This window comes from Mesorhizobium australicum (genome assembly GCF_900177325.1).
Taxonomy (GTDB): domain Bacteria; phylum Pseudomonadota; class Alphaproteobacteria; order Rhizobiales; family Rhizobiaceae; genus Mesorhizobium_A; species Mesorhizobium_A australicum_A.
Window position 1 is genome coordinate 2,118,949 of sequence record NZ_FXBL01000004.1, and the last position, 57,671, is coordinate 2,176,619.

Annotated in this window: 49 protein-coding genes and 1 tRNA gene (2 of these 50 only partly in view); 29 read left to right on the plus strand and 21 right to left on the minus strand. The window is 66.0% G+C overall.

Going from position 1 to position 57,671, the window contains the following annotated elements:
* From B9Z03_RS12790 to B9Z03_RS12805, 4 genes are all read left to right on the plus strand, one after another.
* Positions 1-34, plus strand: the 3' portion of a protein-coding gene (locus B9Z03_RS12790) for an NAD-dependent epimerase/dehydratase family protein (protein ID WP_085464549.1). Its footprint begins 908 nt before the window's first position; the window shows 34 of its 942 coding nt (coding positions 909-942); its start codon lies beyond the left edge, outside the window; it ends in the stop codon at positions 32-34.
* Positions 35-630: 596 nt separating this feature from the next.
* Entirely contained in the window at positions 631-2,667 is a 2,037-nt protein-coding gene (locus B9Z03_RS12795; protein ID WP_176247508.1) for a glycosyltransferase family 2 protein, read from the plus strand.
* A 74-nt stretch (positions 2,668-2,741) separates the two neighbouring features.
* The gene (locus tag B9Z03_RS12800) at positions 2,742-3,380 is read left to right on the plus strand and encodes a sulfotransferase (protein WP_085464551.1); all 639 of its coding nucleotides are present in this window, start codon (positions 2,742-2,744) and stop codon (positions 3,378-3,380) included.
* 38 nt (positions 3,381-3,418) lie between these two features.
* Positions 3,419-3,970: a sugar transferase gene (locus tag B9Z03_RS12805; protein WP_432417033.1), complete on the plus strand. Its 552-nt coding sequence runs from the start codon at positions 3,419-3,421 to the stop codon at positions 3,968-3,970.
* On the opposite strand, the gene B9Z03_RS12810 is transcribed toward B9Z03_RS12805, so the two are convergent.
* The 3 genes from B9Z03_RS12810 to B9Z03_RS12820 all read right to left on the minus strand — a co-directional run bounded on the left by B9Z03_RS12810 (position 3,945) and on the right by B9Z03_RS12820 (position 8,345).
* Positions 3,945-4,898, minus strand: coding sequence for an NAD-dependent epimerase/dehydratase family protein (locus B9Z03_RS12810; RefSeq protein ID WP_139832259.1), 954 nt, complete (start codon positions 4,896-4,898; stop codon positions 3,945-3,947). The genes B9Z03_RS12805 and B9Z03_RS12810 overlap by 26 nt on opposite strands.
* 17 nt (positions 4,899-4,915) lie before the next feature.
* Positions 4,916-6,895 carry a UDP-N-acetylglucosamine 4,6-dehydratase gene (locus tag B9Z03_RS12815; RefSeq protein ID WP_348529017.1) on the minus strand — a complete coding sequence of 660 codons (1,980 nt, stop codon included), beginning with the start codon at positions 6,893-6,895 and terminating at the stop codon, positions 4,916-4,918.
* A gap of 160 nt (positions 6,896-7,055) precedes the next feature.
* Positions 7,056-8,345, minus strand: coding sequence for an O-antigen ligase family protein (locus B9Z03_RS12820; RefSeq protein WP_085464554.1), 1,290 nt, complete (start codon positions 8,343-8,345; stop codon positions 7,056-7,058).
* Positions 8,346-8,719: 374 nt separating this feature from the next.
* Between B9Z03_RS12820 and cysD the strand changes: the two genes are divergently transcribed.
* The 5 genes from cysD to B9Z03_RS12845 are packed head-to-tail and all read left to right on the plus strand — an operon-like array spanning position 8,720 to position 13,102.
* Entirely contained in the window at positions 8,720-9,625 is a 906-nt protein-coding gene (gene cysD / locus B9Z03_RS12825) for a sulfate adenylyltransferase subunit CysD (RefSeq protein ID WP_085464555.1), read from the plus strand.
* A 1-nt stretch (position 9,626) separates the two neighbouring features.
* A complete protein-coding gene (gene cysN, locus B9Z03_RS12830; RefSeq protein ID WP_085464556.1) occupies positions 9,627-11,531 on the plus strand; it encodes a sulfate adenylyltransferase subunit CysN in 1,905 nt (634 codons plus the stop codon).
* 21 nt (positions 11,532-11,552) lie between these two features.
* Complete coding sequence (gene cysQ / locus B9Z03_RS12835; RefSeq protein ID WP_244561734.1) at positions 11,553-12,362, plus strand: 3'(2'),5'-bisphosphate nucleotidase CysQ; 810 nt, start codon at positions 11,553-11,555, stop codon at positions 12,360-12,362.
* Between the two features lie 44 nt (positions 12,363-12,406).
* Positions 12,407-12,709, plus strand: coding sequence for a type II toxin-antitoxin system HigB family toxin (locus B9Z03_RS12840; protein WP_085464557.1), 303 nt, complete (start codon positions 12,407-12,409; stop codon positions 12,707-12,709).
* A gap of 9 nt (positions 12,710-12,718) precedes the next feature.
* Positions 12,719-13,102, plus strand: coding sequence for a helix-turn-helix domain-containing protein (locus B9Z03_RS12845; protein ID WP_085464558.1), 384 nt, complete (start codon positions 12,719-12,721; stop codon positions 13,100-13,102).
* A 3-nt stretch (positions 13,103-13,105) separates the two neighbouring features.
* On the opposite strand, the gene B9Z03_RS12850 is transcribed toward B9Z03_RS12845, so the two are convergent.
* Positions 13,106-14,026, minus strand: coding sequence for a carbohydrate kinase family protein (locus B9Z03_RS12850; protein ID WP_085464559.1), 921 nt, complete (start codon positions 14,024-14,026; stop codon positions 13,106-13,108).
* 29 nt (positions 14,027-14,055) lie between these two features.
* On the minus strand, positions 14,056-15,279 hold the full coding sequence (locus B9Z03_RS12855) for an ROK family protein (protein ID WP_085464560.1): 1,224 nt from the start codon (positions 15,277-15,279) through the stop codon (positions 14,056-14,058).
* A 226-nt stretch (positions 15,280-15,505) separates the two neighbouring features.
* On the opposite strand from B9Z03_RS12855, the gene B9Z03_RS12860 reads away from it, so the two are divergent.
* The 8 genes from B9Z03_RS12860 to B9Z03_RS12895 all read left to right on the plus strand — a co-directional run bounded on the left by B9Z03_RS12860 (position 15,506) and on the right by B9Z03_RS12895 (position 28,100).
* A complete protein-coding gene (locus tag B9Z03_RS12860; protein WP_085467640.1) occupies positions 15,506-16,522 on the plus strand; it encodes a sugar ABC transporter substrate-binding protein in 1,017 nt (338 codons plus the stop codon).
* 411 nt (positions 16,523-16,933) lie between these two features.
* Entirely contained in the window at positions 16,934-18,016 is a 1,083-nt protein-coding gene (locus B9Z03_RS12865; protein ID WP_085464561.1) for an ABC transporter permease, read from the plus strand.
* Positions 18,016-18,798 (plus strand): ATP-binding cassette domain-containing protein, encoded by a 783-nt coding sequence (locus tag B9Z03_RS12870; RefSeq protein ID WP_085464562.1) that lies wholly within the window; start codon positions 18,016-18,018, stop codon positions 18,796-18,798. Before B9Z03_RS12865 ends, B9Z03_RS12870 begins: the two co-directional genes overlap by 1 nt.
* Positions 18,799-18,943: 145 nt before the next feature.
* On the plus strand, positions 18,944-21,412 hold the full coding sequence (locus tag B9Z03_RS12875) for a glycogen/starch/alpha-glucan phosphorylase (RefSeq protein WP_085464563.1): 2,469 nt from the start codon (positions 18,944-18,946) through the stop codon (positions 21,410-21,412).
* 53 nt (positions 21,413-21,465) lie between these two features.
* Positions 21,466-23,679, plus strand: a complete 2,214-nt coding sequence (glgB, locus tag B9Z03_RS12880) for a 1,4-alpha-glucan branching protein GlgB (RefSeq protein WP_085464564.1) — start codon at positions 21,466-21,468, stop codon at positions 23,677-23,679.
* Between the two features lie 19 nt (positions 23,680-23,698).
* Positions 23,699-24,964, plus strand: coding sequence for a glucose-1-phosphate adenylyltransferase (gene glgC / locus B9Z03_RS12885; RefSeq protein WP_085464565.1), 1,266 nt, complete (start codon positions 23,699-23,701; stop codon positions 24,962-24,964).
* Positions 24,965-25,027: 63 nt separating this feature from the next.
* Positions 25,028-26,467 carry a glycogen synthase GlgA gene (glgA, locus tag B9Z03_RS12890; protein ID WP_085464566.1) on the plus strand — a complete coding sequence of 480 codons (1,440 nt, stop codon included), beginning with the start codon at positions 25,028-25,030 and terminating at the stop codon, positions 26,465-26,467.
* A 4-nt stretch (positions 26,468-26,471) separates the two neighbouring features.
* Positions 26,472-28,100 carry an alpha-D-glucose phosphate-specific phosphoglucomutase gene (locus tag B9Z03_RS12895; protein WP_085464567.1) on the plus strand — a complete coding sequence of 543 codons (1,629 nt, stop codon included), beginning with the start codon at positions 26,472-26,474 and terminating at the stop codon, positions 28,098-28,100.
* On the opposite strand, the gene soxR is transcribed toward B9Z03_RS12895, so the two are convergent.
* Entirely contained in the window at positions 28,097-28,585 is a 489-nt protein-coding gene (gene soxR, locus B9Z03_RS12900) for a redox-sensitive transcriptional activator SoxR (RefSeq protein ID WP_085464568.1), read from the minus strand. The genes B9Z03_RS12895 and soxR overlap by 4 nt on opposite strands.
* 62 nt (positions 28,586-28,647) lie before the next feature.
* Between soxR and B9Z03_RS12905 the strand changes: the two genes are divergently transcribed.
* Positions 28,648-29,904 (plus strand): MFS transporter, encoded by a 1,257-nt coding sequence (locus tag B9Z03_RS12905; protein ID WP_085467641.1) that lies wholly within the window; start codon positions 28,648-28,650, stop codon positions 29,902-29,904.
* An 88-nt stretch (positions 29,905-29,992) separates the two neighbouring features.
* Here the strand turns inward: B9Z03_RS12905 and B9Z03_RS12910 are convergent, their stop codons facing one another.
* Together B9Z03_RS12910 and B9Z03_RS12915 are read right to left on the minus strand one after the other, a co-directional pair.
* The gene (locus B9Z03_RS12910; protein WP_085464569.1) at positions 29,993-30,439 is read right to left on the minus strand and encodes an SRPBCC family protein; all 447 of its coding nucleotides are present in this window, start codon (positions 30,437-30,439) and stop codon (positions 29,993-29,995) included.
* 14 nt (positions 30,440-30,453) lie between these two features.
* On the minus strand, positions 30,454-31,059 hold the full coding sequence (locus B9Z03_RS12915; RefSeq protein WP_085464570.1) for a TetR/AcrR family transcriptional regulator: 606 nt from the start codon (positions 31,057-31,059) through the stop codon (positions 30,454-30,456).
* A 215-nt stretch (positions 31,060-31,274) separates the two neighbouring features.
* Between B9Z03_RS12915 and glgX the strand changes: the two genes are divergently transcribed.
* Together glgX and B9Z03_RS12925 are read left to right on the plus strand one after the other, a co-directional pair.
* A complete protein-coding gene (gene glgX, locus B9Z03_RS12920; protein WP_085464571.1) occupies positions 31,275-33,263 on the plus strand; it encodes a glycogen debranching protein GlgX in 1,989 nt (662 codons plus the stop codon).
* Complete coding sequence (locus B9Z03_RS12925; protein ID WP_085464572.1) at positions 33,256-34,893, plus strand: beta-galactosidase BglA; 1,638 nt, start codon at positions 33,256-33,258, stop codon at positions 34,891-34,893. Before glgX ends, B9Z03_RS12925 begins: the two co-directional genes overlap by 8 nt.
* A 20-nt stretch (positions 34,894-34,913) precedes the next feature.
* Here B9Z03_RS12925 and B9Z03_RS12930 read toward each other — a convergent pair.
* Positions 34,914-34,990, minus strand: a tRNA-Pro gene (locus B9Z03_RS12930).
* Between the two features lie 110 nt (positions 34,991-35,100).
* On the opposite strand from B9Z03_RS12930, the gene B9Z03_RS12935 reads away from it, so the two are divergent.
* The 3 genes from B9Z03_RS12935 to B9Z03_RS12945 all read left to right on the plus strand — a co-directional run bounded on the left by B9Z03_RS12935 (position 35,101) and on the right by B9Z03_RS12945 (position 39,536).
* Positions 35,101-36,657, plus strand: a complete 1,557-nt coding sequence (locus B9Z03_RS12935) for a phosphomannomutase/phosphoglucomutase (RefSeq protein WP_085464573.1) — start codon at positions 35,101-35,103, stop codon at positions 36,655-36,657.
* A gap of 8 nt (positions 36,658-36,665) precedes the next feature.
* Positions 36,666-38,888, plus strand: a complete 2,223-nt coding sequence (locus B9Z03_RS12940) for an AGE family epimerase/isomerase (RefSeq protein WP_085464574.1) — start codon at positions 36,666-36,668, stop codon at positions 38,886-38,888.
* Positions 38,889-38,954: 66 nt separating this feature from the next.
* Entirely contained in the window at positions 38,955-39,536 is a 582-nt protein-coding gene (locus B9Z03_RS12945) for an NAD(P)H-dependent oxidoreductase (protein WP_085464575.1), read from the plus strand.
* Here B9Z03_RS12945 and betB read toward each other — a convergent pair.
* Genes betB through betI form a run of 5 tightly spaced genes read right to left on the minus strand, consistent with a single transcriptional unit; the run spans position 39,530 to position 45,032 of the window.
* A complete protein-coding gene (gene betB, locus B9Z03_RS12950; RefSeq protein ID WP_085464576.1) occupies positions 39,530-40,993 on the minus strand; it encodes a betaine-aldehyde dehydrogenase in 1,464 nt (487 codons plus the stop codon). The genes B9Z03_RS12945 and betB overlap by 7 nt on opposite strands.
* Before the next feature lie 17 nt (positions 40,994-41,010).
* Positions 41,011-41,157 (minus strand): hypothetical protein, encoded by a 147-nt coding sequence (locus B9Z03_RS29835; protein ID WP_176247510.1) that lies wholly within the window; start codon positions 41,155-41,157, stop codon positions 41,011-41,013.
* A gap of 59 nt (positions 41,158-41,216) precedes the next feature.
* Positions 41,217-42,875, minus strand: a complete 1,659-nt coding sequence (betA, locus tag B9Z03_RS12955; protein WP_085464577.1) for a choline dehydrogenase — start codon at positions 42,873-42,875, stop codon at positions 41,217-41,219.
* Positions 42,875-44,398 (minus strand): choline-sulfatase, encoded by a 1,524-nt coding sequence (betC, locus tag B9Z03_RS12960; protein WP_085464578.1) that lies wholly within the window; start codon positions 44,396-44,398, stop codon positions 42,875-42,877. Before betC ends, betA begins: the two co-directional genes overlap by 1 nt.
* A gap of 49 nt (positions 44,399-44,447) precedes the next feature.
* Positions 44,448-45,032 carry a transcriptional regulator BetI gene (betI, locus tag B9Z03_RS12965; RefSeq protein ID WP_085464579.1) on the minus strand — a complete coding sequence of 195 codons (585 nt, stop codon included), beginning with the start codon at positions 45,030-45,032 and terminating at the stop codon, positions 44,448-44,450.
* 116 nt (positions 45,033-45,148) lie between these two features.
* On the opposite strand from betI, the gene B9Z03_RS12970 reads away from it, so the two are divergent.
* The 3 genes from B9Z03_RS12970 to B9Z03_RS12980 are packed head-to-tail and all read left to right on the plus strand — an operon-like array spanning position 45,149 to position 46,883.
* A complete protein-coding gene (locus B9Z03_RS12970; RefSeq protein WP_085464580.1) occupies positions 45,149-45,892 on the plus strand; it encodes an SDR family NAD(P)-dependent oxidoreductase in 744 nt (247 codons plus the stop codon).
* On the plus strand, positions 45,879-46,364 hold the full coding sequence (locus B9Z03_RS12975; protein ID WP_085464581.1) for a hypothetical protein: 486 nt from the start codon (positions 45,879-45,881) through the stop codon (positions 46,362-46,364). Before B9Z03_RS12970 ends, B9Z03_RS12975 begins: the two co-directional genes overlap by 14 nt.
* Before the next feature lie 9 nt (positions 46,365-46,373).
* Positions 46,374-46,883, plus strand: a complete 510-nt coding sequence (locus tag B9Z03_RS12980) for a hypothetical protein (RefSeq protein WP_085464582.1) — start codon at positions 46,374-46,376, stop codon at positions 46,881-46,883.
* Positions 46,884-46,886: 3 nt separating this feature from the next.
* Here the strand turns inward: B9Z03_RS12980 and B9Z03_RS12985 are convergent, their stop codons facing one another.
* Positions 46,887-47,627, minus strand: coding sequence for a DUF3750 domain-containing protein (locus B9Z03_RS12985; RefSeq protein WP_085464583.1), 741 nt, complete (start codon positions 47,625-47,627; stop codon positions 46,887-46,889).
* A 79-nt stretch (positions 47,628-47,706) separates the two neighbouring features.
* Here B9Z03_RS12985 and B9Z03_RS12990 point away from each other — a divergent pair, with 79 nt between their 5' ends.
* Entirely contained in the window at positions 47,707-48,708 is a 1,002-nt protein-coding gene (locus B9Z03_RS12990) for an asparaginase (RefSeq protein ID WP_085464584.1), read from the plus strand.
* Positions 48,709-48,772: 64 nt separating this feature from the next.
* On the opposite strand, the gene B9Z03_RS12995 is transcribed toward B9Z03_RS12990, so the two are convergent.
* A complete protein-coding gene (locus tag B9Z03_RS12995; RefSeq protein ID WP_085464585.1) occupies positions 48,773-50,116 on the minus strand; it encodes a TIGR03808 family TAT-translocated repetitive protein in 1,344 nt (447 codons plus the stop codon).
* Between the two features lie 104 nt (positions 50,117-50,220).
* On the opposite strand from B9Z03_RS12995, the gene greA reads away from it, so the two are divergent.
* A complete protein-coding gene (gene greA / locus B9Z03_RS13000; protein WP_085464586.1) occupies positions 50,221-50,685 on the plus strand; it encodes a transcription elongation factor GreA in 465 nt (154 codons plus the stop codon).
* Positions 50,686-50,941: 256 nt separating this feature from the next.
* On the opposite strand, the gene B9Z03_RS13005 is transcribed toward greA, so the two are convergent.
* The gene (locus tag B9Z03_RS13005) at positions 50,942-51,451 is read right to left on the minus strand and encodes a hypothetical protein (RefSeq protein ID WP_085464587.1); all 510 of its coding nucleotides are present in this window, start codon (positions 51,449-51,451) and stop codon (positions 50,942-50,944) included.
* Positions 51,452-51,643: 192 nt separating this feature from the next.
* On the opposite strand from B9Z03_RS13005, the gene B9Z03_RS13010 reads away from it, so the two are divergent.
* The gene (locus B9Z03_RS13010; protein ID WP_085467642.1) at positions 51,644-52,972 is read left to right on the plus strand and encodes an RsmB/NOP family class I SAM-dependent RNA methyltransferase; all 1,329 of its coding nucleotides are present in this window, start codon (positions 51,644-51,646) and stop codon (positions 52,970-52,972) included.
* Here B9Z03_RS13010 and B9Z03_RS13015 read toward each other — a convergent pair.
* The 4 genes from B9Z03_RS13015 to scpA form a co-directional block, all read right to left on the minus strand.
* Entirely contained in the window at positions 52,962-54,995 is a 2,034-nt protein-coding gene (locus B9Z03_RS13015) for a YgiQ family radical SAM protein (protein ID WP_085464588.1), read from the minus strand. The genes B9Z03_RS13010 and B9Z03_RS13015 overlap by 11 nt on opposite strands.
* A gap of 80 nt (positions 54,996-55,075) precedes the next feature.
* Entirely contained in the window at positions 55,076-55,354 is a 279-nt protein-coding gene (locus tag B9Z03_RS13020; RefSeq protein WP_085464589.1) for a hypothetical protein, read from the minus strand.
* A 19-nt stretch (positions 55,355-55,373) separates the two neighbouring features.
* On the minus strand, positions 55,374-55,562 hold the full coding sequence (locus B9Z03_RS13025) for a hypothetical protein (protein WP_085464590.1): 189 nt from the start codon (positions 55,560-55,562) through the stop codon (positions 55,374-55,376).
* A gap of 182 nt (positions 55,563-55,744) precedes the next feature.
* Positions 55,745-57,671 carry the 3' portion of a methylmalonyl-CoA mutase gene (gene scpA / locus B9Z03_RS13030; RefSeq protein WP_085464591.1) on the minus strand. The gene runs 197 nt beyond the window's last position, so only the last 1,927 of its 2,124 coding nucleotides appear in the window; the start codon falls outside the window, past its right edge; its stop codon occupies positions 55,745-55,747.

The window sequence follows — 57,671 nt, forward strand, 5'->3', positions numbered from 1 at the left end:
GCTGGATCCGTCCCAGAGATACGCCGCGAAGTGAAGCGTTTCACGGAAAAGGACCAACGGGCAGTTCTACTGTCCGGTTGCTCATACCGGCTTCGGTGCGGCCGGGATGGAATGCGGGTCATGTCTCGGGCGCGGCGATATGCTGCAGTGCAAAATCATGGCCAGGGGGTGTGATTTACGGTGGTATTCGCCCTCGCGTGGGACTAATTGTTCTTACGAGAGGTGGTTGCGTCAAATGCCGATCATTTCCGGACGTTACTTCCGGGGGTGACTTCGCCCTCAATGAAGTTGTTATTGAGATCGGCAAAAGGCGGGAACTTCGCCGAATACCTGATGATCTGCTGAGACGTAGGCAAGAGAGTTCTGCGAGGAGGGGCGTGGAACAGGCAAGGGAATATTCGTATGCTGTTTCCGCTCGGGAAATCATTCGATTTCTTCGACAAGAACCATGAGCTTGAGTTCGTCTCGATTGGCAGAAATGGTAAGAACGGATTTGAGGCTATTGGCCAGGATCCGCAAATAATAGTGAATTTGGGGACGCCTCTTCAAAAGTCGTGGTATCTCGCTGATGCTATCATCATCGGCGACAGGATTACGAATCCGAGGATATATCTTGACTACGGTCAGGGCGTGCACGAGGTAAATTCCGTATCCCTTGGATTTGATCTGGGGAACGGGAGGTATCGCGCATTCTTCTACGCGACCGAGGACTGCCTGCGGCTTCGCTTCGATCCGTCCGAGGAAGCAGGAGTCATCGACAGGCTCGAGCTGAACATCCGCAGGGTGCGCCGCCACGAGATCCTGTACCATCTCCTGCCGGGGATCGCCCAGGTCGCCGCGCGGGATCCCTACGGGTTCCTAAGGCGGTTGCCGGCCTATTCGAGGCGGTATTTTTCCCGCGACCTCCGGCATGTCGCCGGCGCGCTGGGGCGCCAGGGCTCGGTCGGATACGAGCGCTGGCTGGACCGCTTCGACTACAAGCCCGAGCGGCACAGAGACGCGGTCCTGGAAGCGATCGAGGCGTTTCCGGCCAAGCCGCTGATCAGCATCGTGACGCCGACCTACAACACCGAGGCGGCGCTGCTGGAGAAGCTGATCGCGAGCGTGCGCAGCCAGCTCTATGCGAACTGGGAACTCTGCTTCGCGGACGACGCCTCCACGCTGCCGTCGGTGCGCGAGGTTCTCCAGCGACATGTCGCGGCCGATTCCCGTATCAAGGTGGTCTTGCGCGAGCGCAACGGGCACATATCCGCCGCGTCGAACAGCGCTCTGGCTCTCGCCACCGGCGAGATCGTCACGCTTGCCGACCATGACGACGAGCTCCACCCGCTGGCGCTCTATCACATCGCCAAGGCTGCGAACGAGAATCCGGACTGGCGCGTCATGTACAGCGACGAGGACAAGATCGATCGCGCCGGCCGTCGATTTGCGCCGTATTTCAAGGGCGATTTCAACCGCGACCTGTTCTATTGCCACAACATGATGACGCATCTGATCGTCTACCGGTCGGACGACCTGCGGCAGGTGGGTGGGTTCAGGGAAGGATTCGAGGGGTCGCAGGACTACGATCTGGCGCTGCGGATCCTCGAACTGGTCGAGGACGAAAGCCGGGAAATCGTCCATATCCCGCATGCTCTCTATCACTGGCGGGTGATCGAGGGCTCGATCGCGATGGGCGGCGAGCAGAAGAGCTACGCGCACGAACGCGCCCGCAAGGCGATCAACGAGCATTTCGCCCGGACAGGCACCAAGGCGCGCTCCATCGAGGGCGTCTCGGGCTTCATGCATCGGGTCGTCTACCCGGTGGATGAAACGGTTCTGTTCTCCATCGTCATCTGCACACGCGACCGGACCGACCTGCTGCGGACCTGCATCGACTCCATTTTCGAACGCAGCACGGACGAGAACTACGAGATCGTCATCGTCGACAACGGGTCTGTCGAGCGGGAGACCTTTGATTATTTCGACCAACTGCTGGCCAGGCGGCGCAACGTGACGATTGTGCGCGACGACGGCGAGTTCAACTATTCGCGCCTGAACAATTTCGGCGTGGAGAGCGCCAAGGGCGACTACATCTGCCTGCTGAACAACGACACCGAGGTGATCGCATCGGACTGGATCCAGAAGATGCGCATGCATCTGGGGCGCAGCGAGGTGGGGGCTGTGGGCGGCAAGCTGCTTTACAGCGACGGCACGATACAGCATGCCGGCGTCGTCATGGGCCTGGGAGGCCTCGCGGCCCATGTCTATGCCCGCGAACCGGCGGACACGACGAACAATGTCGGCAAGGCGCAGTTGACACAGCAGGTGATGGCGGTCACAGGCGCATGTCTTGCGACGCGCAGGGAGACCTGGGCGGTACTCGGTGGCCTGGACGCCGAAGTGTTCAAGGTCGCCTATAACGACGTTGACTACTGCCTGAAGGTCTGGAAGGCAGGGATGATCGTGATTTACGAGCCGGAAGTGGCGCTCTACCATCACGAATCATTGAGCAGAGGGTCCGACGAGGCGCCGGAAAAGATAGAGCGCTTCAGACGTGAACAGAGCTCGATGAAAGAGAAGTGGGGTGACTGGATATACGAGGACCGGTTCTTCAACCCGAATTTCGATTACGGACGAACCGACTTCGCGCTCTCGAATTCACCAAGGACGAACATATTGAAGTAGATATGCGATCTTCAGCAGCGACGGTGTTGTTTGGGAAGTTCGGGTATATTTACTGCTGAGCGGTAAGAGGTAGCATGTCAGAGAATGTGAATACGGGCCTGCGGGTTCTGAATTTTCCCGCCGAGGAAGCGCAGAAGAAGGAATTCACGATCGTCGTTTCCGGCCTGGGCCGAAGCGGCACCACGATGATCTCCAAGTTGCTGACCGCCGGCGGCATACACATGGGCGTCTCGAAGGCGGACGTGATCCATGAAGACGTCGGAATCAGCAATCTCGTCGAAACGGACCAGGCCGAGCGGCTCAAAGCCGAGGTGCAGCGGCGCAATGAGCGTTGGAGCGTCTGGGGCTTCAAGCGTCCCTTGATCGTGCGGAAGCACCAACTCCTGTCGGCGACGCTGCGCAATCCGCGCTACATCATCATTTTCCGGGATCCTCTCGCCGTTGCCATGCGCAACACGTTGAGCCTGGGCTTCACCATCGCGCAGGGGCTCGAAATCTATTCGCAGCAGATGGTGGACGTGACGCGCTTCGTCCTGGAATCGGACCGTCCCAAGCTGCTTCTGTCCTACGAGAAGGTGATCGACAATCCGAAGGCGTCGATCGCCACGATACGCGAGTTCGCCAGCATTCCGGCCGAGAAGCAGGACGCGATGGTCAGCGTCGTGCGGCCGAACGACTCCGAATATCTTTCGGCTGTCGTGAGAAAGAAATGATACGTCGAAGCACCGGCGGCCCCGCCATCTGAAAGGCCATCAATGTGCTCGCGCGGCTGACGGAAGCGTCGATTGCCCTGATCGGACTGGTCGTCACGTTTCCGCTGGTGCTGGCCGCGGGGCTCGCGGTGCGGGGCACGTCGGCCGGACCGGCGCTGCTGGTGCAGGAGCGAGTCGGCCGGCACGAGACGCCGTTTCGTTGCCTCAAGCTCAGGACGATGTGGAGGGACACCCGCGCCGTGCCGACGCATGAGGCGGCGGTGAGCGCGGTGACGCCCGTCGGGCGCTTCCTGCGGCGAACCAAGCTGGACGAGCTGCCGCAGCTCTGGAACGTGCTTCTGGGAGAGATGAGCTTCGTCGGGCCGCGGCCCTGCCTGCCGACACAGGAGGCGCTGATTGCCGCACGGCGCGCGCGGGGCGTCTATGCGCTGCGGCCGGGGATCACCGGCCTTGCCCAGGTGCGCGGCGTCGACATGTCGGATCCGGAGGCGCTGGCCGTGATCGATGCGGAATATCTGGCGAAGCGCACGCTCGCGCTCGACCTGCGCATCCTGCTCGCAACACTCATCCCCGGTGTGCCGGCGCCCTGAGCGCGGCGGCGAGCCGTTCCAGGCCGGTGAGACTGTCCGGATCGGGCGTCCAGCCCTCCGCCACGAGAGAAGCCGGATTGCAGGTCTGCGATGCGGTCAGCGCCGCCCAGTCGGCCCTGCGCCCGGCAAGGGCGGCGGCGGTGGCGAGCAGTGCCTCCGGCACGGCGAGGAGGCGAGGGGGCCTGCCGAGCCCGCGCCGGAAGGCCGAGAGAATTTCGGGAATCGAGACCGGGGCCGCATCGCTGGCGAGATAGATGGACCGCGCGGGGGTTGCGGCGACCAGCAAGGTCTCGACTGCGCGGGCCGCGGCATCGGACGAGACAAGAGAGCGGCGTGCGGACAGGCCCGCCAGCGGCAGCGGCGCGGGCGTGCGCGCGAGACGCAGGAGAAGGCCGAGATTGCCGCGCATGCCGGCGCCGTAAACCGGCGGCAGGCGCAGGACGAGCGGCGTGAAGCCTGGGGCCGCCGCGGCGAGCGCGGCAAGTTCGCCGTCGCGCTTGGAGCGTCCGTAGGGCTGCGACGGAGCCGGCACGGTCTCGTCGTCGATCGCGACGTCAATGCCGGGGTCCGCGACCGCGCGGATCGAGGAGATGTAGACGAAGCGCGTCACGCCTTCGCGCATCGCGGCCTCCGCCAGCCGGCGGGTCAGATCGACGTTGCTCGCCACCAGCGCCTGCGCATCGGCGGACCGGTCGTTGTTGAGCGCGGCGCAATGGACGATCGCGTCCAGCCCGCGCATGGCTGCGTGGAAATCGGCCTCCGGCGCGTGTGGCGACGGGAGCAGGCGCGCATCGGCGACCTGCGCAGGGCTGCGAGACAGCGGATGGACGGCAAAGCCTCGGCTCGACAGATGGCGGGCGACGTGGCCGCCCAGGAAGCCGCTCGCGCCGGTGATGCCGACAGGGACGGCGTCGCGCCGCTTGTCCACCGGTCGCCCGGAGCCGCTCAGGTGGCGACCTTGAGGGGGATCACCTCTTCGGCGACGGGGCCCGCGTCGTCGATTGTGCGGTAGAGCTGGCGCAGGCGGTCAACCGCGGCGTCCTTGTCGTCATCGTCGATGCTGTCGCGCAGGTCCGCGAGGGCGCGGCGAACCTCCTGCCAGCCGAACAGGCCGGTCTTGAGGCCGAACAGGCTGTTGACGTCGAGCGAAACGAGCAGTTCGCCTTCGGCGCAAAGGGTTTCGTGCAGCTTCTCACCTGGGCGCACGCCGGTGAACTTGATCTTGATGTCCTGATGCGGCTGTTTGCCGGCGAGGCGGATCATCGTCTCGGCGACTGTCAGGATCGACACCGGCTGGCCCATATCGAGCATGTAGATGCCGAAATTGTCGATGTCGCGCCGCGTGGCGGATTCGGCAGCGGCCATGATGACGAGGTCGACGGCCTCGCCCATGGTCATGAAATAGCGGGTCATCTCGCGGTCGGTGATCGTGACCGGACCGCCCGCCATGATCTGCTTCTCGAAGACGGTGGCGACGGAGCCGTCGCTGCCGAAGACGTTGCCGAAGCGGACGGAGATGTAGATCGGCTTCGGACCCTTGTCGCGCGTCCGGATGCGCTCCGAGAAGTGCAGCGAATTGACGATCTGCTCGGCGCCGCGCTTGGTCAGGCCGAGCATGGAGGTGGGATCGGCCGCCTTGTCGCTGGAGATCAGCACGAAATGCGGCACCTTGCATTCGGCCGCGACCTCGGCACAGACGAGTGTGCCGAAGACGTTGGTCTTGACCGCCGAGACCCAGTTGTCCTCCAGCAGCGGCACATGCTTGAGCGCGGCGGCGTGAAAGATGATGTCGGGCTTGAACTCCGACACGATGCGCGTGAACTGCGCCTTGTCCGTCACGTCGACGATCCGGCAGGTCAGCCGCTCGCAATAGTCTTCGGACAGCGACTGTTCGAGCTTGAAGACGCCGAACTCGGACTGGTCCGCCACGAGCACGGCCTCGCAGCCGAGCTCCAGCGACCGCCTGACGAGGTTGCGGCCGATCGATCCCGCCCCGCCCGTCACCAGCACGCGCTTGCCGTCGATGAAGGCGCGGATGCGCTCAAGGTCGGTGGGCACGGCCGGCCGGCGCAGGATCGTCTCCATCTCGACGGTCTGCAGGACGAGCGCCGCCCCGCCGCGCAGCTTCGAGAAGCCGGAGAATTGCAGCACCTCGATGCCGCCCTTGCGCGCCACGCGCACGAGCTCGGAGAACTTGCTGAGATCCGTCTGCCCGCCGCCGCCGAAGATCAGCAGGTCGACCCGTTTGGTGTCCTTGGCATAGTCTTCGATGATGCCGGACACTTCGGGCCACACCGCGACGACGCTGACACCGCGGATCTTGTCGCGGGTGTTGACGTTGGGCTCTGTCGCGACGATGCCGATGATCTGGGTCTTCTCCTTCTCGGTGTTGGTGAAGCGGATGATGTGGTCCGCATCCTCCAACTGGCCGACGAACAGGGCGCGGCGATGTCCCGGCCTGTCGTTGCGCTTGGCGCCGAGCTGCCAGCCCGTGCCTTCTCGCAGATAGCGGTAGAGCAGGCGGGGAGCGGAGATCATCGTGAAGGTGACGAGGAAGAAGACGATGAACTGGCGCTCGTTGAGGCCGGTCATCGGCGTGTAAAGGCGCGCGGCCTGCGACGTCAGGTAGAGGGCGACGGTCAGGATGCCGCAATTGCTGATGATGTTGAAGAAGTCGGGCGTCGAGGCGAAGCGCCAGACCGTTCCGTAGAGGCCGCCGAAGCGGAACAGGAAATGGCTGAAGACGCCCACGCCCGCCCACACGGCGAGGCCGGTCCAGGAGAACGGATCGAAGGACAGGTTGGAGAGCGAGAGGGCGAGCGCCAGCGGCACCGAGATCAGCACCATCACGATATCCATCGCGATGATGAGCGCGCGCCGGAGGCGCGGCTGCAATTGCAAGGCTGACGTTACCAGTTGGTTCACGCGGGCTGTCCCTCACACGCGACCGTAAGGCAGCGTGATCGCATTATCCATAAGCCCCTGGCGGCCTTTGTGCAAAGTTTCACCAAAGAAATCCAGAGCTCCGAAAGTATTCCGTTCCCTTTTTGCAACACACGTCGCGCCATTCACATGATCCAAGGAATCAACCGGCCGACGAGGCCGGCCGGTCGACCGCCACGCGGCTGCCGTCGTCGAGCCGCCTGTAGCGCGGCGTGCTCGATGGGCCGAACACCAGATAGGCGCCCGTGATCATGCTGTAGAGATAGAAGGAATCGACGATGTCGTGGCCGAAGCTGATGTTGACCGCCCCGTTGACGAGATAGGTGGCGCAGACAACGACCATCAGCGTGTAGCCGATCCGCCCGAGTTCGTCCTTTTCGGCTCGGCCGGCCACCCAGATCGGCACGACGAACATGGCGATGACCGCGGCGAGGCCGAAGACGCCCGAGCGCATCAGCGCGTTGAGAACGAGATTGTGGGCGTGCGAGAAAGTGATTTCCTTTTCACCCCGCTCGCTCGCGGCGGCCTGCAGCGCGGCGCGCGCATGGGCCGGCCCCTGGCCGAAAACGGGCTTCTTCTCGATCAGTTCGATCGCCGCGTTCCAGACGCGCAACCGCTGGCCAAGCGAATTGTCGTAATTGCCGGCGTCCACCTTTTCGAAATCATGGACCAGGCTCATCACCCTGGTCTCGACGGTCGAATAGCCGAGGGAGGCGACGACGACCGCCGCCGCCGCGACTGCGAGCGCCGTCTTGCGCGTGAACACCGCCCTCGGGACGAAGTCGAGCAGCCAGGCGAGCAGCAGCGGCGAAATGACGAGCATGGGCCACAGGCTGCGCATGCCGGACAGGATGAGCGCCACCGCAGCGGAAAGGGCGGCAGCGACGGCAAACTGGCGCATGCGGCCTTCGCGGTAGATCGCGATCGCGACGCAGAAGCCGAAGAGCGCAGCGGAAATCAGCGCAAAAGGCCCGGAGTTGCCCGCCAGGCCTTCGGCGCGCGGCGCGCCGCGGATGAAGATCTCGACCAGCGCGGACAATCCCGCGGCGAGGCCGCCGGCGATCGAGCCGTATTCGGCCCAGCGCAGCACATCGGTGCGCGGCGTCAGCGACAGGCGCCCGAAGACGATCAGGAAGGCGATGAAGGGCAGGTTCGCGCCGACGCCCTGCAGCAGGTCGTCCGGCCCGGTGTAGTTGACCAGCGTCGAGAGCGTTTCGGCGGCGAAATAGGCGAGGAAGGCCATGCCGATGATGCGCACGCCGCGCTCGCGCGGGATCGCGATCAGCCCCTGCGCCAGCCGCCAGAGGCCGACCGGCAGGGCGCCCACGTAGAGGATGCTGACCAGGCTTCCGCCGGCGGCGCCGCCGCCGATCACCGCGGCGGTGAACCAACGGTTGATCTCGTCGAGTGTTGGCCTGCGTATGGCTGGCAAGAAGCTTCCGTTCGCTCGGTTGACTTCCGGCAGGTATCATCCGCCATTGTGCGGATGCAACCTTGATGCTGCAATGCGGAAGGATCAGTCGTTCAAAAGACGTTTCGCGGCGAAATGCGCCGCGTGCTGCCGCCCAGTAACGCAAGATGACAGATTCGATAGAAGATTTTTCTACGCAAGGGTCGAGCAACGCGGATTCTTATGTTGTCGCTACCGGACGAAACCGTTAGAAGCCGCGCGACATGCGTGACGCCCGTAACCGCGGCGCGGCACTTTCCCATGAGACGCGACGGCGTGCGCCGCTCTGCCACCGCGAGCGAAGCAGCCGACACGGACGATGTCCGTGCCGACCCACGATCTGGAAGCAGGCGACAATGACCGCACACATGACTCATCTGCAGAGGCTTGAGGCGGAATCGATCCATATCTTCCGCGAGGTGGCCGCGACCTTCTCCAAGCCGGTGATGCTCTATTCGGTCGGCAAGGATTCGTCCGTGATGCTTCATCTGGCGATGAAGGCGTTCTACCCGGCGAAGCCGCCCTTTCCGTTCCTGCACGTCGACACGCGGTGGAAATTCCGCGAGATGATCCAGTTCCGCGACCAGATGGCGGAGCGCCTCGGCTTCGACCTTCTCGTCCATATCAATCCGGAAGGCGTCGAGAAGAATATCGGACCGTTCACGCACGGCTCGAACGTGCACACGCACATCATGAAGACGGTGGGCCTGCGGCAGGCGCTCGACAAATACGGCTTCGACGCGGCCTTCGGCGGCGCGCGACGCGACGAGGAGAAGTCGCGGGCCAAGGAGCGCATCTTCTCCTTCCGCAACGCCCAGCACACCTGGGACCCGAAGAACCAGCGGCCGGAGATGTGGAAGATCTACAACACCCGCATCGCTTCGGGTGAATCCATCCGCGTGTTCCCGCTGTCGAACTGGACCGAGCTCGACATCTGGCAGTACATCCTGCAGGAGAACATTCCGATCGTCCCGCTCTATTACGCCAAGAAGCGACCGATCGTCGAACGCGACGGCATGCTGATCCTCAAGGACGACGACCGCATGGAACTGCGCGACGGCGAGGTGGTGGAGGACCGGCTGGTACGCTTCCGCACGCTCGGTTGCTATCCGCTGACCGGGGCGATCGATTCCGACGCCGAGACGCTGGAGGAGATCGTGCAGGAGATGCTGATCGCCCGCACGTCCGAGCGGCAGGGCAGGGCCATCGACAAGGACGAAGCCGGCTCCATGGAAAAGAAGAAGCGTGAAGGATATTTCTGAGATGGAGCACGTGGCGCCCAAGCCCGCCGCCGCCAGCGCGGTCCATGCCTTCCTTCACGAGCAGGAGAACAAGGAGCTTCTGCGCTTCCTCACCTGCGGCTCGGTCGACGACGGCAAGTCGACGCTGATCGGACGGCTTCTCTACGACACCAAGCTGATCTTCGAAGACCAGCTCGCGTCGCTGGAGAAGGATTCCAAGAAGTTCGGCACCACCGGCGACGACATCGACTTCGCGCTCCTGGTCGACGGACTGGAGGCCGAGCGCGAGCAGGGCATCACCATCGACGTCGCCTACCGCTTCTTCGCCACGCCGAAGCGCAAGTTCATCGTCGCCGACACGCCCGGCCACGAGCAGTATACCCGCAACATGGCGACGGGCGCCTCGACGGCCGACCTGGCGATCGTGCTGATCGACGCGCGCCAGGGCGTGCTGCGCCAGACGCGCCGGCATTCCTTCATCGCCTCGCTGCTCGGCATCCGCCACATCGTGCTGGCGGTGAACAAGATCGACCTCGTCGGCTTCGACCGTGCCGTCTTCGACCGGATCGTCGGCGACTATCGCGCCTTCGCCAAGGACCTCGGCTTCGAGACGCTGACGCCGATCCCGCTCTCGGCCCGCTATGGCGACAACGTCACGCAGCGTTCCGGGCGGATGGGCTGGTACACCGGCCCGGCGCTGCTCGAGCATCTCGAGACCGTGCCGCTGGCATCGGCCGACGAGAAGAAGCCGTTCCGCTTCCCCGTCCAATATGTGAACCGTCCGAATCTCGACTTCCGCGGCTTCGCCGGCACGGTCGCGTCAGGCTCCATCGCGCGGGGCGACACCGTCGTTGTGGCGAAGTCGGGCAAGCCGAGCCGCGTCAAGCGCATCGTCGCGCAGGGCGGCGATCTCAAGACCGCATCGGAAGGCCAGGCGGTGACGATCGTGCTGGAGGACGAGATCGAGGTCTCGCGCGGCAACATGCTGGTTGCTCCCGACACCAGGCCGCATGTCGCCGACCAGTTCACAGCCAACATCGTCTGGTTCGACGAGCACGCCCTGCTTCCGGGCCGCTCCTATCTGCTGCGGACCGAAACCGACCAGATGAACGCCACGGTGACGGAGCTGAAGCACCGTATCGACATCAACACGTTCTCGCATGAGGCGGCCAAGTCGCTGGAACTCAACGAGGTGGGCGTCTGCAACATCTCGACCCAGTCGCCGGTCGCCTTCGACACCTATGCGGAGAACCGCGTCACGGGCGCCTTCGTCCTGATCGACCGGATCACCAATGCCACTGCCGGCGCAGGCATGATCCTGCATCCGCTGCGCCGCGCCTCGAACGTCCATTGGCAGGCGCTCGACGTCGACCGCAATGCGCGCGCGGAACTGAAGCACCAGAAGCCGGCCGTGCTCTGGTTTACCGGCCTGTCGGGTTCCGGCAAGTCGACCATAGCCAACCTGCTCGAGAAGAAGCTGCACGCCAACGGCAAGCACACCTACATCCTCGACGGCGACAATGTCCGCCACGGGCTGAACCGCGACCTCGGCTTCACCGAGGAGGACCGCGTCGAGAACATCCGCCGCGTGGCGGAGGTGTCGCGGCTGATGGTCGACGCCGGCCTCTTGGTTCTGGTGTCGTTCATCTCGCCTTTCCGCGCCGAGCGCCGCATGGCGCGCGAACTGATGGGGGAGGGCGAGTTCGTCGAGGTGTTCGTCGACACGCCGTTCGAGGAATGCGCGCGCCGCGACCCGAAGGGGCTCTATGCGCGGGCTCTGAGGGGCGAGATCAAGAACTTCACCGGCGTCGATTCGCCCTATGAGGCGCCGGAGCATGCCGACGTGCACCTCAAGACCTCCGGTCGCTCGCCGGAAGAGCTGACCGAGGCGCTGGAAGCCTGGCTGCGCGAGCGCGGCTATATCTGAGAAACGATGCCTGAGGCGACGATGACGATCGGAATGGACGACGCGGCGATCCTGGCCGAGCTGGAGCGCCTGGCGCTTTTGGCCGGCGCAGAGATCATGGACGTGTTCCATGCCGGCATAGTCGTCGAGGAAAAGTCGGATCATTCGCCCGTGACGGAGGCGGACCGGCGTGCGGAAATCGTCATCCTCCAGGGGCTGCGCGCTGCCTTTCCGCACATACCCTGTGTCGCGGAGGAGGAGGCATCGGCCGGGCTGCTGCCGCCGGCGCTCGGCGATACGTTCTTTCTGGTCGATCCGCTGGACGGAACCAAGGAGTTCATCAAGCGCCGGCCTGACTTCACCGTGAACATCGCGCTGGTGCGCAAGGGCGTGCCGGAGATCGGCGTCGTCTACGCGCCGGCCCAGGGCACGCTCTATTCGGGCCGACCGGGCAAGGCCTATGCGGTGGCGGTCGGCGAAAACCACGAGCCTCTCGATCGCAGCGAGATCTCCGTGCGCGGCTGCGCCGAACCGAAGACGATCGTCGCCAGCCGATCGCACCGCACGCCGGAGACGGACGAGTTCATCGACAGGCACGACGGCGCCGAGATCGTGTCGGTCGGTTCGTCGCTGAAGTTCTGCCTGCTGGCGAGCGGCAAGGCCGACCTCTATCCGCGCTTCGGCCGCACGATGGAATGGGACACGGCGGCCGGCGACGCCGTGCTGCGCGCGGCCGGCGGCCGCACGACGCTCATCGACGGCAGGCCCTTCACCTACGGCAAGCGCAACCAGGCCGAAGATGTCGACTTCGCCAATCCGTGGTTTGTCGCCGAGGGCGGGGCCAAGGGTTGACTTTGCTCCCATTCTGACTAGATTTCCCATAATGGGAAATACCGGTGCGCGTCATCGCCAGAAGCACGCTTGTGGAATTCGCACGCCGCCATCCCGATGCGCAGGCGTCTCTCGATCATTGGTACCGTCTTGCCGCGAAGGCGACCTGGAGTTCCACGGCGGAGATTGCCGCGGCGTTCTCCAAGGCAAAGGTGCTGAACGCGGAACGAGTCAGGTTCGAGGTCGCTGGCGGAAACTATCGGCTGATCGTGGCGTTCGACTTCGTGCGGCAGATCGCGTTCGTGAAATTCGTCGGAACGCATGCAGAGTATGATCGCATCGATGCGCTGACCGTATCTGTGCACTGAGGACGTCGGATGGACATCCATTCTATCACCACCCCTGAAGATCACTCGCGAGCCCTGGCCGAGATAGAGCGCTTGTGGGGTGCAGCGCCGGGAACCGACGAGGGTGATCGGCTGGACCTCCTAGCGACTTTGGTCGAGCACTACGAGCAGCATGCCTTTCCGCTCGGGGACACCGACCCTGTCGAGACGATCCGGATCCACATGGATATGACGGGACGGACGCAGAGCGATCTTGCGGCGCTGTTCGGCTCGGCCTCGCGGGCGTCGGAAGTGCTCAACCGCCGCCGGGCGCTGACGATGGAGATGGCGTACCGGCTGAATTCCGAGTGGGGCATTCCGGCGGAAACGCTGATCCGGCCGTACGAGCTGGAGGCCCGGAAGCGCAGCGCCTGAGTTTTACAGCTCCTCCCGTCGCGGCGGGTTCGCTCCTGCCCGCGAGACGGTGACGGCGGCGGCGCGGACGCCGAGGTCGAGGGCGGCGCGGATGTCGTCCTCTGCGAGCCTGGCGATCGCGGCTTTCGTCAGCAGTCCCTTTTCATGCATTGCGGCCAGCACGCCCGCGTTGAACGTGTCGCCGGCGCCGACCGTGTCGACCACCTCGACGCGCCGGGCAGGCACCTTGACCGTCGCAGTCGCGGTATAGCCGGTGGCGCCGTCGCCGCCGCGGGTGACGAGGACGAGTTTCGGGCCGAGCGCCAACCAGCGGCGGGCTATGTCGTCGGAGCTGCCGGCCTCGCCGAACCAGGCGAGGTCCTCGTCGGAGAGCTTCACGATGTCGGCCATGGCGACCATGCGCATCATGCGGGCGCGGTGGGCGGCCGCGTCGGGAATGAAGTTCGGGCGGATGTTGGGGTCGAGCATGGTGACGCGGCGGCCGTGCTCGCGGCGCATCAGCGCCTCGTAGGCGGAACCGCAGGGTTCGGGAATGAGGCTGATCGCGCCGAAGAGCATCGCCGAAACGTCTTCGCCGAGCGCCGGCAGGTCGGCGACGGACAGCATGCGGCCGGCGGTGTTCTCGTCGTAGAAGACATATTTTGCCTGGCCGTTCGTCAGCTTGACGAAGGCGAGCGTGGTGGGGCGGGCAGAGAGCGGCGAATAGCGGGTGCCGACGCCGCTTTCGGCGAGCGTCTGGCGCAGCATGTCGCCGAACAGGTCGCTCGACAGGCCGGTGAAGAACTCGACCGGCGCACCGAGGCGGCCGAGCGCGATCGCCGTATTGAACACCGCGCCGCCTGAATAGGGAGCGAAGCCGCTCTCTCCGCGCGTGGTCTCGCGCGGCAGCATGTCGATCAGGGCCTCGCCGCAGCAGAGGATCATGCGCACTCCGGGAACATCTGGGCGGGCACTCAGCTGCCCCGCGTCATGACGATCTGGCCGATCAGGAAGCGGTCGGACAGGGGAAGGCTTGCGCCGCCGAGCGCGCGGGCATGGATGCCGACGGTGCCTTCGCGCACGACCGGCAGTTCCAGCCCCTCGATGTCGAACTGGCGCAGCTTGAGCGCCACGGCCTCGACGAGCTTCGAGCGGACGCCGGCGGGCATCCAGCCGTCGATGACGGCGGCCTCGAAGTCGATGACGGCAGAGGAGGCGACGATGGCATAGGCGAGGCCCGCGGCCGCCGTATCGATCCAGGCGTCGAGATGGGGCGAGAGATCGCCCCATTCTTCCGGCGAGGTCCACAGGATGCCGCCGTCGCGACGGGCGGAGATCAGCGCCTTTTCCAGCACGGCGATCGAGGCGATGTCGATGAGCTGGACAGGCCGGCCGGAGGCGTCGGGGACGGGCATCGAGCCGAGCGCGCCGGCATTGCCGGTGGGGCCCGCATAGAGCGCACCCTCCAGCACCACGCCGCCGCCGATGAAGGCACCGACGTAGAAGTAGACGAAGTTGCGGAAATCGCCGGTTTGCCCGAAGACGAGCTCGGCGCCGCAGGCGGCGGTCGCATCGTTCTGGAGATAGACGGGGAAGGGGAGCTCGGCCGAAAGCGCCGCCCGGATGTCGATCGAGCGCCACTCGTCCATCACCGAGCGCGGCGCGCCGACGGCGTCCGCCCAATTCCACAGTTCGAACGGCATGGCGATGCCGAGACCGGCGACGCGCCGGCGCTGCGTGGCGTCGAGCCGACCGAGCAGGTCCGCGATGCCCAAACGTGCGAAGTCGAGCGTCGCGCGCGCCTCCGGATAGGCATAGGTCGAATGCGTCATGCCGCGGATCGCGCCGCGGAAGTCGATCAGCACGAGGTCGGCGCTGCGGCGGCCGATCTTCAGGCCGAGGAAGAATGCTCCCTCCGGGTTGAGCGACATCGGGACCGAGGGCTGGCCGACCTTTCCGCGGATCGGCTCGCCGCGCAGCAGCAGCTCCTCGCCTTCCAGCTCGCGCATGATCACCGAGATCGTCTGCGCGGACAGGCCGGTGATGCGGGCGATGTCGGTCTTGGCGAGCGCGCCGTGCTGACGCACGAGCGAGAGGACGAGGCGCTCGTTGTAGTCGCGCATGCCGCTCTGGTTCGTGCCCCGGCGGGAGCCGAGATCACGCGGTGCATTGTCCGCGCGCAGCGCAGCGCTGTCCATCGTGCCCCTCCCTAGGCGCCGTCGATTTTCGGGACAGTCTGACGCCGCATCTTGGATGTGTCAATAATAAATAAGTGTGAATTATCTATTGACTCGTCGCCGTTCATCGTGTTCGCTTAGGGCGTATCCTGGCCCTCGTGGCGGGTGCCGCCGTCAGGGAGGCCGGCGTGATGCCTTCAACATCGTCACTTTTCCCGGGAGGACTACCGTGACCACATCCGCAATCCTGAAAACGACCGTCTTCGGCGCGGCCGCGGCTGCGCTCCTGGCGCTGTCGGCGCCCGCTTCCGCCGCTGGCGTCGGCGCCTGCCTGATCACCAAGACCGACACCAACCCCTTCTTCGTGAAGATGAAGGAAGGCGCGACCGCAAAGGCCGCCGAGATCGGCGTCGACCTCAAATCCTATGCCGGCAAGATCGACGGCGATTCCGAGAGCCAGGTGGCTGCCATCGAGACCTGCATCGCCGACGGCGCCAAGGGCATTCTCATCACCGCCTCCGACACGGCCGGCATCGTGCCGGCGGTGAAGAAGGCGCGCGACGCGGGCATTCTGGTGATCGCGCTCGACACGCCGCTCGAGCCCGCCGACGCCGCCGATGCGACCTTTGCGACCGACAATCTTCTGGCCGGCGAACTGATCGGCAAATGGGCCGCCGCGACGCTGGGCGACAAGGCGAAGGACGCGAAGGTTGCCTTCCTCGACCTGACCCCGTCGCAGCCGACCGTCGACGTGCTGCGCGACCAGGGCTTCATGAAGGGGTTTGGCATCGACGTGAAGGACATCAACAAGATCGGCGACGAGGACGATCCACGCATCGTCGGCCACGACGTGACCAACGGCAACGAGGAGGGCGGCCGCAAGGCGATGGAGAACCTTCTCCAAAAGGACCCGGGCATCAACGTCGTCCACACCATCAACGAGCCGGCCGCGGCCGGCGCCTACGAGGCGCTGAAGGCAGTGGGCATGGAGAAGGGCGTGCTGATCGTCTCGGTCGATGGCGGCTGCCCGGGCGTGAAGAACGTCGAGGCCGGCATCATCGGCGCGACTTCGCAGCAATATCCGCTGCTGATGGCCTCGCTCGGCGTCGAGGCGATCAAGAAGTTCGCCGAGACGGGCGAGAAGCCGAAGCCGACGGAAGGCAAGGCCTTCTTCGACACCGGCGTGGCGCTGGTGACCGACAAGCCCGCGGAGGGCGTGCCGTCGATCAGTGTCAAGGAAGGCACGGAGAAGTGCTGGGGGTGAGAACCCGGTTCGCGCAGCGAATTCGCCGTGCCGGTGGCACGGCGAAAGGGTTCGAACGCCGGGGAGCTGCCGCAGGCAGCGGGACCCGGGCCGGGCGACGGTGGAGCGTGCAGTTCTCTCATCCGGCCGCTTCGCGGCCACCTGAGCCGGGGCGAGCCAACGGTCTCGCCCGTCCTTCGGACCCCAGGGGGAGAAGGGGCGCAGGCAGCGCGACCCAGGCCGGGCGAAGCTGGGATTACCCCCACCCCTACCCCTCCAGGGGGAGGGGACCTGGAGGCGGCGCTGCTTGCACGCAGTGACTTGATTCCCGTCCTCGCCGGGCGGACCATTGCTGAAAAGCTCCTTCGGGCGGCGTGACCGTCCGGAGAAGCCGATCGCCCAGCTTAGGGCGGCTTCAGGGAGGAGGCCAACATGGCCGATACGATACCGGCTTCGCAGCCATCGCAGGAATTCGAGAAGGTGCTGGTCGACAGCTCCAAGTCCGTCGCGTCGTTCGACGGGCATGACAGAGGCCCGTTGCAGAAGGCACAGCACTTCCTGCACGGCAATCCGGCGGCGGTGCCGCTGATCGTGTTGGTTCTCTCGCTGCTGATCTTCGGCGTGATCCTCGGATCGAAGTTCTTTTCCGCCTTCACCATGACGCTGATTCTGCAGCAGGTGGCGATCGTCGGCATCGTCGGCGCGGCGCAGACATTGGTGATCCTGACGGCCGGCATCGACCTGTCGGTCGGCGCCATCATGGTGCTGTCGTCGGTGGTGATGGGGCAGTTCGCGTTCCGCTACGGCCTGCCGCCGTCGATCGCCGTGCTGTGCGGCTTCGCCGTCGGCGCGCTGTGCGGCTGGATCAACGGCGTGCTGGTGGCCTACTGGAGGCTGCCGCCCTTCATCGTGACGCTGGGCACCTGGCAGATCGTACTGGCCGCCAACTTCCTCTACTCGGCCAACGAGACGATACGCAGCCAGGACATCGAGGCGCAGGCGCCGCTGTTGCAATTGTTCGGCGCGAGCTTCCGGGTCGGCAACGCGGTCTTTACGCTGGGCGTCGTGACGATGGTGCTGCTGGTGCTGCTGCTCTGGTACATCCTCAACCACACGGCGTACGGCCGGCATCTTTATGCGATCGGCGACGATCCGGACTCGGCGGAACTGGCCGGCGTGCGCGTCAAGCCGATGCTGGTGTCGGTCTATGTGATTTCGGGGCTGATCTGCGCGCTGGCCGGCTGGGCGCTCATCGGCCGGCTCGGCTCCGTGTCGCCGACGGCGGGCCAGTTCGCCAATATCGAATCCATCACGGCGGTGGTGATCGGCGGCATCTCGCTGTTTGGCGGGCGCGGTTCGATCCTCGGCATGCTGTTCGGCGCGCTGATCGTCGGCGTGTTCTCGCTGGGTCTCAGGCTCTGGGGCACGGACCCGCAATGGACCTACCTGCTCATCGGCGTGCTCATCATCGCAGCGGTCGCCATCGACCAGTGGATCAGAAAGGTTGCAGGCTGATGTCTGAAAAGCCCATCCTCACCGCGCGCGGCCTCGTGAAGCGCTACGGCCGCGTCACCGCCCTCGACCGGGCCGACTTCGATCTCAATCACGGCGAGATCCTCGCCGTGATCGGCGACAATGGGGCGGGGAAGTCCTCGCTGATCAAGGCGATCTCCGGCGCGGTCACGCCCGACGAGGGCGAAATCGAGCTGGACGGACAGAAGGTGGCGTTCAAGTCACCGATGGAAGCGCGCGCCGCCGGCATCGAGACTGTCTACCAGAACCTGGCGCTGTCGCCGGCGCTGTCGATCGCCGACAACATGTTCCTCGGCCGCGAGATCAGGAAGCCGGGCTTCATGGGACAGTGGCTGCGCATGCTCGACCGCCCGGCGATGGAGAAGCGCGCGCGGGAAAAGCTGTCCGAGCTTGGTTTGATGACGATCCAGAACATCGGCCAGGCGGTGGAGACGCTGTCGGGCGGACAGCGGCAGGGCGTGTCGGTGGCGCGCGCGGCAGCTTTCGGCTCGAAGGTGATCATCATGGACGAACCTACGGCTGCGTTGGGCGTCAAGGAATCGCGCCGCGTGCTGGAGCTGATCCTCGACGTGCGCCGCCGTGGCGTGCCGATCGTGCTGATCTCGCACAATATGCCGCACGTCTTCGAAGTGGCCGACCGGATTCACATCCACCGGCTGGGGCGCAGGCTGTGCGTCGTCGATCCGAAGCAGATCTCGATGTCGGACGCCGTGGCGCTGATGACCGGGGCAAAGAAGCCACCGGAGGATGCCCTGGCGGCGTGACGGAGTTCGGCGCGGAGCCTTCCGGAGCGAAGAATACCGTTTGAGTTCCGGATTTTCGCCGCTAGCATGACGTTCGGGAGGAGTGAAGGAAACCTGGAGCGGCTGGCGGCCGAGGGGTCCGCCGTTTCCGACACGAGGGCGACCCATGAACCAGGCGATGACGACCGAACTTCCCAGACCTTCCCCCAAGAGCAGCGACCCGGCGGAACTGGCCGAGGAAGTCCTCTACTGCCTGACCTACCGGATCGGGAAGAACGCGTCGGTGGCGACGCGGCATGACTGGCTGACCGCCGCGATCCAGGTGGTGCGCGACCGCGTCATCGAGCGCTGGATCGAATCCACCAAGGCCGCCTACGACACCAAGGCGAAGCGGGTCTACTACCTGTCGATGGAGTTCCTGATCGGCCGGCTGATGCGCGACGCCTTCTCCAACATCGGCATGCTGGAGGATATGCGCAAGGCGCTGGCGACGCTGGGCGTCGACATCGAGACGATCGCGGCCCTCGAACCGGACGCAGCCCTCGGCAATGGCGGCCTCGGACGGCTCGCGGCCTGCTTCATGGAGAGCATGGCGACCGTCAACGTTCCCGCGCACGGCTACGGCATCCGTTACGTGCACGGCCTGTTCCGGCAGGAATTCTCCGACGGCTGGCAGGTGGAACTGCCGGAAACCTGGCTCGACCACGGCAATCCGTGGGAGTTCGAGCGCCGCGAGCGGTCGATCGAGATCGGCTTCGGCGGGACTGTCCAGTCGGTGACTGACGCGAAGGGGCGGCTGGAACGGCATGTCTGGAAGCCGAACCACAGCGTGATCGCGGTGGCCTACGACACCCCGGTCGTCGGCTGGCGCGGAGCGCGGGTGAACACGCTGCGGCTCTGGTCGGCGCTGCCGGTCGACCCGATCATGCTCGCCGCCTTCAATGCCGGCGACCATATCGGCGCGCTGCGCGAGAGCAACATGGCCGAGGCGCTGACGCGGGTGCTCTATCCGGCGGATTCGCATATCGAGGGCCAGGAACTGCGGCTGAGGCAGGAGTATTTCTTCTCCGCCGCGTCCCTGCAGGACATCATCCACCGGCACCTCGGCCAGTACGGCGAACTGCTGTCGCTGCCCGACAAGGCGGCGATCCACATGAACGACACGCATCCGGCGATCGCGGTGGCCGAGCTGATGCGGCTGTTGATGGACGTGCACGGCCACGACTTCGACACCGCCTGGGACATTTCCAAGCGCACCTTCGCCTACACAAACCACACGCTTCTGCCGGAGGCGCTGGAAAGCTGGCCGGTGACGGTGTTCGAGCGCCTCCTGCCGCGGCACATGCAGATCGTCTACGCGATCAACGCGCAGGTGCTGCACGAGGCCCGCGCCAAGGAAGGCTTCACCGACGCGCACATACGCTCGATCTCGCTGATCGGCGAGGACGGCGAGCGGCGCGTGCGGATGGGCAACCTGGCCTTTGCGGCCTCGCACTCGATCAACGGCGTGTCGGCGCTGCACACCGATCTGATGAAGCAGACCGTGTTCCACGACCTGCACATGCTCTATCCGGACCGGATCAACAACAAGACCAACGGCATCACGCCACGCCGCTGGATGATGCAGGCCAATCCCGGCCTGACCTCGCTGGTGCGCGAGGCGATCGGCGACGGCTTCCTCGACGACATCGAGAAGATCTCCGAGCTGGACAAGTTCGCCGACGATGCAGCCTTCCGCGAGAAGTTCGCCGCCGTGAAGCGGGCGAACAAGGAGCGCATGGCGACCCTCGCGCATGAGCGGACCGGCGCGTGGATCGATCCGTCGGCCATGTTCGACATCCAGATCAAGCGCATCCACGAATACAAGCGCCAGCTCCTGAACATCCTGGAGGCGGTGGCGCTCTACGACCAGATCCGCAGCAATCCGGACAAGGACTGGGTGCCGCGGGTGAAGCTGTTCGGCGGCAAGGCGGCGCCCAGCTACCACAATGCCAAGCTGATCATAAAGCTCGCCAACGACGTCTCGCGGGCGATCAACGGCGACCCTTCGGTGCGCGGCCTGCTGAAGGTCGTGTTCATGCCGAACTACAACGTCTCGATGGCCGAGGTGATGGTGCCGTCGGCGGATCTCTCCGAGCAGATCTCGACCGCGGGGCTGGAGGCGTCCGGCACCGGCAACATGAAGTTCGCGCTCAACGGCGCGATCACCATCGGCACGCTCGACGGCGCCAATGTCGAGATCAAGGAATGCGTCGGCGACGACAATATCGTCATCTTTGGCCTGACGGCCGAGGAGGTCGCCGAGCGCCGCGCCGGCGGCTACGAGCCGCGCGCGATCATCGAGGGTTCTCCCGAACTGTCGCAGGCGCTGTCGGCGATCTCGTCCGGCGTGTTCTCGCCCGACGACCCGAACCGCTATCGCGACCTGATCGACGGCCTCTACAACCACGACTGGTTCATGGTCGCGGCGGATTTCGACGCCTTCTGCAAGGCGCAGCGCGAGGTCGACCAGCTGTGGAGGAACAGCCCGCAATGGCTGTCCAAAGCGATCCGCAACACTGCGCGGATGGCCTTCTTCTCGTCTGACCGCACCATCAGGCAATACGCCCGCGAAATCTGGAACGTGCCCGTCTGATCGGAGGAGACGATCCGGGAACAGCATACCGAGCAAGGGGGGAAGACGAGGGCATGAGGAGGACGACCCCCAGGGCCGCGGCGAAGGCCGCGGACGGACGCGTGTCCGCCGGCGACGTCGATGCCGTCGTCGCCGGAACGCATGGCGACCCGTTCGCGATCCTGGGCGTCCATCCGGCCGGCAAGGGATATGTCGCGCGCTGCTTCATCCCCCATGCGGGCAGCGTCGAGGCCTTCACGCTGGACGGCACGCCGTGCGGCGTGCTGCAGTCGCGCCACGGAGCGGGCTTCTTCGAGGGAGAGGTGAGCCTCGAGGCCCGCCAGCCGCTGAAATACCGCGCCGCCAATGCAGGCGGCGAGTGGTGGATCACCGATCCCTATTCCTTCGGCCCCGTGCTGGGGCCGATGGACGACTACTATATCGCCGAGGGTTCGCATCTCAGGCTCTTCGACAAGCTGGGCGCCCACCTGATCGAGCATGAGGGAGCGAGCGGCGTCCATTTCGCCGTCTGGGCGCCGAATGCGAAACGCGTCTCGATCGTCGGCGATTTCAACGAATGGGACGGCCGCCGGCACGTGATGCGCCTGCGCAAGGATGTCGGCATCTGGGAAGTGTTCGTGCCCGACATCGGCGCGGGCCGGCCCTACAAGTTCGAGATCATCGCTGGAAACGGCAAGGCCGTACCGCTGAAGGCCGATCCCTTCGCTTTCCGCTCGGAGCTGAGGCCTGCCACGGCCTCGGTGACGGAGAAGCCGCTGGCGCATGAATGGGGCGACCAGGCGCATCGCGACTTCTGGCGCAGCGTCGACATCCGCCGCCAGCCGATCACGACCTACGAGGTGCATGCCGGATCCTGGCAGCGCCGCGACGACGGCACCTTCCTGTCGTGGGACGAACTCGCCGACCGGCTGATCCCCTATGTCGCGGACATGGGCTTCACCCATATCGAGTTCCTGCCGATCACCGAGCACCCCTACGACCCGTCATGGGGCTACCAGACAACGGGGCTCTATGCGCCCACGGCGCGTTTCGGCGAGCCGGAGGGTTTCGCGCGCTTCGTCGACGGCGCGCACCGCGCCGGCATCGGCGTCATCCTCGACTGGGTCCCGGCGCATTTTCCGACCGATGCGCACGGCCTGTCGCGCTTCGACGGCACCGCGCTCTACGAGCACGCCGACCCGCGCAAGGGCTTCCATCCGGACTGGAAGACGGCGATCTACAATTTCGGCCGCCGCGAGGTGAAATCCTACCTCGTCAACAATGCGCTGTTCTGGGCGGAGAAATACCATCTCGACGGGCTCAGGGTCGATGCGGTCGCATCGATGCTCTACCTCGACTACTCGCGCAAGGCGGGGGAATGGATCCCCAACGAGAAGGGCGGGCGCGAGAACCTGGAGGCGGTGCGCTTCCTGCAGGACATGAACAAGGCCGTTTACGGCCAGCATCCGGGCGTGATGACCATCGCGGAGGAATCGACCTCCTGGCCGAAGGTGTCGCAGCCGGTGCACGAGGGCGGGCTCGGCTTCGGCTTCAAGTGGAACATGGGCTTCATGCACGACACGCTGTCGTACCTGTCGCGCGAGCCGGTGCACCGCAAGCATCACCACGACGAGATCACCTTCGGACTGCTCTACGCCTTCTCGGAGAATTTCGTCCTGCCGCTCAGCCATGACGAGGTGGTGCACGGCAAGGGGACGCTGCTCAACAAGATGGCGGGCGACGACTGGCAGAAGTTCGCGACGCTGCGCGCCTATTACGGCTTCATGTGGGGCTATCCGGGCAAGAAGCTCTTGTTCATGGGCCAGGAGTTTGCCCAACGCGCCGAATGGAGCGAGGCGAAGGCGCTCGACTGGCAATTGCTGCAATACGGTCCGCATGAGGGCATGCGCCAGCTGGTGCGCGACCTGAACCATGTCTACCGCTCGAAGCCCGCGCTGCACGCGCGCGACTGCGAGCCGGAGGGCTTTTCCTGGCTGGTGGTCGACGACCGGCAGAACTCGGTCTTCGCCTGGTTGCGCTCGGCGCCAGGCGCCAATCCAGTCGCGGTCGTGTCAAATTTCACGCCGGTGCGGCGCGAGAACTATCGCATCCCGCTGCCGAGGGCCGGCGAGTGGCGCGAGATCGTGAACACCGACGCAGGTTTCTACGGCGGCACGGGTGCGGGGAACTTCGGGCGGGTGATCGCCCTTGAAGGCGGGGGAGGAGCGGGCGCCGAGGTGACCTTGCCGCCGCTGGCCACGCTGATGTTCGAGTTCGTTCCGCAATGACGGACAAAGGGAGGAGTGAATGGTGAGCAAACGCACACAGCCGCTGGCCCGCGATGCCATGGCCTATGTGCTGGCGGGCGGGCGCGGCAGCCGGCTGAAGGAACTGACGGATTTCCGCGCCAAGCCCGCCGTCTATTTCGGCGGCAAGACGCGCATCATCGATTTTGCGCTGTCCAACGCGCTCAACTCCGGCATCCGCCGCATCGGCGTGGCGACGCAGTACAAGGCGCATTCGCTCATCCGCCACCTGCAGCGCGGCTGGAACTTCTTCCGGCCGGAGCGCAACGAGAGCTTCGACATCCTGCCGGCCAGCCAGCGCGTGTCGGAGACGCAGTGGTATGAAGGCACGGCCGACGCGGTGTTCCAGAACATCGACATCATCGAGGCCTACGGGCCGGAATTCATGGTGATCCTGGCCGGCGACCACATCTACAAAATGGACTACGAACTGATGCTGCGCCAGCACGTCGACATGAACGCCGACGTGACCGTGGGCTGCCTCGAAGTGCCGCGCATGGAGGCGACCGGCTTCGGGGTGATGCATATCGACGAGAAGGATCGCATCGTCTCGTTCATCGAGAAGCCGGCCGATCCGCCGGGCATGCCCGACAGGCCGGATTTCGCGCTCGCCTCGATGGGAATCTATGTCTTCAAGACCAAGTTCCTGATGGACCAGTTGCGGCGCGACGCGGCCGATCCGAATTCGAGCCGTGATTTCGGCAAGGACATCATCCCGCACATCGTCGCCAACGGGAAGGCGGTGGCGCACCGCTTCGCCAAGTCCTGCGTCCGGTCGAGCTTCGAAAACGAGGCCTACTGGCGCGATGTCGGCACGATCGACGCCTATTGGGAGGCCAATATCGACCTGACGGACATCACGCCCGAACTCGACATCTACGACCGCGACTGGCCGGTCTGGACCTATGCGGAGATCAAGCCGCCGGCGAAGTTCGTGCACGACCAGGACGGGCGGCGCGGCACGGCGGTGTCGTCGCTGGTGGCGGGCGACTGCATCATCTCGGGCGCGGCGCTGCGCAAGAGCCTGCTGTTCACCGGCGTGCGCGTGAACTCGTTCTCGTCGCTCGAGGAGGCCGTGGTGCTGCCGGACTGCATCGTCGGCCGCAGCGCCACGCTGCGCAAGGTCGTGATCGACCGCGGCGTGAAGATTCCTGAGGGACTTTCCGTCGGCTTCGATCCGGAGCTTGACGCGAAGCGTTTCAGGCGCTCGGAAGGCGGCGTGTGCCTGATCACGCAGCCGATGATTGACAGATTAGAGAGCCAATAGTCCTTGGACCGTCCTCCCCCTCTCCCGCGGTGGGGGCCTGGCTCAAGAGGGGAATGAAATTTGATGCAGGTTCTGTCGGTCGCTTCCGAGGTCTATCCGCTGGTCAAGACGGGCGGCCTCGCCGATGTCGCGGGCGCGTTGCCGGCGGCGCTGAAGGCACATGGCGTAGCGATGCGGACCCTGCTGCCGGCCTATCCCGGCGTGGCGGAGCAGTTGAAGAAGCGCAAGGCGGTGGCGAGCTTTCCCGACCTGTTCGGCGGCAAGGCGACGCTGCTGGCCGGGCAGGCGGCCGGGCTCGACCTTCTCGTTCTCGACGCGCCGCACCTCTACGACCGCAAGGGCGGGGCCTATGGCGACCCGCAGGGCAACGACTGGGACGACAACTGGCGCCGCTTCGCCGCACTCGGCAGGGCGGCCGCCGAGATCGCGTCCGGCGCGGTCAAGGACTACCTGCCGGACCTGGTGCACGCGCATGACTGGCAGGCGGCGATGGCGCCGGCCTATATCCGCTTCACCGGCAAGCGGCCGGTGCCGACCGTGATGACCGTGCATAATCTCGCCTTCCAGGGCCAGTTTCCGGTCTCGATCTTCGGCGGGCTCGGACTGCCGGGGGCGGCGCTTTCGCTCGACGGGGTCGAATATTACGGTGGCGTCGGCTTCCTGAAGGCGGGCCTGCAGCTTGCCGATGCGATCACCACGGTGAGCCCGACATACGCGCTGGAAATCCGCACGCCGGAGTTCGGCATGGGGCTCGACGGTCTGGTGCGGGTGCGCGACCACGTGCTGCACGGCATCGTCAACGGCATCGACACGGAGGTGTGGAACCCCGAGTCCGACCCGCATCTGGCCGCGACCTACTCTGCGAGGTCGCTCGGTGCGCGCGCGAAGAACCGCCGCGCGGTCGAGGAGCGCTTCGGTCTCGCGCGCGACGAGGAGCCGATCTTCTGCGTGATCAGCCGGCTGACCTGGCAGAAGGGCATGGACGTGCTCGCCTCCGTCGTCGACGACCTGGTGGGCATGGGCGCGCGGCTGGCGGTGCTCGGCTCCGGCGACAACAGCCTCGAAGGCTCGCTGCTGGCGGCGGCCGCGCGCCATCCTGGCCGGATCGGTGTCGTGATCGGCTACAACGAGCCGCTGTCGCACCTGATGCAGGGCGGCTGCGACGCGATCCTGGTGCCGTCGCGCTTCGAGCCTTGCGGGCTGACCCAGCTCTATGCGCTGCGCTACGGCTGCATCCCGGTGGTGGCCCGCACTGGCGGGCTCGCCGACACGGTGATCGATGCCAACGAGGCGGCCCTTTCGGCCGGCGTGGCGACAGGCGTGCAGTTCGCGCCGGTGGACGGGGATGCGCTACGCCTCGCGGTGCGCCGCACGCTGGCGCTTCATCGCGACCGCAAGGCATGGGCAAACATGCAGAAGCAGGGCATGAAGTCCGACGTATCCTGGACGCATAGCGCGGCGCGCTATGCCGACCTATACCGCTCCCTCATTGCCGCAGGATGAACGCATGACCCGCACCGTCGCCACCAAACCCTATGACGACCAGAAGCCCGGCACGTCCGGCCTGCGCAAGAAGGTGCCTGTGTTCCAGCAGGAAAACTACGTCGAGAACTTCATCCAGTCGGTGTTCGACAGCCTGGACGGTTTTCAGGGCCAGACGCTGGTGATCGGCGGCGACGGCCGCTACTTCAACCGCGAGGTGATCCAGATCGCGCTGCGCATGGCTGCCGCCAATGGATTCGGCAAGGTGATGGTGGGGCAGGGCGGCATCCTGTCGACGCCAGCCGCCTCCAACATCATCCGCAAATACCAGGCGTTCGGCGGGCTTGTGCTTTCGGCGAGCCACAATCCGGGCGGCCCGCACGAGGATTTCGGTATCAAATACAATGCCTCGAACGGCGGCCCGGCGCCGGAGAAGCTAACCGACAGGATCTATGCGCGCACCAAGGTGATCGACAGCTATCGGATTGCGGAGTTCGCCGACGTCAATATCGACAAGGTGGGCACTTTCGAGGCCGGGGGGATGACGATCGAGGTGATCGATCCCGTCGCCGACTATGCCGCGCTGATGGAGAGCCTGTTCGACTTCGCGGCGATCAGGGCGATGTTCGCCGGCGGCTTCACCATGGCCTTCGACGCCATGCACGCCGTGACCGGACCCTATGCGGTCGAGATCCTGGAGAAGCGGCTAGGTGCTGCGAAGGGGACTGTGCGCAACTTCGTGCCGCTGCCGGATTTCGGCGGGCACCATCCGGACCCGAACCTTGTCCATGCCAAGGATCTCTACGACCTGATGATGTCGGGCAAGGCGCCCGACTTCGGTGCGGCTTCGGACGGCGATGGCGACCGCAACCTGATCATCGGCCGGGGCATCTTTGTTACACCGTCCGATTCGCTGGCGATGCTGGCGGCCAACGCCCACTATGCGCCGGGCTATGCCGAAGGGCTGAAGGGCATCGCCCGCTCGATGCCGACATCCGGCGCGGCGGACCGGGTGGCGCAAAAGCTCGGCATCGGCATGTACGAGACGCCGACCGGCTGGAAGTTCTTCGGCAACCTGCTCGACGCGGGCATGGCGACGATCTGCGGCGAGGAGAGCGCCGGCACCGGCTCGGACCATGTGCGCGAGAAGGATGGGCTTTGGGCCGTGCTGCTCTGGCTCAACATCCTCGCCGCACGGAAGGAGCCGGTGAAGGCGATCGTCGAAAAGCACTGGGCAGAGTTCGGCCGCAACTACTATTCGCGCCACGACTACGAGGGCGTGGAGACGGAGAGGGCCAACGCCCTGATCTCAGGCTTGCGGGCGCAGCTGACATCCTTGCCGGCCAAGAGCTTCGTCGGCCTGACCGTCGAGAACGCCGACGACTTCTCCTATCTCGACCCGGTCGACCATTCGACCTCGAGCAACCAGGGCATCCGCGTGCTGTTCGAGGGCGGTTCGCGCGTGGTGTTCCGCCTCTCCGGTACCGGCACCTCGGGCGCGACCCTGCGCGTCTACATCGAGCGCTACGAGCCCGACGCGGCCAAGCACGGCATCGAGACGCAGGAGGCGCTGGCCGACCTGATCGCAGCGGCGGAGGAGATCGCGGGGATCAAAGCGGCGACCGGGATGGATGTGCCGACGGTGATTACCTAGCGAACCGTCTCGTCGAAATCGCCGCGCGGTTCCAGCAGCACCGGCCCCGAGCTCTGTTCACCAAGGATGTCGTAGGGGTTCCTCAAGGGGCATTCCTGCGTCGACAGACAGCCGCATCCGATGCAGCCGGTCAGTTGGTCGCGCAGGCGGGTGAGGCGTTCGATGCGCTCGTTCAGTTCGCCGCGCCACGCTGCCGACAGTTTTTCCCAGTCCTCCCGGTTGGGCGTACGGCCACCAGGCAATGCGCTGAGGGCGGACCGGATCTCCTTCAGCGGAATGCCGGCGCGCTGTGCGACGCGGACGATGGCGATGCGCCGCAAGACATTGCGCTCGTAGCGACGGTGGTTCGCACTGGTTCGATGGCCCGTTATCAGCCCTTCGGCTTCATAGAAGTGAAGCGTCGACACCGCTACGCCGGCCCGAGCGGCGACCTCGCCGACCGACAGGTCGCGCTTGATCGTGGGGCTAATTTTCTTGTTCGTCATGCTTGACCTCAACTATACTTGAGGTTCTATCAGGTCGTGGAACTCCAGTGAAGGACGATTCCATGACCTCCAGAGACCTGACGCTCGAAACCGCTCCGCCCGGCATCGCATCCGGGCCGGCGGCGAGTTTTCGTGCAACTACCCCGAGGCCGTTGTCGCTGAGGTCGACGCTGCTCGCGGTGGCGACGCTGACCATCATGGCCGGGACGATCGTGGCGCCGGCTCTTCCGGCGATTCGTGAGGTCTTTGCCGGACAGGAGGGGGTGGAATTGCTCAGCCGCATGGTGCTGACGCTGCCGGCCATCTTTGTTGCGTTCTTTGCACCAGTCGTCGGAACCCTGGCCGATAGGTTCGGCCGCAAGAAGCTGCTTGTCACATTCATCGCGCTCTATGTCGTCGCCGGAATGTCGGGTCTCGTCGCGGACAGCCTGATCTCCATTCTGGTCGGTCGCGCCGCACTCGGCCTCGCCATCGCGGCGATCATGACGATCGGTGCGGCTCTTGTCGGCGACTACTTCGAAGGCGAGGAGAGGTCGCGCTTCTTCGGCCTTCAACTCGCCTTCACGCAGATCGGTGGTGTCGTCTTCGTGATTGCAGGCGGCGTACTGGCCGACATGCACTGGCGCGCGCCGTTTGCGGTCTACGGGCTCGGCCTGCTGATCCTGCCGGCGGCCGCGCTGTTTCTCATCGAGCCGTCACGCCCTGCACGCACAGCCCAGCCAAGGGAGCATCAGCAAGACAGGTTGAACTGGCTGCCGGTCCTGCTCGTCTGCCTGCTGGCGTTTCTGGTCAACGCGCTGTTCTACACGATCCCCTCGCAGATCGCGTTCTTTCTGCGCGACGCGTTGCAGATGACGCAGCCAAGCATGGCCGGGCTCGCGATCGGGCTGCTGAATCTCGCCGGAGCCATCACGGGGTTCGGCTACGGGTCGCTTCGCGCGAGGCTGGACCTGACCGCGACGTTCGGGCTGGGCCTGGCGCTGATGGCAGCGGGTTTTGCCTGGCTGTCATTCGCCTCCGGTGCGGTCGGAGTTTTCGGCGCACTCGCCGTCGTCGGCTTTGGCCTGGGCTTTTCCATGCCGAACGTCATGTCGGCGGCCGTGCAGGTTGGAACACCGGCGACCCGGGCTCGCGTCACCGGCCTGGTGACATCGTCGATGTTCCTGGGGCACTTCGTGTCGCCGATCGCGGCGCAGCCCATCATCGCGGCCATCGACTATGCGGGGCTCTACCTCGTGGTCGCGATGGTTCTGGCGCTGACGGTCGTCATCGTCCTGCTGTCGCGTATGATCCTCCACCGCTTGCGCGAGCCGGCATGAAGGCGGAGGTCTTGCGCCAAAGCAACGGCGTGCTGCCAGTAGAAAGGTCCCGTCGGACCTTTCTACTGGCATGCAGTGAAGCGCAGCATCACTCGTCTTTGATATCCGGCTCGACCACCTGGGCGAGCTGGAGGAGGGATTCCTGCCAGCCGAGATAGCAGGCGGCTTCGGGGATCATGTCAGGCACGCCGGCCTGCTCGATCCTGATGTCGGTGCCGCAGAAGACCTCGGTGAACTCGATGGTGACGAGCATCTCGCCGGGCATGAAATCGCCGTCGAAGTGGTCGGTGTGGACGATCCTCTTGCCGGGCACGAGCTCCTTGTATTCCACGCTGAAGGAGTGCGCCTGACCGGTCGTGAAGTTGCGGAACGACATGTGGTAGCCGCCGCCGACCTTGGCCTCGAAACGGTCGATCTTGCCGAGGAAGCCGTAGGGCGGCAGCCAGCGGCACAGGGCGTCGGCGTCGACGAAGGCCTTGTAGACCTTTTCGGGCGGGGCCTTGAGGACGCGATGCAGGCGGATGGTGCTGGGCATGACCTTACTCCTTGTCAGTTGCCGCGGGGAAAGAGGGTTTCGAGATAGCGCCGAAGGTGCGCGAGGTTGGCGCGCGCGACATCGGCGCCCTGCCTGGCCTTGGCCTGGATGAACGAGCCCTGGAGGGCCGCCTGGATGAAGTAGCCGAGGCTTTCGGGTGTCCAGTCGGCGGCGGGTGCATAGAGCGCCTTGGCTGCGACGATGTCGGCGACGATCTCGTCGATGTGGCCGCTCATGCCGCCATCGGCGGCGGCGAGCAGCGCCGGATGGCTCGTATGGACCTCCTGGACCAGCGTGCCGAGCAGGCAGGAGAATTCCGCGATCGGCATGTCGAGCAGCGCGACGCGGAGGTCGACATAGCCGAGCAGGCGGTCGAGCGGATCGGCAAGCTGGCGATAGGGCGCTGTGCGGAAGACTTCGCCGGTGAAGGCGTTCCAGTGGGCGATCGCCGCCAGGAGAAGCTCTTCCTTGCTCTTGAAGTGATGGAAGAAGCTGCCCTTCTTCATGCCGGCGCGGGCGCAGATGTCGTCGACCGACGTGCCGGCATAGCCCAGCTCGCGGATGAGCGCGATCGCGGCATCGATGAATTTCTGGCGGGAGGGATGGGTCGCTTCGACCATGGAACATACCAACTGGTTGGTCTTCAATAAACCAACCAGTTGGTATGTTGTCAAGACAGGGTATAAGAAATTTGGCGCGGACGATGAATGCCTCAGCCCGCGGCAGGTGGTTGCTCGTCGGGCGGCACGGCAAAAGCTTGTTTCGCAATGCAGCAAGATTGCTATTCTGCATCGCCGGACCTTCCCGGCGATCGCGAATCGACCTCGGGACCCGCATGTCGCCAGCACTCGGAGCAAGACCGGACGGATCGGCGACGGAGTTCGCCGTCTGGTCGGGCCGGGCCGAGCGGGTATGGGTCTCGCTGTTCGACGACAGGGGATGGCACGAGACCGACCGGATCGAGCTGTCGCGGCGCGACGACGGCGTCTTCTCCGCGATCGTGCCGGGCGTCGGCGCCGGCCGGCGCTACGGCTTCCGCGCCGATGGCCCCTACGATCCGCCGAACGGGCTCTGGTTCGACCCGTGGAAGCTGCTGATGGATCCCTACGCGGTGGCGATCGACTGGCCGTATCAGTACAATGCGCTGACCGCCGCGCCGCGCTGGCAGCAGGAAGACACAGCGCCGATGATGCCCAAGGCGATCGTCACGCCGTTGCTTCCGCCGGCAACGCCCTCGCCGCCGCTCTTTCGGCCGGGCGGGCTGGTCTACGAGCTGAACGTCAGGGCCTTCACCAAACTGCATCCGGGCGTTCCGGAGGAACTGCGCGGCACGATCGCCGCCCTCGCGCATCCGGCGGTCATCGATCACCTGACGAAGCTTGGCGTCTCCGCGGTCGAGCTGATGCCGGTGACGGCGTGGATCGACGAGCGGCACCTGGGTCCGCTCGGCCTTCACAACGCGTGGGGCTACAATCCGGTGTCGTTCATGGCGCTCGACCCGCGGCTGGCGCCGGGCGGGATCTCTGAACTGCGCGACACGGTGGCGGCGCTGAGGGCGGCAGGCATCGGCGTCATTCTCGACGTCGTCTTCAACCACACCGGCGAGAGTGACGCGTTCGGCCCGACGCTGTCGCTGCGCGGGCTCGATGCGCTCGCCTATTACCGTCACGCGCCGGACGGGTCGCTGGTCAACGACACGGGCTGTGGCCACACGCTCGCCTGCGACCATCCGAGGGTGAGGGAGCTGATCCTCGCCTCGCTGCGCCATTTCGTCGAGCAAGCGGGCGTCGACGGCTTCCGCTTCGACCTCGCACCGATCCTGGGACGAACGGCCGAGGGCTTCGACGCCCGCGCGGAAACGCTGCGCGCGATCGAGACCGACCCGGTGCTGGCCGACCGCGTGCTGATCGCCGAGCCGTGGGACATCGGGCCGGGCGGCTACCAGCTCGGCAATTTCTCCGGCCGCTGGCTCGAATGGAACGACCGCTACCGAGACGACGTGCGCCGCTACTGGCGCGGCGACCGGGGAGCGGTGGGAAGCCTGGCGACGCGGCTCGCTGGCTCGTCGGACGTCTTCGGGCGCGAGGGGAGCGCCGCGACGCGCAGCGTCAACTTCGTCGCGGCGCATGACGGCATGACGCTTTCCGACCTCACGGCCTACGAGCACAAGCACAACGAGGCCAACGGCGAGGACAATCGCGATGGCCACGACGAGAATTTGTCGTGGAACCACGGCGTGGAAGGACCGAGTGACGACCCGGCCATCGTCGCGCGCCGTCGAAGCGACGTGGAAGCGATGCTGGCGACGCTGTTCCTGTCGCGCGGCACGATCCTGCTCACCGCCGGCGACGGGTTCGGCCGTACCCAGCGCGGCAACAACAACGCCTATGCGCAGGACAATGCGATCACATGGCTGGACTGGGCAGGGCGGGACGCGGCACTCGAAGATTTCGTCGCGGCGCTGTCGTCGCTGCGTAGGAGGCTGGGGTTCGACGCGCAGGCTTTTTTTGCGCCGCCGGACGGAGACGGTCGCGCTGCGACTGCCGAGTGGCTGTGGACCGACTGGACGCCAATGACCGAGGGGCGCTGGAACGACGCCGGCAACCGCCGCCTCGCGCTGGTGGTGGCGCAGCCCGGACATCCGCGCGGAGCAGTGCTGTTCAACGCCGACCGGCGCGCGGTGGCCTTCGCGCCGAAGGCGCGTGACGGGCACGCCTGGCGCGAGGTCACGCCGGTTTCGGTGACCAGGGCCGAGGGGGCCGGCGCGATCCGGCTCGAGGGACGATCCGTGGCAATTCTTGTCGAAGAGGCGTTCGATGGCTGAGAAGCGGCCCGAGGCGAATACGGACTGGTGGCGCGGCGGGGTGCTCTATCAGATCTATCCGCGCTCCTTCCAGGACTCGAATGGCGACGGGGTCGGCGACCTCGCGGGCGCGACAGAGCGGCTGGATCACATCGCCTCGCTTGGAGTCGACGCGATCTGGCTGTCGCCCTTCTTCCGCTCGCCGATGGCCGACATGGGCTACGACGTGTCGGACTATTGCGACGTCGACCCGATGTTCGGCACGCTGCAGGACTTCGATCGCTTTCTGGAAGAGGCCCACAGGCGCGGCATCAAGGTCATCATCGACCTCGTGCTGTCTCACACCTCGGATCAGCACGCCTGGTTCCGCCAGAGCCGTTCGTCGCGCGACAGCGACAAGGCCGACTGGTACGTCTGGGCAGACGCCAAGCCGGACGGGACGGCGCCCAACAACTGGCTGTCGATCTTCGGCGGGCCGGCCTGGGAATGGGACACGGTGCGCCGGCAGTATTACATGCACACGTTCCTGACCTCGCAGCCCGACCTCAACTTCCACAATCCGGAGGTTCGGAAGGCCGTGCTGGACACCGCCCGCTTCTGGCTCGACCGCGGCGTCGACGGCTTCCGGCTCGACGCGGTGAACCACTACTTCCACGACCGGAAGCTGCGCGACAACCCGCCCTCCAACCGCGCCCGCACGGGCGACGTGCCGGAGACGAACCCCTACGGCTACCAGGACCACCTCTACGACAAGACGCAGCCGGAGAACGTGGCATTCCTGACGGAATTCCGCCGTGTGCTGAACGAATACGAGGGCAGGGCGGCGGTCGGCGAGGTGGGCGACGGCGAGCGGTCGCTGAAGACGGTCTCGGCCTATACCGAGGGCGGCGACAAGCTCAACATGTGCTACACGTTCGACCTGTTGGCCGACGATTTCGACCCGGCCCACATCCGCCGCTGCGTCGGCGACTTTGAGGCGACCGTGAAGGAAGGGTGGGTCTGCTGGGCCTTCTCCAACCACGATGTGCGGCGCCACGCCACGCGCTTCAGCAAGCCGGGCGACGACACGGATCGTGTGGCGAGGTTCGCACTGACGCTGCTTGCCTGCCTGCGCGGCTCGATCTGCCTCTACCAGGGGGAGGAGCTGGGGCTGGAGGAGGCCGACATCGCCTTCGAGGACCTGCGCGACCCCTATGGCATCCGCTTCTGGCCGGGCTTCAAGGGCCGCGACGGCTGCCGCACGCCGATGCCGTGGAGCGGCGACCTGCGCAATGGCGGCTTCTCGACGACAAAACCCTGGCTTCCGGTACCCGCGATCCATCTGGAGCGGGCAGTCGACCGGCAGGGAGCCCCCGGCACGGTGCTGGCGCATTACCGTGAGACACTGGCCTTTCGCAGAAGGCGCCCTGCGCTGATCGGCGGCTCGATCCGGTTTGTCGGTAAGGACGAGGACGTGCTGGCGTTCGAACGCGAGGAGGAGGGTGAGCGGCTGCTCTGCCTGTTCAACTTCGCGCGGGAAAGGAAGCGGTGGACGATCCCGGCGGCACTCCGACCGTCCAGTGCACTCGATCTGCCCGGCCATGCAGCCGGATCGGACGGCGAACATGTCGTGCTCGCGCCGCTGGAGGCGGCTGTGTTGCGGATAGGCTGAGGAAATATCGGGAAAATTTCTGGTCGGAGTGGCAGGATTTGAACCTGCGACCCCCTCGTCCCGAACGAGGTGCGCTACCAGGCTGCGCTACACTCCGTGAACCAGTCGGCGGGCTTATAACGTTCGCCCCCCGAACCTGCAAGCGCATTCGCGAAACGATTTCTTGCGATTTCGCCGCTATCGTCGCGGCCGCGGAGGAGGGACCAAATGCGCCCGCTTCCCGATGATGTGGAGTTGGACCGAGTGACGTTCAAGCCGGTGGCCGATGCAAGGCCGAACACCTTTGAATTCGAGACAACGCCGCTGGTGAAACCAACCGGCTTTCGCGAATACGACGCGCGCTGGTGGTTCGGTCATCCAGGCTCCGACAAGGCGCCCGAACTGAACCTGATCGGCGTGCAGGCGCTCGGCATGGGCCTCGGCACGATGATTCGCCGCGCCGGCATCGCACCCAACATCGTCGTCGGGCATGACTTCCGTTCCTATTCGCTGTCCATCAAGCTGGCGCTGACGGCGGGTCTGATGGCCGCCGGGGCACGGGTGAAGGACATTGGGCTGGCGCTGTCGCCGATGGCCTATTTCGCGCAGTTCGCGCTGGACTGCCCTTCGGTCGCGATGGTGACCGCCTCGCACAACGAGAACGGCTGGACCGGCGTGAAGATGGGTTCGGCGCGGCCGCTGACCTTCGGGCCGGACGAGATGGCCGAGCTGAAGCGCATCGTGCTTGCCGGAGACTTCGATCTCGCGGGCGAGGGCTCCTACGAGTTCGTGGAGAATTTCCGCGAGACCTATCTCGCGGACCTGACCAAGGGCGTGAAGATCGGCCGCAAACTCAAGGTCGTCGCGGCCTGTGGCAACGGCACCGCCGGGGCGTTCGCGCCGCAGATGCTGGAGGCGATCGGCTGTGAGGTGGTGCCGCTTGACGTCGAGCTTGACCATACCTTCCCGCGCTACAATCCCAATCCCGAAGACATGAAGATGCTGCACGCCATCCGCGACGAGGTGCTGCGCACCGGCGCTGACGTCGGTCTCGGCTTCGACGGTGACGGCGACCGCTGCGGCGTGGTCGACAACGAGGGCAGCGAGATTTTCGCCGACAAGGTGGGCGTCATGCTCGCGCGCGACATTTCGGGCGAGCATCCGGGATCGCGTTTCGTGGTCGACGTGAAGTCGACCGGCCTGTTCATGACCGATCCGGTGCTGAAGGCGAACGGAGCGGTCACCGACTACTGGAAGACCGGCCATTCGCACATCAAGCGGCGGGTGAAGGAACTCGACGCGATCGCCGGGTTCGAGAAGTCCGGCCACTTCTTCTTCAACCCGCCGATCGGCCGCGGCTATGACGACGGGCTGGTGACGGCGATCGCGGTCTGCCGGATGCTCGACCGGAATCCGGGGAAGTCGATGGCCGATCTCTACCGCGACCTGCCGCTGACCTTCGGCTCGCCGACGATGTCGCCGCACTGCGCCGACGAGGTGAAATACGACGTGGCGGACCGCGTCGTGAAGCGCTTCCAGGCGATGCGCGAGAAAGGCGAGACGGTCGCGGGGCAGAAGATCGCTGACCTGGTGACGGTGAACGGCGTGCGCGTCGTCGCGGAGGACGGCACCTGGGGCCTGGTGCGCGCCTCGTCCAACAAGCCGGAACTGGTGGTGGTGGTCGAGAGCCCTGTCTCGGAGGAGCGCAAGCGCCAGATGTTCTTTGCCGTCGATGCCGTGCTGCGGGAGAACCCGGAAGTCGGCGCTTACAACCAGACGATCTGAGGTCGCCGATGGCCGCCGCGATCTCCTGTTTCGTGATGAGCGGCGGCGTCGGATCGCGGCTGTGGCCACTGTCGCGCGAGGACAATCCGAAGCAGTTCCACGATCTGGCCGGCGACGGTTCGATGCTGGTGCGCACCATCCGGCGGCTACGAGCACGCACGGCCGGGGCGGCGCCGGTGAGCCTGATCGCCTCGGAGCGGCATGCCGAGCGCGTGAGAGACGACCTCGCCGGCCTCGACCTCGGCGGCGGCATGGCCGTGTTCGAACCGATGGGGCGCAACACGGCGGTGGCGGTAGCGGTTGCTGCAGTGCTGGTTCTTGAGAAGGGCGACGGGCTGGCGCTGGTGGTGCCGTCCGACCACTCGATCTCGACCGACCGCCAGTTCTGGGAGACGATCGAGAAAGGCGTTCCGGCGGCCGAGGCGGGGCAGCTCGTCGTTTTCGGCGTCAGGCCGACGCATCCGGAAACCGGCTACGGCTATATCGAGGCGGACGGCGACGGCGACGTGCGGGCGGTGCGCCGCTTCGTCGAAAAGCCGGACCTTGCGACCGCCGAATCCTATCTCGCCGCTGGCACCTTCTTCTGGAACGCAGGCATGTTCCTGTTTCGCGCCAGCGCGATGCGGGATGCGTTCCTGAAACTGCAGCCGGAGATCTGGTCGCAGGCAGAGCAGGCCTGCCGGGCGGCGGCGCGCGAGGTGTCGGGGCTCTACCTGCCACAGGAAATCTATGCGGCCGTGCCGTCGATCTCGGTCGACTACGCGATCATGGAGAAGACGGCCGGCATCGCCATGGTGCCGGCAGGCTTCCGCTGGAACGACCTCGGCTCCTGGCAGTCGCTGCTGGAGGTGAGCCCGACGGATGCGGACGGCAACGTGGTCGTCGGCGATGTGGTCGCGATCGACACGGAAAACTCCTATCTGCGCAGCCAGGGGCGGCTTCTGTCCGTCATCGGCATGAAGGACGTGGCGATCGTGGCGACCGCGGATGCGACCTTCGTGGCGCCCGTCTCGCAGAGCCAGAACGTCAAGAAGATCGTCGAGCGGCTGGAGAAGAGCGGTCGGCTGGAGACGAAGTTCACGCCGGCGCAGGACCGCGTCATCGCCAACGGCGCCTGGCTGCCGCGCGTGCGCCACTGGCTGTTCGAAGAGGCGCTGCCCTTGTGGTCGACCGCTGCGATCGACGAACGGTATGGCGGCTATTACGAGGCGATGGGCTTCGACCGCCGGCCGATCCCGCGGCCGAAGCGCATGCGCACCATGGCGCGGCAGATCTTCGCCTTCTCGGTGGCCAAGACCTATGGCTGGGACGGGCCGTCGGAGAAGCTGATCGCCCACGGCGTCGATTTCATCGCCGCGAAGGGCCGCACGGCCGACGGCGGCTGGGTGCGCACGCTCGACGTCGACGGAACGGTGCTGGACGCCACCGAGGACGCCTACGACCATGCCTGCGTGCTTCTGGCGCTGGCGCATGCGCACCGCGCCGGCAATCCGGACGCGCTGGCGCTCGGCGAGGCGACTTTCGCCTTCCTCGACGACAGGCTGGAGGACCGCAACATGCGCGGCTTCCTCGAGACCTCGCAGGGCGAGGGGTTGCGCCGCACCAACCCGCACATGCATCTGCTGGAAGCCTTCCTCGCCTGGTACGACGCGACCGGAAACCGGCAGTATCTGCGCCGGGCATCCCGGATCATCGACCTGTTCCGCAGCCATTTCTTCGATGCGGATTCCTGGACGATCGGCGAATATTTCGACGACGACTGGAGGCCTGCGGAAGGCGAGAAGGGCCAGTGGACAGAGCCCGGGCATCATTTCGAGTGGGCCGCGCTGCTCGTCGAGTTCGCCCGCCAGAGCGGCCAGAAGGATCTCGTCGCCTTTGCGCGAAAACTCTACGCCTCGGCGATCGCCAACGGGTTGAACCGCGCGACGGGCCTCGCCTACGGCGCCGTGTCGCGCGAGGGCATCCCGCTGGAGCGCACGTCGCGCAGCTGGCCGCAGACCGAGGCGATCAAGGCGGCGATGGCGCTGGACGACACCGGCGGGCCGGACATGAAGCCGGAGATCGAGGCCCGCCTCGGCCGCCTGTTCCGCTGGCACATTGACCCCGCGCCCTCGGGACTGTGGATCGACCTGATCGACGAGCGGGGCCGGGCGCTCGCCAAGGACGCGCCGGCGAGCATCCTCTACCACATCGTCACCGCGCTCTCGGCCTATATGAAGCGGTATGGGTAGGTTGATCCAGCGCAAGGCGCGCTAGCCGACGGGTCGCCATCTTTGCTCCAGATTGGAGCGAGCGCCATGCCGAAGAAGATACTGGTCATCAACGGTCACCCGGACCCGCGGCCGGAGCGTTTTGTCCATGCGCTCGCGGCGGCCTATGCGGAGGGGGCGGAGGCGGGCGGGCATGAAGTGCGGCGGCTTGCGATCGGCGAGCTCGACATTCCGGTGCTGCGGCGGCGGGAGGACTGGGAGAACGGGCCGGTTCCGCAGCCGCTGAGCGATGCGGCGGGCTCGATCGCCTGGGCCGATCATCTGGTCATCGTCTATCCGCTGTGGCTGGGCGATGTGCCGGCGCTGCTCAAGGCTTTTCTCGAGCAATTGGGACGGCCGGGCGTGGCGATCGACAAGGGGGCAAGGTCGCTGGCACCGGGCTTGTGGAAGGGCAAGTCGGCGCGGCTTGTCGTCACGATGGGCATGCCGGCCTTCGTCTACAACTGGTATTTCGGCGCGCATTCGGTGAAGAGCCTGAAGCGCAACATCCTCAATTTCGTCGGCATCTCGCCGGTGCGCTCCTCGATCGTCGGCATGGTCGAGGGAGCGGCGGACAGCCGGGCGGAATGGCTGGAGACGATGCGGACGCTGGGTCGTAAGGCTCAGTAAGGGCTCTCGACGCTCCCGGTCTCGACATAGACCGACTTCACCTGGCTGTAGTGGCGCAGCGCCTCCAGCGAGTTCTCTCGGCCGATGCCGGAACTCTTCGCGCCGCCGAAGGGGATTTCGACCGGCGAGAGATTGTAGTGGTTGATCCAGAGCGTTCCCGCCTGGAGGTCCGCCACGACGCGATGGGCGCGGGCCATGTCCTGCGTGAAGACGCCGGCCGAAAGGCCGAACTCGGTGTCGTTGGCGCGGGCGATTACTTCGTCCTCTTCGTCAAAGGACAGCACGCTCATCACCGGCCCGAAGATCTCTTCCCGCGCGATGGTCATGTCGTCGGTCACGCCGGTGAAGACGGTCGGCTCGACATAGAAGCCGTTCTCGAAGCCCTGCAGCTTCGGTGCGCCGCCGCCGGTGGCGAGGGTGGCGCCTTCCTTCTTGCCGATCTCGATATAGCCCAGCACCTTGTCGTGCTGCGCCTTGTTGATGAGCGGCCCCATCTGCGTCTCGGGGTCGAGCGGGTCGCCGAGCCGGATCTTCTTGGTGCGCTCGACGAGGCGGTCGACGAAGCGGTCGTGCATGCCTTTCTGGACGAAGACGCGGGTGCCGTTGGAGCAGACCTGGCCGGTCGAATAGAAATTGCCGAGCATGGCGCCGGAAATAGCGTTCTCGAGGTCTGCATCCTCGAAGACGATGAGCGGCGACTTGCCGCCGAGCTCCATCGTCGCGTGTTTCATCTGCGAGCCGGCGAGCGCCAGTACCTTCTTGCCGGTCGGCACCGAGCCGGTGAGGGACACTTTTGCCACGACCGGGTGGCCGGCGAGCGCGGCACCTACATCGCCATAGCCCTGCACCACGTTGAACAGGCCGTCCGGCAGGCCGGCCTCGGTGTAGATCTCGGCCAGTGCAAGGGCGGAGAGCGGCGTGTTCTCCGACGGCTTGAAGATCATCGCATTGCCCATGGCGAGCGCGGGCGCCGATTTCCATCCCGCGCCCTGGATCGGATAGTTCCAGGCGCCGATGCCGACGCAGACGCCGAGCGGCTCGCGTCGCGTGTAGGCGAAGGGCCCGCCGAGATCGACATAGTCGCCGTGGAAGGCGGCGACCGCGCCGCCGAAGAATTCGAGCGCGTCGGCGGCAGAGGCCGGGTCGGCGACCAGCGTCTCCTGGATCGCCTTGCCGGTGTCGAGTGTCTCCAGCCGCGCCAGTTCGGCGTTGCGTGCGCGCAAAATGTCGGAGGCGCGGCGCAGGATGCGGCCGCGCTCGACCGGCTTCAGCCGCGCCCAGGCGGGTTGCGCGGCGCGGGCCGCCTCCACCGCCAGTTCCACGACGTTTGGCGTCGCTGAATGGAGCGTCGCGATGGTTTCGCCGGTGGCGGGATAGATGACCGGCAGCGCCTTGCCGCCTTCATCCTCGACAAAGCGGCCGTTGATGTAGTGCGAGGCTTTCGGCTGGGCGGTCATGCGGCGCTCCTGCGGCGTCAGTTCTTCTGGATGGACAGGCCGTTCTGGTCGACCTTGATCTCGACGCCTTCCGGCTTCGATTGCTCGCGCCAGACATAGATGCCGAGCACGACGACGACGGCGGCCAGCACGCCGATGATCAGGTAGAGATTATTGGTCTTCATTGTCTGTTCCTTGCTGTTTCAACCCTCATAGCCCGCGCGCGTCCGATGCGGAAGCCGCGTTACCGGTCGCTCTCGCGCCAGCGTGGGTTGATCCAGGGCTCCTGATTGGAGGGCGGCAGCGGCGTCTTGCCGAGGATGTGGTCGGAGGCCTTCTCGCCGGTCATGATCGACGGCGCGTTGAGATTGCCGTTGGTGACGCGCGGGAAGATCGAGGAATCGGCGACCCGCAGGCCGTCGACGCCGATCACCCGGCATTCCGGGTCGACCACGGCGTGACGGTCGTCGGCACGGCCCATCCGACAGGTGCCGCAGGGGTGGTAGGCGCTCTCGACATGCTCGCGGATGAAGTCGTCCAGCTCTTCGTCGGTCTGCACATGGCTGCCGGGCGAGATCTCCTTGCCGCGATAGGGTGCAAAGGCCTCCTGGCCGAAGATCTCGCGGGTGAGGCGGATAGAGTGGCGAAAGTCAGCCCAGTCGTCGCGGTGCGACATGTAGTTGAAGCGGATCACCGGCGGCATTGCGGGTTCGGCCGAGCGCAGCGTGATCGAGCCGCGCGACTTAGAGCGCATCGGCCCGACATGCGCCTGGAAGCCGTGCGATTTGGCCGCCGACTTGCCGTCGTAGCGCATGGCGGCCGGCAGGAAATGGTACTGGATATCGGGATAGTCCACGCCAGCCTTCGAGCGGACGAAGGCGGCGGCCTCGAAATGGTTGGTGGCGCCGAGCCCATCACCCCAGACGAGCCAGCGCGCGCCGATCAGCGCCTTGGAGAAGGGGTTGAGCACGGAATGCAGCGTCACCGGCTGGGTGGCTTCCTGCTGGATGTAGAGTTCCAGATGGTCCTGCAGGTTCTGGCCGACGCCGGGCCGGTCGGCGACCATGTCGATGCCGTGTTCGGCCAGATGCGCGGCGGGTCCGATACCGGAGAGCATCAAGAGCTTGGGCGAGTTGATCGAGGAGGCGGCGAGCACGACCTCGCGTTTTGCCTTAACGACCTGAATCTCCGTACCAACCTGGATCTCGACGCCGGTGGCGCGATGATTCTCGATCACAACGCGGCGCGCCATGCCCTTGAGAAGACTCACGTTCGGCCGTCTGAGCGCCGGCCTCAGATAGGCATTGGCGGCCGACCAGCGGCGGCCCATGTGGATGGTCTGCTCCATCCAGCCGAAGCCCTCCTGCTTGGAGCCGTTATAGTCCTCGGTGGTCTCGAAGCCCGCCTGTTTTCCTGCCTCGACGAAGGCCCGGTAGAGCGGATTGAACAGCTGGCCGCGTCGCACATGCAGTGGGCCATCGGTGCCGCGCCAGCCTTCCTCGCCGCCATGCGAATGCTCCATCCGCTTGTAGTAGGGCAGGACGTCGGCATAGGCCCAGCCGACCGCGCCCTGCTCGGCCCAGTGGTCGAAGTCGCGGGCATGGCCGCGGACATAGACCATGCCGTTGATGGAGGAGGAGCCGCCGATCACCTTGCCGCGCGGGGTTGCGAGCACGCGGTTGCCGAGATGCGGCTCGGGCTCGGTGCGGAAGCCCCAGTCGTAGAGGCTCATGTTCATCGGGATCGACAGGGCCGAGGGCATCTGAATCAGCGGGCCGAAATCCGACCCGCCATGCTCGATGACGATGACCGTGTTCTTGCCGTCCTCGGACAACCGGTAGGCGAGCGCGCAGCCGGCCGAGCCGGCGCCGACGATGACGAAATCGGCCTCGCGCTGCGCCATCACTCGCCCCTCGGCCAGCGTTTGGACTCTTCCAGCACGTTCAGGTCCATGTGGTTGCGCATGTAGCGCTCGGACGCCTTCTGCAGCGGCTGGAAGTCCCAGGGGTAATAGGAGCCGTTGCGGAGCGCCGGGTAGATCACCCAGCGGCGTGCCTGGCTCTCGCGTACCTCGGCGTCGAAGCGCGCCATGCCCCAGCGGGCGCGCACGGCGGCCATGAACCTGCCGACGAGGGCGGCGTGGGCCGTATCGGAGGCGAGGTTGTTTGTCTCGAGCGGATCGGCGTCGAGGTCGAAGAGCTGCGGCGGATCGAGCTCGCAGTGGACGAACTTGAAGCGTCCGTCGCGGATGGCGACCATCGGCGCGTAGGAGCCTTCGGCCGCGTATTCGATCAGCACCGGCTCGGCGCGTGGCTCCCCCTTCGCCAGCGGCAGCAGCGACTGGCCGTCGGTCCAGGGCATGATCGCCGACATGTCGATGCCGGCGAGGTCGCACAGCGTCGGGCAGATGTCGAGGTTCGACACCGGCGTGGTGACGAGGCCTGCGGGCACGTCCTTGCCGGCGATCATCAGCGGCACGCGGGCCGAGCCCTCGTAGAAATTCATCTTGAACCAGAGGCCGCGCTCGCCGAGCATTTCGCCGTGGTCGGAGCAGAACAGGACGACCGTGTCGTCGGCCATGCGGGTGCGCGCGAGCGTGTCGAGGAGCTCGCCCACCTTGTCGTCGATGTAGGAGATGTTGGCGAAATAGCCGCGGCGCGAGCGGCGGATCTGCTCCGGCTGGATGTCGAAGGACGCATAGTCGCTGGCGAGATAGAGCCGCTGCGAATGTGGGTCCTGATCGGCGTAGGCGATGAAGCCGACGGTTGGTTCAAGATGCGCGCAGTCCTCGTAAAGATCCCAGTATCTGCGCCGCGCGACGAACGGATCGTGCGGATGGGTGAACGAGACCGTCAGGCACCAGGGACGACGGGCCGGGTCGTCGTGCTCGCGCGACAACTGGTAGAGCTTCTGGCTGGCGAGGAAGGCGACCTCGTCGTCATATTCGAGCTGGTTGGTGGTCTCGGCGACGCCGGCGCCGGTGACGGAGCCGAGATTGTGGTACCACCAGTCGATCCGCTCGCCTGGCTTGCGGTAGTCGGGCGTCCAGCCGAAATCGGCCGGGTAGATGTCCGTCGTCAGCCGCTCCTCGAAGCCGTGCAACTGGTCCGGCCCGACGAAGTGCATCTTGCCCGACAGGCAGGTGTAGTAGCCGGCCGCACGCAGGTGGTGTGCGAAGGTGGGGATCGAGGAAGCGAACTCGGCGGCGTTGTCGTAGACGCGCGTCCGCGACGGCAGCTGCCCGCTCATGAAGGAGGCGCGGCCAGGCGCGCAGAGCGGCGAGGCGGTGTAGTTGTTCGCGAACCGCGCCGAGCGGCCGGCCAGCGTCTTGAGGTTCGGGGCATGCAGGAAGTCGGCGGGGCCGTCGGGGAAGAGGGTCCCGGTCAGCTGGTCGACCATGACGATGAGGATGTTGGGGCGGGTCATCGGAGGCTCTCCAACATGTCCGCCCTGTGGGCGCGGCGGTCCTGATGCTTCATCCCGCCCTCGCCAGATTGAGCGAGACGTAATCCTCGACCAACGCTATGGCCGAGGCGGGGTCGGGCGCGCCGTTCTTGAGCGCGCGGCGGATGTAGAGACCGTCGATCAGCGCCGCGATGCCTTCCGCGACGTGGAGGGCCTCGCGGCGCGGCAGCAGTCGCAGCAAGGCGTCGGTCAGGTTCGAGTGCAGCCGCCGCGCATAGATCGCGAGAAGCCGGCGCATCTCGGGCGAGCGCTGCGCCTCGACGTAGAAGGCGAGCCAGGCGGCCACCACTTCCTCGCCGAATTGCGGCGCGGAGAAGTTGACCGCGATGATGGCCGACAGCCGCTCGCGCGGCGTCTCGGCCCGTGCGAGTGCGGCTCGCAGCTCGTGGCCGAGATCCGCCAGCAGCGAGCGCATCGTGGCCCTGAGCAGATCGTCCTTGGCGCCGAAATAGTGATGTGCGAGCGCCGACGACACACCGGCACGGCCGGCGATCTGCGACATCGTCACGTCGAGCGAGCCGTGCTCGCCGATGGCGGCCACCGTGGCATCGATCAGCGCGCGGCGGCGCAAGGGTTCCATTCCGATCTTCGGCATGGAGCGAGGCTATTTTTTATTGACGCGTCAATCAATAAAAATACCGCCACCCGATGCCGCGATTGCGTCAGCCGTCCGGTCTTTACGTCGGCGGTGCCTGCGTTCATTCTGACGCGATGAGACATGCGGCGGTTGTAACCGGCGGTGCATCTGGGATCGGCCTCGCAGTGGTGGCGCGGCTGCTCGAGGACGGCTGGCCGGTCGCCGTGATCGATCTCGATGCGGACGGGCTCGTCCAGGCGGAGAACGACCTGGAAGGGGAGAACGTCATCTTCGTCCAGGCCGACATCACCGACGAGGACGAAGCGGCGTCGGCCTTCGACGAGATCGTCGACCGGCTGGGCCTGATCGGCGGACTGGTGAACTCGGCCGGCGTGGCCAAGGCCGCGAGCGTCGAGGACACGACGGCCGAATTCATGCGCGAGATGCTGGAAGCGAACCTCATCGGGCCATTCCTTGCCTCCAAGGCGGCGCTGGAGCGGATGGGCGAGACGCTGGCGATCGTGAACATCGGCTCGGTCTCCGGCCTGCGCGCCAATCGCGGCCGGCTGGCCTACGGCTCGGCGAAGGCGGGGCTCAAGCTGATGACCGAGGTGATGGCGGTTGAGCTTGCGACGCAGGGCGTGCGGGTCAACTGCGTGGCGCCGGGGCCGATCGACACGCCGATGGTGGCGCGTCTGCACGGGCCGCCGGAAAAGGCGTTGTGGCGCGAGCGCATCCCGCAGGAGCGCTACGGCCGCGCCGACGAGGTGGCGGGCGCGATCGCCTTTCTTCTGTCACCGGAGGCAAGCTATATCACCGGCCAGACCGTCGCCGTCGACGGCGGGTTTCTGGCAGGTGGTATCATTGCTCAAGACTAGACTGTCCGTCGCCGCGGTGCTGTTCGCGGTCGCATGCCCGGCCTGGGCCGAGCCCGATGTCGGCGACGTCTCGAACCGGTTCTGCGAACTCCAGACCGCCGACGACATGGCAGGCCTGCGCGAACTGATGACGGCGGACCTGCGTGCGATCGTCGAGGATGCCGAGGAACGCAACGCCGCGGTCGCCGACGCCTCCGGTCACGACAGCGCGCCGCTCGCGGCCGGGATACCCTATCGCGGCGTGGTCGACAGGCCGGCCTCGTGCCTCGCCTCGAAGGTCTCGCCGGCGGCCAATGTCACGATCGTCGACATCGCCTATTACTCCGAGAAGGGCGAACGGTGGACCGACAGGCTTGTGCTGAAGCCGGAAACGGGCGAGATGCGCGTCGACGACATCCTGTTCGCGTCCTTTCCGACGGACACCTATCAGGCCGGCCTGCGCCGCGTGCTGGCCGACACGTTCGATCAGTAGGGATGAGCAATGAGGGGGACCATCTTGAAGCGCAGCCTGTTCGCCGCCGCCCTGATGTCGCTGACCGTTTTCGGTGCATCGGCGCAGGATCACCCCAAGCGGCCGGAAGCGGCCCTGGGCGAGGCATTCTGCCTGATGAAGGACAATCCGGAGGCGGCCGGCCCGTTGCTGCTTGTGACACCGGCGCTTGCCGCCGAAATCCGCGCGGCGATGGCGAAAAACGCCGAGATCCAGAAGGCGCATCCCGACGAGAAGCCGCCGCTCGGCGACGGCGTGCCGTTCCAGAGCTATCAGGACGTCTCGCCAGGATGCGAGGTGGGCACGGTCGAGGGTGAGGGCATCGGCGCCGTGGTCGAGATCAGGCACGCCTTCCCGGACGAGCCGTCCGCAAACTATTCCGACCGTCTCGTCCTTGGCGCAGGCTGGAACGACGGCACGCTCGGTGTCGACGACGTGCTCTACGGCGCCGACGGGGACAACGGCACGCTGCGCAAGACGCTGCTCGCGGCGTTCGAATAGCGCTCAGAAGATCTCCCACCGCCCATAGGCGGGAATCTTGAGCGCCGGCCTCGCGATGTCGATCCCGGCCACCAGGCCCATGAAATGCAGCTCCAGCCCGCTGGTCGCGCCGACCGACAGGCCGGCAAGCCCGTGCAGCGTGGCGTGAAAATCTCCCGTCGCGGCCGACCAGCCGATCGTGCCGATGCCCGCCGCGAAGTCGCGGCCGGTCGCATTGGGCGGCATCGTCGCGCCGAGCTCCGGCACGGAGCGCAGCACATGCGCGACGAAGCTGTTGGAGTTCGGCCCGGGCCAGACGTGATAGTCGCCCGGCTTCGAGAAGGGATAGGAGGCGATCGCGGCCTCGACCTTCGGGATCACCGCCTCGGCGGCCTTGCCCTCCAGCGCATGGACGACGAAGGGCTCGTTCGAATACCAGCGCCCGTCGGCTGGCCGGCTGTTCCGGCGGATCGGCGAACCCCAGCCGACCTTGTCGTAGCGGTCGTAGGCGGCCGCGCCCGCCTGCTTGGTGACGATCCAGCTGTGCAGCGAGAACGCGCCCTTCAAGCCGCCGGTGCGCGCGGCGAGCACATAGACGGCCGCTTTCCGGTCCGCCTCGGCCTTTGGCAGGAGGCCCGACGACGACCAGTCGGCGGAACTCCAGCTGCCCGGCCGGTCCTGCAGCATCCACCAGCCGGCGGTGGCGAGCGCCGGCGTGACAAAGACGAGCAGGATGAACAGCAGGAGATGTTTGAACAGCTTCAATTCGACAACCTCAGCCTTGCCGAACCCGTGCGATCGGGTGCATGAGCCGACGAGATGGGGCAGGCAACATGGTGAAACGATGACGAACCCGGTTCTTGTCGAGGTGCTGCGCGGCGGCAAGGTCGAAAGCCGCCATGAGGGCTCGATCGCGGTGGCCGATGCCTCGGGCGCGCTGGTCCTGTCGCGGGGCGATGTCGCACGCCCGGTCTTCCCGCGCTCCGCGGTGAAGGTGATGCAGGCGCTGCCGCTGGTGGAGAGCGGGGCGGCGGATGCGTTCGGCCTCGATGTCAAGGAACTGGCGCTGGCCTGCGCCTCGCACAGCGGCGAGCCGGAGCATGCCGCCCTTGCCCGCGCGGTGCTGGCGAGGGCGGGACTCGAGCCGGACGCGCTCGAATGCGGCGCGCACTGGCCGACAAGCCAGGAGGCAACGATCCGGCTGGCGCGTTCGGGCGAGGTGGCGAGCGCGCTGCACAACAACTGCTCGGGCAAGCATTCGGGCTTCCTGTGCGGCTGCCGGCACATGGGGCTGAACCACAGGGGCTATGTGAAGATCGGCCACGACTACCAGCGGCTGATCGCGGCAACCATGGAGGAGGTGACGGGCGCGGCGCATCGCGAAGAGAACTCCGGCACCGACGGCTGCTCGATCCCGACCTACGCCGTGCCGCTGGTGAACCTCGCGACCGGCTTCGCGCGGCTGGCGACGGGCGAGACGCTGTCGGCCGGGCGCGCAAGCGCGGCGCGGCGGCTGTTCGAGGCCTGCATGGCCGAGCCGTTTTACGTCGCGGGCACCGGCCGGGCGGACACCGAGATGATGGAGGCAGGCAGGGGCAGGGTGTTCACCAAGGTGGGCGCCGAGGGCGTCTATTGCGGCGCCATTCCTGAACTCGGCCTCGGCTTCGCGCTGAAGATCGACGACGGCACCGGGCGCGGGGCGGAGGCGGCGGTGGCGGCGCTGCTGGCACACTTGCTGCGCGACGACGAGGCGCTGTCGGCCCGATTTGCCGACATGGCCTCGGTGACGCTGAAGAACTGGAACGGCATCGAGGTCGGCGAGGTGAGGGGACTGCCGGTCAGCTGACGCGGTCAGCTTTGCTGACCCGGTCAGCTTTGCTGACCCGGTCTGCTCAGCCGGCCCGGTCGGTTCAACTGACCCGGTTGCGCTCGATCGTCAGTCCGGGCAGGTCCGACGGCTCGACGGCGAGGTCGCCCGTCGCGGGGTCGGACCAGCGATGGCCGATGATCGCGCCGCGCAGGGCGCCGTCGATGACGTTGTCCGAGATGACGGCAGAGCCGGTGCCCTCAACCACCGAGACGGCGATGCCTTCGCCCGCCTTGCGGATGACGTTGCCGGTGGCCACGACGTTGCGCATGAACGGCCCCCAGCCGATGTTCATGCCGTAGAGCGGGGCGTTCTCGATGACGTTGCCGGTGACCGAGGTGTCGGCCTCGACCGAGATGCCGACGCCGAAGCCAGGCGCGTCGGCGGGATAAGGACCGGTCTGCGACAGGTTGCGCACGAGGTTGCCGGTGACGGTGGCGAGCCGGCCGCCCTCGTTGAAGTTGACGACCGAGATGCCGTTGGCGCCGCCGTCGACGATGTTGTTGGCGATCACTGCGCCCTCGAAGGCGAACTCTGAATAGATCGCCGTCTCGCCGGAGCGCCGGCAGGTATTGCCGCTGATCTGGATGTTGCCGCCGGAGTTGGAGCGGATGGCGGAGAAGGCGCAGTCGGCGATCTGGTTGCCGGAGACGATGACGTTGCCGGCGCGAAAGACGTTGATGCCGTTGCCGTTCTGGCCGGTGCCGCCAGCGCGGGCAAGAATCCGCTCGACCCGGTTGCCGGTGACGATCGTGCCGTCCTCGGCCGGCTGCCAGCGGTGGACGAGGATGCCGCCATTGCCGCAGTCGGCGACCGTGTTGCCGGTGATTTGCAGGCGGCCGGCCTCGACGCTCCAGATGCCGGCATCGGCCGCGCCCGAGATCTCGCTGCGCTCGATGCGGCCGGAGACGCGCTCGAGGGCAAGGCCGTTCTTGGACGAGCCGACGACGCGGCAGTTGTCGAGGACGAAGGCGGCGACGCCGCGCGCGTCGACGAGGCCCTGGGCGGTGTCGCCGAGCCAGCGACTGGCGCCGTCGATCACGAGGCCGGACAGCTCGATGTGGTCGGCGCCCTCGGCGGCCAGCATATGGCCGTCGCCGGCATGGACGAGCCGTGTGGCGCCCGGCACACCGGAGAGCCGCACGCGGCGCGGCAGGGTTATCCTGGCAATGGCATACTGGCCGGGCGGCAGGAAGATCGCGGCGTCCTCGTCCGACGCCTTGTCCAGCATCGCCGAGAAGGCGCGGCTCTGGTCGTCGAAGCTGCCGGGCTGCATGCCGAACTCGCCGGCATCGATTGCGCCGCGCATGGCGGCGCGCACCGGCTCTGCAAACAGGCCGGCGGCGAAGCCGGCCGAGGCGGCGAGGAAGCGGCGTCTGTCCAGCATTGGCACGGGTCTCCGCAGGGAGCGTATCGCCTTGCATGGGGTGTGCCAAGGCGAGGCCGGGCGAGGGCATTGTCCGCGTGGCGCCCAGGCGGTAGCTTGCCAGTATGAGCAGGGCATTCACCAAGGAAGACGACGACACCGAGGCGATCGCGATGATCGGCGAGCGGCCGGTCAGTGCCGAACGCAACCTTGTAACGGCCGAAGGGCTGCGGCAGATCGAGGCGGAGATGGCGCGGCTGCGCGACGAGCTGTCCCAGGCCGAGAAGTCGCAGGAGCGGGTCGCGGTGGCAACCATCCTGCGCGACCTGCGCTACTGGACGTCCCGCCGCGAGACGGCGGAACTGTCGGAACCGGAGGCGGGCTCGGATGTCGTGCGCTTCGGCATGACCGTGGTGCTGGAAGGCGAGGACGGCAAGCGCCGCACCTGGCGGATCGTCGGCGAGGACGAGGCGGATGCAGCGAAAGGCTCCATCAGCCATGTCTCGCCGATGGCACGCGCACTGTTCGGCAAGCGCGTCGGCGACGTGGTGACGGTGGCGGGCAAGGAGTGGGAAGTGGTGGGTCTGTGAGGGCCACAGGGAATGCCCGGCGTGCCGCGCAACGGCTTTCCGCGCGGCCGGTTGTTCCCGCCGCTGAGCGTTGAAACCAAGTCGAAGTCGGACGACGCATCCGAAATGCCCCATTGGTGGGAGCATCTCGGGACTTTGGTCGGATTTCAGTCATGGCGAATTCGGACGCTCGCTCGACATCTTCGACCCGCTTCCGCCAGCCCTCGCTTTCCTGGCAGATTTTATCTCTCTGCCTCGGAGACTCAGGCAGTCGAGGCTACTCCACCGTTCCCGGCGCGGGGTTGAAGCGCACCAGGTGCAGCGCAATGCCGCTTGGAACGGTCGCAGCGGCGTCGATAAGCATGGCCGAGCAATAGACCTCTTTGCTGGTCGCGATGATCGCCGCAGTGCCCTGATTGATGACCTTCCCTGCCGCTAGCAACACGTCCTCCGCGAGCCATGCGGTTGAACGGGTCGAAAATGTTAGAGTTCTTTTGGATTTGACCTCGTGGGAAACATCAGCTTCGACGCCACCGTGCCAATTCAGGATGCGAACTCTAACCTTCTCTGTCGCGGCGCTGTTACTGTAGCACATGAAGGAAGTAGCGACGCCCTTCATCGTCGTATAACCGGAATCTGCCACACCTGCGACGCGATAGATCATCATTTCCGGATCCGTGGTCACCATCGGCGCGACGCCGTTACCGAGAGAGTTGGTGCGATCCTGTGCTGCCCCAGACACTGTGAAAGCAAGGGCGACGGTGACTGCGAGAGCGGCTACTTTCATGGAGGTCTCCTGTGATTTGCGGCTTAAATAGCTTCCGTATGGGAAGGCCACAAGCCAAGCCTGCCTGAGGAAGCGATGCAACCTGAAACGCCCCTCTGCTGAGCGGTGAAGGTCCGCTGCGAACGCATCGTCTCGATGGTCAGGGGCGGCGCGGTCGCCTATAAGGGCGTTTTCCAGCCTGAATGCCTTTCCGTGAACCCATCCGCCCGCCTGCAAGCAACCCTCGACCTTGTGCAAGAAATCGATCACGTCGCGCGTCCCGTGGATGCCGTCGTCTCGGCCTGGTTCAGGACCCGACGCTATATCGACGACCGCGATCGCGGCCTGATCCTGGAGACCGTCTATTCGCTGCTCAGGCATCATGCGCGGCTGGGCTGGTGGCTGGAAGGCCAAGGTCGCGAGGATGTGCCCCGCAACCGGCTGATCGCCTGGCTGGCGCTGAAGGAAGGCAGGACGGCAGATCAGGTGAAGAGCCTGTTCAGCGGTGCGAAGTTCTCGCCGGCCGTGCTGAGCGAGCGCGAGGAGGCGCTGCTGGCGAAGCTGGAGGGTCACGCGATCGACCATCCGGCCATGCCGGAGGAGGTTCGGCTCGAATGTCCGGACTGGGCGGCGGGTGCGCTACGAGCGCGGTTCGGCGAGGCGTTTGCGGACGAGATGGCAGCGATGCTGACGGCGGCTCCGCTCGACCTGCGCGTCAATCCGGTCAAGGCCATGCGGGACGACATGCTTCGTGCACTCAAGGGGTTCGGCGTGAAGGCACAGGCGTCGGCCTTGGCTCCTTACGGCATACGCGTGGATGAGCGCCTTTCGCTCGCGCGCCTGCCGATGCTGAAGAGCGGCGAGGTCGAGATCCAGGACGAGGGCTCCCAACTTGTCGCCCTGCTGGTCGACGCAAGGCCGGGCGAGCGCGTGGTCGACTTCTGCGCCGGGGCTGGCGGCAAGACGCTCGCCATCGCCGCACAGATGGACAACCGGGGCCATGTGATTGCCTGCGACGTCAGCGAAGGCCGGCTGAAGCGCGGCGCGGAACGTTTTCGTCGAGCGGGACTGCACAATATCCAGACGCGGCTCCTGGCAAGCGAGACGGACAAGTGGGTCAAGCGGCACAAGGGCGGCTTCGACCGCGTGCTGGTGGACGCGCCCTGCAGCGGCACCGGCACCTGGCGGCGCAATCCCGATGCGCGCTGGCGCTCGCCGGAGGAGAAGGGGCTGGACGCTCTCGTCGCGATGCAGGCACGGATCCTAGCAAGCGCGGCGAGGCTGGTGAAGCCCGGCGGGCGGCTGGTCTATGCGACATGCTCGATGCTGCCGGCGGAAAACGAGGACCAGGTGGCCGCCTTCCTCGCCGCGCATCCCGGCTTCAAACCCGTGCCGCTCAAGGACGTGGCGCCGCAGGTGACCAACTCGGCCCATCTCGACTATCTGGCACTGACGCCTGCGCGACACGACACAGACGGTTTCTTCGCCGCCGTGATGCAGCGGGAGGCCGCGCCGACGCCGGACGCGGCGGCTATTTCTTGAACATCTGGACGCCCTTGGTCGTGAATTTCTGCCCGCGGCTATGGGGCCGCGCGGGGCGCTTGACGTCGGCGGCCTTGCCGGTTCCCGCCGGCTGGTAGTTCGGCACGAGCTGGTCCGGACGCGGGCCGATCAGGTCGGCGCGGCCCATCTCCTTCAGCGCATCGCGTAGAAGCGGCCAGTTGTTCGGGTCGTGATAGCGCAGGAAGGCCTTGTGCAGCCGGCGTTGCTTGGCGCCGCGCACCGTCTCGACCTTGTCGGTGCCGCCGCGCCTGACGCCTTTCAGCGTGTTGACGCCGGTATGGTACATGGCCGTCGCAGTTGCCATCGGCGAAGGCAGGAAGGTCTGCACCTGGTCGGCGCGGTAGCGGTTCTTCTTCAGCCACAGCGCGAGGTGCATCATGTCCTCGTCGGTCGTGCCGGGATGTGCCGCGATGAAATAGGGGATCAGGTAATACTGCTTTCCCGCCTCCTTGGCCGCCGCGTCGAACATCTCCTTGAACTTGTCATAGGTGCCGATGCCGGGCTTCATCATCTTGTCGAGCGGCCCGCGCTCGGTGTGCTCGGGGGCGATCTTGAGATAGCCGCCGACGTGGTGGGTCACCAGTTCCTTTACATATTCCGGACTCTTGACCGCGAGGTCGTAGCGCACGCCTGACGCGACCATCACCTTCTTGACGCCCTTCGTCTCGCGCACCTTGCGGTAGAGGCTGATCAGATCGTCGTGCGACGTGTTGAGGTTGGGACAGATGTCCGGGAACACGCAGGACGGCAGCCGGCAGGCTGCCTCGATCTTCGGGTCCTTGCAGGCCATCCGGTACATATTGGCGGTAGGGCCGCCGATGTCGGAGATCACGCCGGTGAACCCCGGCGTCTTGTCGCGGATCTTTTCGATCTCCTGCAGGATCGATTTTTCCGAGCGGTTCTGGATGATGCGGCCTTCATGCTCGGTGATCGAGCAGAAGGTGCAGCCGCCGAAGCAGCCGCGCATGATCGTGACCGAGAACTTGATCATGTCCCAGGCCGGGATTTTCGCGTCGCCATAGGCCGGGTGCGGGGCGCGCGCATAAGGAAGGTCGTAGACCGCGTCCATCTCGTCCGACGTCAGCGGGATCGGCGGCGGGTTGAGCCACAGGTCGCGGTCGCCATGGCGCTGCACCAGCGGACGCGCATTGCCAGGATTGGCCTCGCGGTGCAGCACGCGCGAGGCGCGCGCATAGGCATCCTTGTCGTTCTCGACCTGCTCGAACGACGGCAGACGGATCACGGTGTCACCCTTGGTGCGGGTGGCGCCCTCGTCGGCGGAGTCGATGTCGTCGGCGTGCAGTTCGGTGAAGCCCTCGGGCACGCGGCGGAACAGGGCGACGCCGCGGACGTTATCGAGATCGCGCGTGGTCTCGCCGGCGGCCAGCCGGTTGGCCACCTCGACCACGGCGCGCTCGGCATTGCCGTAGATTAAAAGGTCGGCCTTGGCGTCGGCCAGGATCGAGCGGCGCACCTTGTCCGACCAGAAGTCGTAATGCGCGATGCGGCGCAGCGACGCCTCGATGCCGCCCAGCACGATCGGCACGTCCTTGTAGGCCTCGCGGCAGCGCTGGGTGTAGACGATGGTGCAGCGGTCCGGCCGCTTCCCCCCCTCGCCACCTGCCGTATAGGCGTCGTCGCTGCGGACCTTCCGATCGGACGTGTAGCGGTTGACCATGGAATCGAGATTGCCGCCGGTGACGCCGAAGAACAGGCGCGGCCTGCCCAGCGCTTTGAACGGCTCCGCCGACTGCCAGTCCGGCTGCGAGATGATGCCGACGCGCAGGCCCTGGGCTTCGAGCAGGCGGCCGATGATCGCCATGCCGAAGCTCGGATGGTCGACATAGGCGTCGCCGGTGACGAGCACGACGTCGCACTCGTCCCAGCCGAGCGATGTCATCTCGGCGCGGCTCATCGGCAGGAAGGGTGCTGCCCGTCCGGCTTGAGGCTCGCGCGCCGTCAGCGGAATGACGGCTTTCTGGGCGCTGGCTATGGTTTCCATCGCCGCGACGTATAGGACGACGCCGGAGCGAATTCAATTAACCGCGATTTGGGCCCTGGAAGGATGTGTTGATACTGAGGCTAGAACCGAAGTTCTTGCACTCGCCTCTGTCCGAGATTGACTGCCGCGAACTCCCGCGCTTCCTCGACCGTGTCGTGAGCCGTCGTGACGATGAAGCGACTACGATCCTCTCCGTCGCCGACGATGATCCAATCGATTTCGTCTTCAAGCTCCTGGGCACCGCTGCCGCCGATTGCGATCAGTTCCACGCCATCCGCAAGGCAAGCTTCTACGAAAGCTTCAAGGCTGGATGGATCGGTCAGAGGCGAACACAGCACGATACGGGGCGCGTAGGTCATGGGGTGCCCGTTAGTGGCGCTATAGCCGCTTGGCTTTCTTGTACTTTTCCAGTCGTTTGTCCGCTTCCATGATCTGCATCCTGAAATCGTCCGACATGTGGGGTGAGCTGTCGCCCTTACCGAGCACCGACAGCGCGACCTTGCGCCTTTCCATCTGCTCGCGAGCGATGGCCATCTGCCGGTCGAAATCCTTGTCGGTCTGGGTCATAACACAACCATCGTTTGCATGCGCAGACGATAGCACGTGGCAAATCGTGGAGCTAGAACACCACGCGTGAAGCGGAAACGCTGGCGCTGCCCCTCATCCGCCCTTCGGGCACCTGTGCCGGGGCGAGCCGCTTGTCTCGCCCGTCCTTCGGATCCTCGTGAACGGGGAGAAGGAGTGGCGCCTCACCCCGCCATCAACCGGTCCATCAGATCGTTCGCCGCTTCCGGGATCACCGTGCCCGGCGGGAAGATCGCCGCCGCACCGGCCTTGAGAACGGCATCGAAGTCATCGGGCGGGATGACGCCGCCGGCGATGATCATGATGTCGGAGCGGCCGGCGCGGTCGAGCGCCTGCTTGAGTTCGGGCACGAGAGTGAGGTGGCCGGCAGCGAGCGAGGAGGCGCCGACGATATGGACGTCGTGGTCGATGGCGAGTTTTGCCACTTCCTCCGGCGTCTGGAACATGGCACCGACGGTGACGTCGAAGCCGAGGTCGATGAAGGCGGTGGCGATGACCTTCTGGCCGCGATCGTGGCCGTCCTGGCCCATCTTGGCGACGAGGATGCGCGGGGCGGAGCCGTGCTTGGCCTTGAAGGCCTCGACCTTGTCGTGGACGACGTCGACCACCGGCAAGTCGCCAACCGCCTTGCGGTAGACGCCGGAGATCGTCTTCACTTCCGCCGCGTGGCGGCCGAAGACCTTTTCCATCGCGAAGGACATTTCGCCGACGGTGGCACCCGCGCGGGCGGCGCGGATGCAGAATTCGAGCAGGTTGCCGTCCGCGCGGGCAGCGGCCGTCAACGCGTCCAGCGCGGTCTCGACGGCGGTGACGTCGCGGGTGCCCTTTAGCTGCTGCAGCTTGGCGAGCTGGCGGGCGCGGACCTCGGCATTGTCGACCTTGAGCACGTCCACCTCGATGTCCTGCTCGGGCTTGTGGACGTTGACGCCGACCAGCGCCTGTTCCTGGCTGTCGATGCGGGCCTGGGTGCGGGCCGAGGCCTCCTCGATGCGCATCTTGGGAATACCGGCTTCGATGGCCGCCGCCATGCCGCCGAGGCTCTCGACTTCCTCGATATGAGCGAGCGCACGGGTAGCGAGGTCGTGGGTCAGCCGCTCGATAAAGGCCGAGCCGCCCCACGGGTCGATGACGCGGGTCGTGCCGGATTCCTTCTGCAACAGGATCTGCGTGTTGCGGGCGATGCGGGCCGAGTGGTCGGTGGGCAGCGCCAGCGCCTCGTCGAAGGAGTTGGTGTGCAGCGACTGGGTGCCCCCTTGGGTCGCCGCCATCGCCTCGATCATGGTGCGGACGATGTTATTATAGGGGTCCTGCGCAGTGAGCGACCAGCCGGAGGTCTGGGTGTGGGCGCGCAGAGCCAGCGACTTGGCGCTCTTCGGCGAAAAGTTCTTCTGCATCAGGGCGGCCCAGATCAGCCGGCCGGCGCGCTGCTTGGCGACTTCCATGTAGAAGTTCATGCCGGCGTTCCAGAAGAAGGAGAGGCGCGGCGCGAAGTTGTCGATGTCGAGGCCGGCAGCGACGCCCGCCCGCGCGTATTCGATACCGTCGGCGATGGTGTAGGCGAGCTCGAGGTCGACCGTCGCCCCGGCTTCCTGGATATGGTAGCCGGAAATCGAGATCGAGTTGAACTTCGGCATCTCCCGCGACGTGTAGGAGAAGATGTCGGAAATGATCCGCATCGACGGCTTCGGCGGGTAGATGTAGGTGTTGCGGACCATGAACTCCTTGAGGATGTCGTTCTGGATGGTCCCGGCGAGCTTGGCCGGCGGCACGCCCTGTTCCTCGCCCGCGATGATGTAGAGCGCCATGATCGGCAGCACGGCGCCGTTCATGGTCATCGACACCGTCATCTGGTCGAGCGGGATGCCGTCGAAGAGCTGGCGCATGTCGAGGATGGAATCGATCGCCACGCCCGCCATGCCGACGTCGCCGGCGACGCGTGGATGGTCGCTGTCGTAGCCGCGATGGGTGGCGAGGTCGAAGGCGATGGAGAGGCCCTTCTGGCCGGATGCGAGGTTGCGGCGGTAGAAGGCGTTGGATTCCTCGGCCGTCGAGAAGCCGGCATACTGGCGGATGGTCCAGGGCTGCTGGACA

Excerpts from the sequence above, each read along its gene's own strand:
- B9Z03_RS12910 (WP_085464569.1), bottom strand. The coding sequence starts at position 30,439 with ATGCCCAGCACCATCCGCCTGCATCGCGTCCTCAAGGCCCCGCCCGAA.
- B9Z03_RS12905 (WP_085467641.1), top strand. The coding sequence starts at position 28,648 with ATGACCTCCAGAGACCTGACGCTCGAAACCGCTCCGCCCGGCATCGCA.
- soxR (WP_085464568.1), bottom strand. The coding sequence starts at position 28,585 with ATGACGAACAAGAAAATTAGCCCCACGATCAAGCGCGACCTGTCGGTC.
- B9Z03_RS12925 (WP_085464572.1), top strand. The coding sequence starts at position 33,256 with ATGGCTGAGAAGCGGCCCGAGGCGAATACGGACTGGTGGCGCGGCGGG.
- B9Z03_RS12870 (WP_085464562.1), top strand. The coding sequence starts at position 18,016 with ATGTCTGAAAAGCCCATCCTCACCGCGCGCGGCCTCGTGAAGCGCTAC.
- B9Z03_RS29835 (WP_176247510.1), bottom strand. The coding sequence starts at position 41,157 with ATGAAGACCAATAATCTCTACCTGATCATCGGCGTGCTGGCCGCCGTC.
- cysD (WP_085464555.1), top strand. The coding sequence starts at position 8,720 with ATGACCGCACACATGACTCATCTGCAGAGGCTTGAGGCGGAATCGATC.
- B9Z03_RS12990 (WP_085464584.1), top strand. The coding sequence starts at position 47,707 with ATGACGAACCCGGTTCTTGTCGAGGTGCTGCGCGGCGGCAAGGTCGAA.
- B9Z03_RS12850 (WP_085464559.1), bottom strand. The coding sequence starts at position 14,026 with ATGATCCTCTGCTGCGGCGAGGCCCTGATCGACATGCTGCCGCGCGAG.
- glgB (WP_085464564.1), top strand. The coding sequence starts at position 21,466 with ATGAGGAGGACGACCCCCAGGGCCGCGGCGAAGGCCGCGGACGGACGC.
- B9Z03_RS12800 (WP_085464551.1), top strand. The coding sequence starts at position 2,742 with ATGTCAGAGAATGTGAATACGGGCCTGCGGGTTCTGAATTTTCCCGCC.
- B9Z03_RS13005 (WP_085464587.1), bottom strand. The coding sequence starts at position 51,451 with ATGAAAGTAGCCGCTCTCGCAGTCACCGTCGCCCTTGCTTTCACAGTG.
- B9Z03_RS12845 (WP_085464558.1), top strand. The coding sequence starts at position 12,719 with ATGGACATCCATTCTATCACCACCCCTGAAGATCACTCGCGAGCCCTG.
- B9Z03_RS12935 (WP_085464573.1), top strand. The coding sequence starts at position 35,101 with ATGCGCCCGCTTCCCGATGATGTGGAGTTGGACCGAGTGACGTTCAAG.
- B9Z03_RS13020 (WP_085464589.1), bottom strand. The coding sequence starts at position 55,354 with ATGACCTACGCGCCCCGTATCGTGCTGTGTTCGCCTCTGACCGATCCA.
- glgA (WP_085464566.1), top strand. The coding sequence starts at position 25,028 with ATGCAGGTTCTGTCGGTCGCTTCCGAGGTCTATCCGCTGGTCAAGACG.
- betA (WP_085464577.1), bottom strand. The coding sequence starts at position 42,875 with ATGGCGCAGCGCGAGGCCGATTTCGTCATCGTCGGCGCCGGCTCGGCC.
- B9Z03_RS12995 (WP_085464585.1), bottom strand. The coding sequence starts at position 50,116 with ATGCTGGACAGACGCCGCTTCCTCGCCGCCTCGGCCGGCTTCGCCGCC.
- glgC (WP_085464565.1), top strand. The coding sequence starts at position 23,699 with ATGGTGAGCAAACGCACACAGCCGCTGGCCCGCGATGCCATGGCCTAT.
- B9Z03_RS12895 (WP_085464567.1), top strand. The coding sequence starts at position 26,472 with ATGACCCGCACCGTCGCCACCAAACCCTATGACGACCAGAAGCCCGGC.
- B9Z03_RS12915 (WP_085464570.1), bottom strand. The coding sequence starts at position 31,059 with ATGGTCGAAGCGACCCATCCCTCCCGCCAGAAATTCATCGATGCCGCG.
- B9Z03_RS12980 (WP_085464582.1), top strand. The coding sequence starts at position 46,374 with ATGAGGGGGACCATCTTGAAGCGCAGCCTGTTCGCCGCCGCCCTGATG.
- betB (WP_085464576.1), bottom strand. The coding sequence starts at position 40,993 with ATGACCGCCCAGCCGAAAGCCTCGCACTACATCAACGGCCGCTTTGTC.
- B9Z03_RS12875 (WP_085464563.1), top strand. The coding sequence starts at position 18,944 with ATGAACCAGGCGATGACGACCGAACTTCCCAGACCTTCCCCCAAGAGC.
- B9Z03_RS13015 (WP_085464588.1), bottom strand. The coding sequence starts at position 54,995 with ATGGAAACCATAGCCAGCGCCCAGAAAGCCGTCATTCCGCTGACGGCG.
- glgX (WP_085464571.1), top strand. The coding sequence starts at position 31,275 with ATGTCGCCAGCACTCGGAGCAAGACCGGACGGATCGGCGACGGAGTTC.
- B9Z03_RS12855 (WP_085464560.1), bottom strand. The coding sequence starts at position 15,279 with ATGGACAGCGCTGCGCTGCGCGCGGACAATGCACCGCGTGATCTCGGC.
- B9Z03_RS12940 (WP_085464574.1), top strand. The coding sequence starts at position 36,666 with ATGGCCGCCGCGATCTCCTGTTTCGTGATGAGCGGCGGCGTCGGATCG.
- B9Z03_RS12970 (WP_085464580.1), top strand. The coding sequence starts at position 45,149 with ATGAGACATGCGGCGGTTGTAACCGGCGGTGCATCTGGGATCGGCCTC.
- B9Z03_RS13025 (WP_085464590.1), bottom strand. The coding sequence starts at position 55,562 with ATGACCCAGACCGACAAGGATTTCGACCGGCAGATGGCCATCGCTCGC.
- cysN (WP_085464556.1), top strand. The coding sequence starts at position 9,627 with ATGGAGCACGTGGCGCCCAAGCCCGCCGCCGCCAGCGCGGTCCATGCC.
- cysQ (WP_244561734.1), top strand. The coding sequence starts at position 11,553 with ATGACGATCGGAATGGACGACGCGGCGATCCTGGCCGAGCTGGAGCGC.
- betI (WP_085464579.1), bottom strand. The coding sequence starts at position 45,032 with ATGCCGAAGATCGGAATGGAACCCTTGCGCCGCCGCGCGCTGATCGAT.
- B9Z03_RS12865 (WP_085464561.1), top strand. The coding sequence starts at position 16,934 with ATGGCCGATACGATACCGGCTTCGCAGCCATCGCAGGAATTCGAGAAG.
- greA (WP_085464586.1), top strand. The coding sequence starts at position 50,221 with ATGAGCAGGGCATTCACCAAGGAAGACGACGACACCGAGGCGATCGCG.
- betC (WP_085464578.1), bottom strand. The coding sequence starts at position 44,398 with ATGACCCGCCCCAACATCCTCATCGTCATGGTCGACCAGCTGACCGGG.
- B9Z03_RS12945 (WP_085464575.1), top strand. The coding sequence starts at position 38,955 with ATGCCGAAGAAGATACTGGTCATCAACGGTCACCCGGACCCGCGGCCG.